Origin of the sequence: Micromonospora wenchangensis (genome assembly GCF_002210435.1) — a bacterium.
In the GTDB taxonomy this organism is placed as follows: Bacteria; Actinomycetota; Actinomycetes; order Mycobacteriales; family Micromonosporaceae; genus Micromonospora; species Micromonospora wenchangensis.
The window spans coordinates 1-57,671 of record NZ_MZMV01000017.1 but is presented as its reverse complement, the minus strand read 5'-3'; the positions used below and the strand labels follow the sequence as shown (position 1 = coordinate 57,671).

50 protein-coding genes and 1 pseudogene (1 of these 51 running past the window's edge) are annotated in these 57,671 nt (G+C 73.2%); 38 read left to right on the top strand and 13 right to left on the bottom strand.

What is annotated here, in order from left to right; all coding sequences use genetic code 11:
* Both B5D80_RS12630 and B5D80_RS12625 read right to left on the bottom strand, forming a co-directional pair.
* Positions 1-1,304, bottom strand: the 5' portion of a protein-coding gene (locus tag B5D80_RS12630; RefSeq protein ID WP_088644037.1) for a HAMP domain-containing sensor histidine kinase. It extends 100 nt beyond the left edge of the window; 1,304 of the gene's 1,404 nt are visible here — the first part of the coding sequence; its start codon is at positions 1,302-1,304; the stop codon falls past the left edge of the window.
* A 29-nt stretch (positions 1,305-1,333) separates the two neighbouring features.
* Positions 1,334-2,023, bottom strand: a complete 690-nt coding sequence (locus B5D80_RS12625; RefSeq protein WP_088644036.1) for a response regulator transcription factor — start codon at positions 2,021-2,023, stop codon at positions 1,334-1,336.
* A 73-nt stretch (positions 2,024-2,096) separates the two neighbouring features.
* Here B5D80_RS12625 and B5D80_RS12620 point away from each other — a divergent pair, with 73 nt between their 5' ends.
* Positions 2,097-3,020, top strand: coding sequence for an ADP-ribosylglycohydrolase family protein (locus B5D80_RS12620; protein ID WP_088644035.1), 924 nt, complete (start codon positions 2,097-2,099; stop codon positions 3,018-3,020).
* Positions 3,021-3,037: 17 nt separating this feature from the next.
* On the opposite strand, the gene B5D80_RS12615 is transcribed toward B5D80_RS12620, so the two are convergent.
* The gene (locus tag B5D80_RS12615) at positions 3,038-3,892 is read right to left on the bottom strand and encodes a DUF1775 domain-containing protein (protein ID WP_088644034.1); all 855 of its coding nucleotides are present in this window, start codon (positions 3,890-3,892) and stop codon (positions 3,038-3,040) included.
* Between the two features lie 211 nt (positions 3,893-4,103).
* On the opposite strand from B5D80_RS12615, the gene thrS reads away from it, so the two are divergent.
* The 4 genes from thrS to B5D80_RS12595 all read left to right on the top strand — a co-directional run bounded on the left by thrS (position 4,104) and on the right by B5D80_RS12595 (position 8,625).
* Positions 4,104-6,107 carry a threonine--tRNA ligase gene (gene thrS, locus B5D80_RS12610; RefSeq protein ID WP_088644033.1) on the top strand — a complete coding sequence of 668 codons (2,004 nt, stop codon included), beginning with the start codon at positions 4,104-4,106 and terminating at the stop codon, positions 6,105-6,107.
* A 70-nt stretch (positions 6,108-6,177) separates the two neighbouring features.
* Entirely contained in the window at positions 6,178-6,750 is a 573-nt protein-coding gene (locus B5D80_RS12605; RefSeq protein ID WP_425437203.1) for an HIT family protein, read from the top strand.
* Between the two features lie 29 nt (positions 6,751-6,779).
* Positions 6,780-7,475, top strand: a complete 696-nt coding sequence (locus B5D80_RS12600; RefSeq protein ID WP_088644032.1) for a CG0192-related protein — start codon at positions 6,780-6,782, stop codon at positions 7,473-7,475.
* Between the two features lie 91 nt (positions 7,476-7,566).
* A complete protein-coding gene (locus B5D80_RS12595) occupies positions 7,567-8,625 on the top strand; it encodes an aldo/keto reductase (protein WP_088644031.1) in 1,059 nt (352 codons plus the stop codon).
* Between the two features lie 136 nt (positions 8,626-8,761).
* Here the strand turns inward: B5D80_RS12595 and B5D80_RS12590 are convergent, their stop codons facing one another.
* Complete coding sequence (locus B5D80_RS12590; RefSeq protein ID WP_088644030.1) at positions 8,762-10,912, bottom strand: elongation factor G-like protein EF-G2; 2,151 nt, start codon at positions 10,910-10,912, stop codon at positions 8,762-8,764.
* Positions 10,913-11,162: 250 nt separating this feature from the next.
* On the opposite strand from B5D80_RS12590, the gene pgsA reads away from it, so the two are divergent.
* The 7 genes from pgsA to B5D80_RS12555 all read left to right on the top strand — a co-directional run bounded on the left by pgsA (position 11,163) and on the right by B5D80_RS12555 (position 17,206).
* On the top strand, positions 11,163-11,783 hold the full coding sequence (gene pgsA / locus B5D80_RS12585) for a phosphatidylinositol phosphate synthase (RefSeq protein ID WP_088644029.1): 621 nt from the start codon (positions 11,163-11,165) through the stop codon (positions 11,781-11,783).
* A complete protein-coding gene (locus B5D80_RS12580; RefSeq protein WP_088644028.1) occupies positions 11,780-12,721 on the top strand; it encodes a phosphatidylinositol mannoside acyltransferase in 942 nt (313 codons plus the stop codon). Before pgsA ends, B5D80_RS12580 begins: the two co-directional genes overlap by 4 nt.
* A gap of 15 nt (positions 12,722-12,736) precedes the next feature.
* Positions 12,737-13,909 carry a glycosyltransferase family 4 protein gene (locus B5D80_RS12575; RefSeq protein WP_088644027.1) on the top strand — a complete coding sequence of 391 codons (1,173 nt, stop codon included), beginning with the start codon at positions 12,737-12,739 and terminating at the stop codon, positions 13,907-13,909.
* A gap of 5 nt (positions 13,910-13,914) precedes the next feature.
* Positions 13,915-14,421: a hypothetical protein gene (locus tag B5D80_RS12570; protein ID WP_211291473.1), complete on the top strand. Its 507-nt coding sequence runs from the start codon at positions 13,915-13,917 to the stop codon at positions 14,419-14,421.
* Between the two features lie 218 nt (positions 14,422-14,639).
* Positions 14,640-15,557 carry a pyridoxal 5'-phosphate synthase lyase subunit PdxS gene (gene pdxS, locus B5D80_RS12565; RefSeq protein ID WP_088644026.1) on the top strand — a complete coding sequence of 306 codons (918 nt, stop codon included), beginning with the start codon at positions 14,640-14,642 and terminating at the stop codon, positions 15,555-15,557.
* A gap of 31 nt (positions 15,558-15,588) precedes the next feature.
* Positions 15,589-16,194 (top strand): pyridoxal 5'-phosphate synthase glutaminase subunit PdxT, encoded by a 606-nt coding sequence (gene pdxT / locus B5D80_RS12560; protein ID WP_088644025.1) that lies wholly within the window; start codon positions 15,589-15,591, stop codon positions 16,192-16,194.
* Positions 16,195-16,453: 259 nt separating this feature from the next.
* Positions 16,454-17,206, top strand: a complete 753-nt coding sequence (locus B5D80_RS12555) for a YebC/PmpR family DNA-binding transcriptional regulator (RefSeq protein ID WP_088644024.1) — start codon at positions 16,454-16,456, stop codon at positions 17,204-17,206.
* Between the two features lie 121 nt (positions 17,207-17,327).
* Here the strand turns inward: B5D80_RS12555 and B5D80_RS12550 are convergent, their stop codons facing one another.
* The 3 genes from B5D80_RS12550 to B5D80_RS12540 form a co-directional block, all read right to left on the bottom strand.
* The gene (locus B5D80_RS12550) at positions 17,328-18,287 is read right to left on the bottom strand and encodes a permease prefix domain 1-containing protein (RefSeq protein ID WP_088644023.1); all 960 of its coding nucleotides are present in this window, start codon (positions 18,285-18,287) and stop codon (positions 17,328-17,330) included.
* Complete coding sequence (locus tag B5D80_RS12545) at positions 18,284-18,625, bottom strand: PadR family transcriptional regulator (protein ID WP_088644022.1); 342 nt, start codon at positions 18,623-18,625, stop codon at positions 18,284-18,286. The genes B5D80_RS12550 and B5D80_RS12545 overlap by 4 nt, the downstream gene beginning before the upstream one ends.
* A 117-nt stretch (positions 18,626-18,742) precedes the next feature.
* On the bottom strand, positions 18,743-19,357 hold the full coding sequence (locus tag B5D80_RS12540; RefSeq protein WP_088644021.1) for a hypothetical protein: 615 nt from the start codon (positions 19,355-19,357) through the stop codon (positions 18,743-18,745).
* Between the two features lie 136 nt (positions 19,358-19,493).
* On the opposite strand from B5D80_RS12540, the gene B5D80_RS12535 reads away from it, so the two are divergent.
* A complete protein-coding gene (locus B5D80_RS12535; RefSeq protein ID WP_088644020.1) occupies positions 19,494-20,978 on the top strand; it encodes a serine/threonine-protein kinase in 1,485 nt (494 codons plus the stop codon).
* Here the strand turns inward: B5D80_RS12535 and B5D80_RS12530 are convergent.
* Together B5D80_RS12530 and B5D80_RS12525 are read right to left on the bottom strand one after the other, a co-directional pair.
* A complete protein-coding gene (locus B5D80_RS12530) occupies positions 20,975-21,505 on the bottom strand; it encodes a hypothetical protein (RefSeq protein ID WP_088644019.1) in 531 nt (176 codons plus the stop codon). The two genes, B5D80_RS12535 and B5D80_RS12530, sit on opposite strands and share 4 nt — an antisense overlap.
* On the bottom strand, positions 21,498-22,037 hold the full coding sequence (locus B5D80_RS12525; RefSeq protein WP_088644018.1) for an RNA polymerase sigma factor: 540 nt from the start codon (positions 22,035-22,037) through the stop codon (positions 21,498-21,500). The genes B5D80_RS12530 and B5D80_RS12525 overlap by 8 nt, the downstream gene beginning before the upstream one ends.
* 151 nt (positions 22,038-22,188) lie before the next feature.
* Between B5D80_RS12525 and B5D80_RS12520 the strand changes: the two genes are divergently transcribed.
* From B5D80_RS12520 to dnaE, 3 genes are all read left to right on the top strand, one after another.
* The gene (locus B5D80_RS12520) at positions 22,189-22,842 is read left to right on the top strand and encodes an acyl-CoA-like ligand-binding transcription factor (RefSeq protein WP_088644017.1); all 654 of its coding nucleotides are present in this window, start codon (positions 22,189-22,191) and stop codon (positions 22,840-22,842) included.
* 10 nt (positions 22,843-22,852) lie between these two features.
* Positions 22,853-24,433, top strand: coding sequence for an MDR family MFS transporter (locus B5D80_RS12515; protein WP_088644016.1), 1,581 nt, complete (start codon positions 22,853-22,855; stop codon positions 24,431-24,433).
* A gap of 167 nt (positions 24,434-24,600) precedes the next feature.
* On the top strand, positions 24,601-28,131 hold the full coding sequence (dnaE, locus tag B5D80_RS12510; protein WP_088644015.1) for a DNA polymerase III subunit alpha: 3,531 nt from the start codon (positions 24,601-24,603) through the stop codon (positions 28,129-28,131).
* 37 nt (positions 28,132-28,168) lie between these two features.
* Here the strand turns inward: dnaE and B5D80_RS12505 are convergent, their stop codons facing one another.
* The gene (locus tag B5D80_RS12505) at positions 28,169-29,029 is read right to left on the bottom strand and encodes an SPFH domain-containing protein (protein WP_088644014.1); all 861 of its coding nucleotides are present in this window, start codon (positions 29,027-29,029) and stop codon (positions 28,169-28,171) included.
* A gap of 152 nt (positions 29,030-29,181) precedes the next feature.
* On the opposite strand from B5D80_RS12505, the gene B5D80_RS12500 reads away from it, so the two are divergent.
* The 12 genes from B5D80_RS12500 to B5D80_RS12445 all read left to right on the top strand — a co-directional run bounded on the left by B5D80_RS12500 (position 29,182) and on the right by B5D80_RS12445 (position 42,779).
* The gene (locus tag B5D80_RS12500) at positions 29,182-30,219 is read left to right on the top strand and encodes an aminotransferase class V-fold PLP-dependent enzyme (RefSeq protein WP_088644013.1); all 1,038 of its coding nucleotides are present in this window, start codon (positions 29,182-29,184) and stop codon (positions 30,217-30,219) included.
* Between the two features lie 89 nt (positions 30,220-30,308).
* A complete protein-coding gene (locus B5D80_RS12495) occupies positions 30,309-30,932 on the top strand; it encodes a transcriptional regulator (protein WP_245854496.1) in 624 nt (207 codons plus the stop codon).
* Between the two features lie 135 nt (positions 30,933-31,067).
* Positions 31,068-32,633, top strand: a complete 1,566-nt coding sequence (locus B5D80_RS12490) for an MFS transporter (RefSeq protein WP_088644012.1) — start codon at positions 31,068-31,070, stop codon at positions 32,631-32,633.
* A 12-nt stretch (positions 32,634-32,645) separates the two neighbouring features.
* Positions 32,646-33,254, top strand: coding sequence for a TetR/AcrR family transcriptional regulator (locus B5D80_RS12485; RefSeq protein WP_088644011.1), 609 nt, complete (start codon positions 32,646-32,648; stop codon positions 33,252-33,254).
* Between the two features lie 97 nt (positions 33,255-33,351).
* Positions 33,352-33,879 carry a crossover junction endodeoxyribonuclease RuvC gene (gene ruvC / locus B5D80_RS12480; RefSeq protein ID WP_088644010.1) on the top strand — a complete coding sequence of 176 codons (528 nt, stop codon included), beginning with the start codon at positions 33,352-33,354 and terminating at the stop codon, positions 33,877-33,879.
* The gene (gene ruvA, locus B5D80_RS12475; protein ID WP_088644009.1) at positions 33,876-34,478 is read left to right on the top strand and encodes a Holliday junction branch migration protein RuvA; all 603 of its coding nucleotides are present in this window, start codon (positions 33,876-33,878) and stop codon (positions 34,476-34,478) included. Before ruvC ends, ruvA begins: the two co-directional genes overlap by 4 nt.
* A gap of 34 nt (positions 34,479-34,512) precedes the next feature.
* Positions 34,513-35,577 carry a Holliday junction branch migration DNA helicase RuvB gene (ruvB, locus tag B5D80_RS12470; RefSeq protein WP_088644008.1) on the top strand — a complete coding sequence of 355 codons (1,065 nt, stop codon included), beginning with the start codon at positions 34,513-34,515 and terminating at the stop codon, positions 35,575-35,577.
* 120 nt (positions 35,578-35,697) lie between these two features.
* Positions 35,698-36,063, top strand: a complete 366-nt coding sequence (yajC, locus tag B5D80_RS12465) for a preprotein translocase subunit YajC (protein ID WP_088644007.1) — start codon at positions 35,698-35,700, stop codon at positions 36,061-36,063.
* 229 nt (positions 36,064-36,292) lie between these two features.
* Entirely contained in the window at positions 36,293-38,200 is a 1,908-nt protein-coding gene (secD, locus tag B5D80_RS12460) for a protein translocase subunit SecD (RefSeq protein WP_211291468.1), read from the top strand.
* Between the two features lies 1 nt (position 38,201).
* Complete coding sequence (secF, locus tag B5D80_RS12455) at positions 38,202-39,401, top strand: protein translocase subunit SecF (protein ID WP_088644005.1); 1,200 nt, start codon at positions 38,202-38,204, stop codon at positions 39,399-39,401.
* Between the two features lie 99 nt (positions 39,402-39,500).
* Entirely contained in the window at positions 39,501-40,067 is a 567-nt protein-coding gene (locus tag B5D80_RS12450; RefSeq protein ID WP_088644004.1) for an adenine phosphoribosyltransferase, read from the top strand.
* A gap of 279 nt (positions 40,068-40,346) precedes the next feature.
* Positions 40,347-42,779: a RelA/SpoT family protein gene (locus tag B5D80_RS12445; RefSeq protein ID WP_211291471.1), complete on the top strand. Its 2,433-nt coding sequence runs from the start codon at positions 40,347-40,349 to the stop codon at positions 42,777-42,779.
* Between the two features lie 80 nt (positions 42,780-42,859).
* Here B5D80_RS12445 and B5D80_RS12440 read toward each other — a convergent pair whose 3' ends face one another.
* Together B5D80_RS12440 and B5D80_RS12435 are read right to left on the bottom strand one after the other, a co-directional pair.
* Complete coding sequence (locus B5D80_RS12440) at positions 42,860-43,702, bottom strand: peptidylprolyl isomerase (protein WP_088644092.1); 843 nt, start codon at positions 43,700-43,702, stop codon at positions 42,860-42,862.
* Positions 43,703-43,763: 61 nt separating this feature from the next.
* The gene (locus B5D80_RS12435) at positions 43,764-44,648 is read right to left on the bottom strand and encodes a peptidylprolyl isomerase (protein ID WP_088644002.1); all 885 of its coding nucleotides are present in this window, start codon (positions 44,646-44,648) and stop codon (positions 43,764-43,766) included.
* Between the two features lie 261 nt (positions 44,649-44,909).
* Here B5D80_RS12435 and B5D80_RS12430 point away from each other — a divergent pair, with 261 nt between their 5' ends.
* From B5D80_RS12430 to B5D80_RS12395, 8 genes are all read left to right on the top strand, one after another.
* Positions 44,910-45,629, top strand: a complete 720-nt coding sequence (locus B5D80_RS12430) for an MBL fold metallo-hydrolase (RefSeq protein ID WP_088644001.1) — start codon at positions 44,910-44,912, stop codon at positions 45,627-45,629.
* A 70-nt stretch (positions 45,630-45,699) separates the two neighbouring features.
* The gene (hisS, locus tag B5D80_RS12425) at positions 45,700-47,022 is read left to right on the top strand and encodes a histidine--tRNA ligase (protein WP_088644000.1); all 1,323 of its coding nucleotides are present in this window, start codon (positions 45,700-45,702) and stop codon (positions 47,020-47,022) included.
* Positions 47,023-47,095: 73 nt separating this feature from the next.
* Complete coding sequence (locus B5D80_RS12420; RefSeq protein ID WP_088643999.1) at positions 47,096-48,031, top strand: acyl-ACP desaturase; 936 nt, start codon at positions 47,096-47,098, stop codon at positions 48,029-48,031.
* A 979-nt stretch (positions 48,032-49,010) separates the two neighbouring features.
* Positions 49,011-50,063, top strand: coding sequence for a S1 family peptidase (locus B5D80_RS12415; protein ID WP_088643998.1), 1,053 nt, complete (start codon positions 49,011-49,013; stop codon positions 50,061-50,063).
* A 170-nt stretch (positions 50,064-50,233) separates the two neighbouring features.
* Positions 50,234-52,039, top strand: coding sequence for an aspartate--tRNA ligase (aspS, locus tag B5D80_RS12410; protein ID WP_088643997.1), 1,806 nt, complete (start codon positions 50,234-50,236; stop codon positions 52,037-52,039).
* Positions 52,040-52,170: 131 nt separating this feature from the next.
* Positions 52,171-52,983: an SDR family oxidoreductase gene (locus B5D80_RS12405; protein ID WP_088643996.1), complete on the top strand. Its 813-nt coding sequence runs from the start codon at positions 52,171-52,173 to the stop codon at positions 52,981-52,983.
* Positions 52,984-53,120: 137 nt separating this feature from the next.
* On the top strand, positions 53,121-53,726 hold the full coding sequence (locus B5D80_RS12400) for an ArsR/SmtB family transcription factor (RefSeq protein ID WP_088643995.1): 606 nt from the start codon (positions 53,121-53,123) through the stop codon (positions 53,724-53,726).
* Positions 53,723-55,135 (top strand): MFS transporter, encoded by a 1,413-nt coding sequence (locus B5D80_RS12395; protein WP_088643994.1) that lies wholly within the window; start codon positions 53,723-53,725, stop codon positions 55,133-55,135. The genes B5D80_RS12400 and B5D80_RS12395 overlap by 4 nt, the downstream gene beginning before the upstream one ends.
* Positions 55,136-55,173: 38 nt before the next feature.
* Here B5D80_RS12395 and B5D80_RS12390 read toward each other — a convergent pair.
* Positions 55,174-55,821, bottom strand: a pseudogene (locus B5D80_RS12390) (GNAT family N-acetyltransferase); the annotation flags it as partial.
* Between the two features lie 129 nt (positions 55,822-55,950).
* Here B5D80_RS12390 and B5D80_RS12385 point away from each other — a divergent pair.
* Together B5D80_RS12385 and B5D80_RS12380 are read left to right on the top strand one after the other, a co-directional pair.
* Entirely contained in the window at positions 55,951-56,163 is a 213-nt protein-coding gene (locus B5D80_RS12385; protein ID WP_067307861.1) for a hypothetical protein, read from the top strand.
* A 75-nt stretch (positions 56,164-56,238) separates the two neighbouring features.
* A partial coding sequence (locus tag B5D80_RS12380) for a replication-associated recombination protein A (protein ID WP_144081647.1) occupies positions 56,239-57,671 on the top strand: 1,433 nt, incomplete at its 3' end.

Sequence of the window (57,671 nt, the reverse complement as noted above, 5' to 3'; positions counted from 1 at the left end):
TGCCGGGGGGTCGCCTGCGGATCGGCCAGCAGCATCACCACGCTCGCCCCGCCCAGGCGGGCCCGGTCGAGGCTGACCGAGCCGTTGGCCTGCAACGCCACCCGCCGCGCGATGTCCAGCCCCAACCCGGTCGAGCCCTGGTCGCTGGCCCCGCGCCGCAACGCCCGGTCCGGGTTCGCGATGCCCGGCCCGGCGTCGTCGATCCGGATCGCCACGTACCCGTCCCGGCGGGAGACGGCCACCTCGAACGCCGTGCCCTGCGGGGTGTAACGGAAGACGTTGCCGATCACCGCGTCCAGGGCGGCGGCCAACTCGGCCCGGGGCACCGGCACCGGAATCCGCAACTGCGCGCCGCTGACCCGGTGCGGACGGTTCTGGTCGCCGGCCAGCGCCGCCCAGAACACCATCCGGTCCCGCACCACCTCGCTGACGTCGCACTCGGCCGGCCCGGCCTCGTGCGCCACCGCCTTGCGGGTCGTCTTGATCAGCACGTCGATCTCGCCCTCCAGGGTGACGATCGCCTGCCGGATGCGCCGGATCGTCCGCCGCCGGTCCAGCTCCGCCGCGCTGAACGAGCCGACGCTGGTGTCGTCGGAGTCCAGCCCCTCGGCATCCAGCCGCAGCACCGTCAACGGGGTACGCAGCCGGTGCGACAGGTCCGCCACCAACTCCCGCTCGTCGGTACGGGCGGCGGCCATCCGGTCGGCCATCCGGTTGAACGCGTACCCCGCCTCGGCCAGCTCACGCGGACCGCTCGGCTCGACCCGTACCCCCAGGTCACCGTCGCCCACGGCGAGCGCGGCGCGGACCAGGGCCCGGGTGGAGTCGACCGCCCGCCCGGCGACCCGGTCCACCACGATCACCGCCGCGCCGACCAGCGCCACGGCCACCCCGGTGAGCAGCAGCCAGGTGCCGCCCGCCCCCTCGTCGAGGACGGCGTCGGGCACGAAGACCTCGACCACCGCGACCCGGCCGTCGAGCACCACCGGGTCGAGCCGCAGCAGCCCGCCCTCGACGTCGACCACCCGGGACTGCTCCCCGGCCCGCGCCCGCTCCAGGTCGTCGGCCGACGCCCGCCCGGCCGGCTGCTCCCCGGCCAGGCCGTGCACCACCGGACGGGTCGCCGGGTCGTCCCCGGTGGCCTCGACCGCGCGGCGGACCGCCGCCGGCTCGGTGCTGACGGCGAGCGCGCCGGTGACCAGCGCCCCGCGCCGCGCCGCGTCGGCAAGCGCCTCCTCGCGCACCTCCCCGCGCAGGGTCAACCCGAGCGGGACGAGGAACGCCGACGCGACGAGCGCGCACATGCCGGCCGTCAACGCGGCCAGCGCCGGCCTCAGTCGGGGGCCACCAGCCGGAACCCCACCCCCCGCACGGTGCGCAGGTAACGCGGCTTCGCCGCGGACTCGCCCATCTTTCGGCGCAGCCAGTACAGGTGCACGTCGATGGTCTGGTCCTCGCCGACCGACGGTTGGCGCCATACCTCCTCCAAGAGTTCCCGCCGGGACACCACCCGGCCGGGCCGCGCCGCCAGATACGCCAACAGGTCGAATTCCTTACGGGTGAGCGCCAGCGACTCCCCGTCGAGCACCGCGCTGCGCTCGCCCACGTCCACCCGCAGCCCACCGACGCAGTGCACGGCCGGGGCGACGGTACGGCTGGCCCGGCCGACCCGGCGCAGCACGGTGGTGATCCGGGCGTCCAGGTGGGCGCCGGTGAACGGTTTGACCATGTAGTCGTCCGCGCCGGCCCGCAGCAGGCGGACCACCGACTGCTCGTCGTCGCGGGCGGTGGCGATGATGATCGGCACGTCGGTGATGCCGCGCAGCATCCGCAGCGCGTCCGAGCCGTCGAGGTCGGGCAGGCCCAGGTCGAGCACGACCAGATCGGGGGTCTCGGCGGCGACCCGACGCAGCGCGTCCAGCGCCGTGCCGACCGCGTGCACCGCGTGCCCCCGTTCACTGAGCGACCGCAGCATCGCGCCACGGACGACGTGGTCGTCTTCGACCAGGAGCACGGTGGCCACGTCAGCACCGTACTGCCCGTGGCAAGTCGGGCGCGTTGCGGCGGATCCGCGAACCGGGCAAAATGGTACGACGATGCCGTTCACCCTGTTTCCCGACGCCCGGCTGGCGTTGGCCCGGGACAGCCTCGCCGGGCTGTCCGTCGGCGACGCCCTCGGCTCGCAGTTCTTCGTACCGGGCCGGCGACCCGACGACCTCGCGGCCGGCCGGCTGCCCCCGCCGCCCTGGCAGTGGACCGACGACACCGAGATGGCCTGCTCGGTGCTCGCCGAACTCGCCACCCACGGCGACGTCGACGCCGACCGGCTGGCGCTGGCCTTCGCCACCCGGGCCGAGCCCTACCGGGGCTACGGGCCGGGCGCGGTGACCATCCTGCGGCTGATCCGCACCGGCACCCCGTGGCCGGTGGCCGCCGCGTCGGCCTTCGACGGCCAGGGCTCCTGCGGCAACGGCGCGGCGATGCGGGTCGCCCCGCTCGGCGCCTGGTACGCCGACTCGACCACCCGCGCGGCTTCCCGCGCCCGGGTCAGCGCCGAGGTCACCCACGCCCACCCGGAGGGGATCGCCGGCGCGGTCGCGGTGGCCGTCGCCGCCTCGCTCGCCGCGCGGGCCCGGCTGGACGGGGAACCCCGCCCCGACGTGACCCGGCTGCTCACCACCGTCGCCGGGTCGATCGACCCGGCCAGCGCCGTGCACCGGGGGGTACGCCGGGCGATCGGCCTGCTCGGTCACGGCCTCGACGAGGCCGTCGCGGCGTTGGGCAACGGTGCCCGGGTGACCGCCCAGGACACGGTCGCGTTCACCCTCTGGGTGGTCGCCACCCACCTGGCCGACTACCCGGCCGCCATCCGCGCCTGCGTCGAGGCGGGCGGGGACGTCGACACCACCGCCGCGATCGTCGGCGGGATCATCGGCGGACACACCGGGGTCGGCACGCCCGGCGGGGTGCCCGCCGACTGGGTGGCCGCCCGGGAGCCGCTGCCGGCCTGGCTGGACTGAGCCGGCCCGGCCGGCGCTCAGTGCGTCGACACCCGCCCGGTGCCGGTGTGGGCGTGCCCGTCGAGCCGCCAGCCCCGCTCGCCGGGGGTGGAGCCGGCGTCCGCCGTCGGGTCGTCGTCCCGCGTGTCGTCGGCGGTGGCCCGACGGCGTGACCGGCTCGCCACCCAGCCGATCGCCGCGCCGCCGCCCAACCCGACCAGCAGGCCGCCGCCGAGCAGCAGGTCCGCACTGGGACCGCCGTCGTCGTCGGCCGGTGCGGCGTCGGCGGCGGAGGTCGCCTGGGCATCCGTCCCGTCGGCCGCGCCGCCGTGGTGCCCGGTCGCCGCGCCGGGAGCCGGCGGCACCAGCGCCAGCGTCGGGGCGGGATGGCCGCCCCCGGCCGGGTCGGCCCAGCGCACCACCGTTCCGTCGGAGTAGGTCTGCACCACCTCGAAGGTCATCCGGTCGGTCTGCGGCAGCGGGCCCATGGCCACCGAGAGCCGGGCCGGACCCGGAACCGCCGGCCCGGCACCCCGGGTCCAGACCACCGCCGAGGTCACCGTGCTCACCGACGGGGCGTGGATGCCGGCCACCGGCGCGGCCAGCTCACGGGAGGTGATCAGCGGTGCCCAACCGTCCACCGACAGCGGGTACACCTCGCCGATCGGGGCGTCCGCCGGCATCCTGAACTCGATCTTCTCGGTGCGCGCGCCGGGCCGCTGCTCGGGCACCACGAACGTCAGCTCCACCGCGTCGCCCTGCACCGCCTGGCTCGGGCTGGCCGACAGCCCGTCCGCCAGGGCCGCGCCCGGAGCGCCGAACACCCCGGCCGCCACCGCCGCCAGCACCAGCACGCCCCGCCGTCGCCGGACGTCACCACGGGTCGTCGTCATCTTCCGCCCCCATCCGTCTCGCCGTGGCCGACACCGGCTCCGGCCACACCTGGTAGTTCGGACGGCGGGCCGAAAAGGTTCAACGCCGGTGCGGGTCGACGCCGCCACCGGGCTTCCTTTCCCGGCGACCGGGGGCGACGGCGGGACCGATAGCATCGAAGCAGCCGGCGCGTCCGGCCCATCCGTGCCGCCTGCCGTTGAGGAGTTCACCGTGTCCGCACCCCGTACCCCCGTCGTGGCCGACCCCGTCGTCGTGGCCGCCGGGACGACGGCGGCCGACGCGGTGGCCGCGGCCGGGCTGCCCGCCGCCGGCCCGAAGGCGGTCGTGGTGGTCCGCGACCCGCAGGGCCAGCTCCGCGACCTGGACTGGGCCCCCGCCGAGGACACCACCGTCGAACCGGTCAGCCTCGACTCGCCGGACGGGCTCAACGTGCTGCGGCACTCCACCGCGCACGTGCTCGCGCAGGCCGTGCAGGACGTCTTCCCCGAGGCCAAGCTGGGCATCGGCCCGCCGATCGAGAACGGCTTCTACTACGACTTCGCCGTCGACAAGCCGTTCCAGCCCGACGACCTGGCCAAGCTGGAAAAGCGGATGCAGGAGATCGTCAAGTCCGGGCAGCGGTTCCGCCGCCGCCGCTTCGGCAGCCTCGACGAGGCGCGGGCCGAGCTGGCCGCCGAGCCGTTCAAGCTGGAGCTGATCGAGGTCAAGGGCGAGGGGCTGGACACCAGCGAGGTGATGGAGGTGGGCGGCGGCGAGCTGACCATCTACGACAACCTCGCCGCCGGCGACGACAAGGTCTGCTGGTCGGACCTGTGCCGGGGCCCGCACCTGCCGAACACCCGGCTGATCGGCGCGTTCAAGCTGATGCGTTCGGCCGCCGCGTACTGGCGGGGGTCGGAGAAGAACCCGCAGCTCCAGCGGGTGTACGGCACCGCCTGGCCGACCCGCGACGAGCTGAAGGCGTACCTGAAGCTGCTGGAGGAGGCCGCCCGGCGCGACCACCGCAAGCTCGGGGTGGACCTCGACCTGTTCAGCTTCCCCGACGAGCTGGGCTCCGGCCTGGCGGTCTTCCACCCCAAGGGCGGCATCATCCGCCGGGAGATGGAGAACTACTCGCGGGTCAAGCACGAGGAGGCCGGCTACTCGTTCGTCAACACCCCGCACATCACCAAGGGCCACCTGTACGAGGTCTCCGGGCACCTCGACTGGTACGCCGACGGGATGTTCCCCCCCATGGAGGTGGAGGGGGCGAACTACTACCTCAAGCCGATGAACTGCCCGATGCACGACCTGATCTTCCGGTCCCGGGGCCGCTCCTACCGGGAGCTACCGCTGCGGATGTTCGAGTTCGGCACGGTCTACCGGTACGAGAAGTCGGGCGTGGTGCACGGCCTGACCCGGGTCCGGGGCATGACCCAGGACGACGCGCACATCTTCTGCACCGAGGAGCAGATGGCCGGCGAGCTGAAGTCGCTGCTCGCCTTCGTCCTGGAGCTGCTGCGCGACTACGGCCTGGACGACTTCTACCTGGAACTGTCCACCCGTAACCCGGACAAGTCGGTCGGCACCGACGAGAACTGGGAGCGGGCCACCGAGGCGCTGCGGTCGGCCGCCGAGGAATCCGGCCTGCACCTGGTGCCCGACCCGGGGGGCGCGGCGTTCTACGGGCCGAAGATCTCCGTCCAGGCCAAGGACGCCATCGGCCGGACCTGGCAGATGTCCACCATCCAGGTCGACTTCAACCTGCCCGAGCGGTTCGGACTGGAGTACCAGGCGGCCGACGGCAGCCGGCAGCGGCCGGTGATGATCCACCGGGCGCTGTTCGGGTCGATCGAGCGGTTCTTCGGGGTGCTCACCGAGCACTACGCGGGGGCGTTCCCGGCCTGGCTGGCCCCGGTGCAGGTGGTCGGCATCCCGATCCGTGAGGACCACACCGAGTACCTGCACGGCTTCGTCGCGGCGCTGCGCGCCAAGGGCATCCGGGCCCAGGTCGACGCCGGTGACGACCGGATGCAGAAGAAGATCCGCACCGCCCAGCAGCAGAAGATCCCGTTCATGGTGATCGCCGGGGACGACGACGTGGCCGCCGGCACCGTCTCGTTCCGCTACCGCGACGGTTCCCAGCGCAACGGGGTGCCGGTCGCCGAGGCGGTCGACCACGTGCTCGACGTGGTCTCCTCGCGGGCCAACGCGGGGCCGTCCGCCGCCGACTGATCCCGGCCCGCCACCGGCCGTGGGTACGCGGCCGGTGGCGGTCGTGGTGGGAGATCGTAGGATCGGCGGTGTGACTGGGGCGGAGCGGCACCTCGACGGCGACACGGACCACGGCTCGGCGGACGACGGCCTGGCGGACGGGCTCGACCGGCTCTGGACCCCGCACCGGATGACCTACATCTCCGGGGAGGACCGCCCCGAGGGAGGCTACGAGAAGCCCGCCGGCTGCCCGTTCTGCCTGGCCCCCGGCCTGCCGCCGGAACGGAGCCTGGTGGTGGCCCGCGGCACGCACGTCTTCGCGGTGCTCAACCTCTACCCGTACAACCCGGGGCACCTGCTGGTCTGCCCCTATCGGCACGTGGCCGACTACACCGAACTCGACCAGGCCGAGACGGTGGAGCTGGCGGCGTTCACCCAGACCGCGATGCGGGTGGTCCGGCAGGTCAGCAGCGCGCACGGGTTCAACCTGGGGATGAACCAGGGCGGGGTGGCCGGCGCCGGCATCGCCGCCCACCTGCACCAGCACGTGGTGCCCCGGTGGGGTGGGGACATCAACTTCATGCCGGTGATCGGCCGGACGAAGGTGCTGCCGCAACTGCTCTCCGACACCCGCGAACTGCTCGCCCACGCCTGGCCGTCCTGACCGGCCCGGCCCGACTCCGGAAGGCGACCATGGCGCTGCTGCACCGGGCGGAGATCAGCCCGAGCAAACTCGAACTCCTGGCCGGCTGGCTGCCCGCACAGCCGTGGTATGCGGGCCCGGGCGGCGGGGAGCCGGTCCGGGTGGCCGGCTACCGGTTCGACGACCCGGCGGGCGAGGTGGGCATCGAGACGCTGCTCGTCCGGGTCGGCGACGCACCCGTGTACCAGGTTCCGCTGACCTACCGGGGCGCGCCGCTGGCCGGTGCCGAACGGTGGCTGGTCGGCACCACCGACCACTCGGTGCTCGGCCCCCGCTGGGTCTACGACGCCTGCGGCGACCCGGTCTACGCCGTCGCGCTGGCCACCGCGATCCGCACCGGCGGCGGCCAGGCCGAGGAGTACTTCGAGACCGACGCGGGACGCGAGTCCCGCCCGCCGTCCATGACGATCGCCGTCACCGGCAGTGTCCCGGTCCCCGTCGTCGGCGCGGTACGCCGGGTGCGCGACGGCGACCCGACCGTGATCGGCACCGACACCGTCGACCTGGCCGTCGCCCGCCGGCTGTCCGGCGGCGACCTGTCGGGTGACGACCCGTCCGGCGGCCTGTCCGGCGGCAGCCTGTCCGGCGGCGGCCTGTCCGGCGGCGGGTCGGACGCCGGCATGCTGACCGGCTCCTGGCCGGGTCAGCCGACGCCGCTGCCGCTGGCCCGCGTCCTGCCCCGCTGACCGCCACCCGCCGAGGTGTCGCATGTGGTCGATCGGACACCCTGGGTCAGGTTCGCCCGCCGCGCCCCCCGGAAGGTGACACGATGCGTCAATGGCAGTGACGACACGGGTGTTGGGTCGCAGCGGCATCGAGGTCAGCGCCCTCGGCATGGGCTGCTGGGCGATCGGTGGCCCCTGGGCCGAAGGCTCCCAGCCGCTGGGCTGGGGCGCGGTCGACGACGAGGAGTCGGTGCGGGCCGTCCGCCGCGCCCTCGACCTCGGCGTGACCCTCTTCGACACCGCCGACACGTACGGCGCCGGGCACGGTGAACGGGTCCTCGGGCGGGCGCTGGCCGGCCGCCGGGACGCGGCGGTGATCGCCACCAAGTGGGGGTACACCTTCGACGAACGGACCCGGCAAGCTACCGGCGAGGACGCCTCCCCGGCGTACCTGCGGCGGGCGGTCGTCGACTCGCTGCGCCGGCTGGACACCGACCGGATCGACCTCTACCAACTGCACCTGGGCGACCTGCCGCTGCCCCGGGTGGAGGCGCTGGTCGGCACCTGCGAGGACCTGGTCGCCGAGGGCCTCGTCCGGGCGTACGGCTGGAGCACCGACCGGGCCGACCGGGCCGCCGGTTTCGCCCAGGTGGCCCCGCACGCCACCGCGATCCAGCACAACCTGTCGGTGCTGCGCGACGCGCCGGCGATGCTGGCCACCTGCGACAAGCACGACCTGGCCAGCGTCAACCGGGGGCCGCTCGGGATGGGGCTGCTCACCGGCAAGTACACGACCGCCTCCACGCTGCCCCGCGACGACGTGCGGGGAATGACCCCCGGCTGGCTGGAGTGGTTCCGGGGCGGCCGGCCCGCGCCGGAGTGGCTGCGCCGGGTCACCGCCGTACGCGGCGCGCTCACCGCCGACGGCCGGACCCTGGTCCAGGGCGCGCTGGGCTGGATCTGGGCGCGCAGCGACCGGGCGGTGCCGATCCCCGGCTGCCGTACCGTCGCCCAGGTGGAGGAGAACGCCGCCGCGCTGCGCCTCGGCCCGCTCACCCCGGACCACTTCGCCGCCGTGGAACGTCAACTCGCCGCCCTGCGTACGGCCGCGCTACGCGACGCCGACCGACCGCACTGGCCCCCACCCCCCCTCCCCACCGCCCGCCCCTGACCCCGCCCCCCACCCCCCCCACCCGCTCCCGTCGATCATGGAGTTGTGGGGCGCCGCATAAGTCGCATACGGGGGCGCAACCCCATTACAACTCCATGATCGACGTGGTGGGGGCGGGGTGGGGGAGGGGAGGGGGTTAGTTCCGGGTGGGGGTGAAGGTGTCTGTCAGGTGGGCGGGCATCGGGTCGTAGTGGGCGAACTCCCGGCGGAAGGTGCCGGTGCCGGCGGTCAGGGCGCGCAGCTCCACCGCGTAGCGCAGCAGCTCCAGGGCGGGCACCTCGGCCCGGATCAGGGTGCGGCCCTCGGCGTCCGGGTCGGCCTCGGTGCCGAGCACCCGGCCCCGCCGGCCGGACAGGTCGCCCAGCACCGCCCCGACGGCGGAGTCGGCCACCCGGACCACCACCTCGTCCACCGGCTCCAGCAGCGTCGGTTCGCCCCGCCCGGCGGCGTCGCGCAGGGCGAGCGCGGCGGCGGTCTGGAACGCGGCGTCGGACGAGTCGACGCTGTGCGCCTTGCCGTCGACCAGGGTCACCCGCACGTCCACCACCGGATGGCCGGCGACCAGCCCCCGCGCCAACTGCGCCCGCACGCCCTTCTCCACCGACGGTACGAAGTGGTGCGGCACCGCCCCGCCGACCACCCGGTCGACGAACTCGATCCCGGCACCCCGGGGCAACGGCTCCACCGTGAGGTCGCAGACCGCGTACTGGCCGTGCCCGCCGGACTGCTTGACGTGCCGCCCGTGCCCCGAGGCGGCCACCGTGAACGTCTCCCGCAGCGGCACCCGCACCGGCTCGGTGTCCAGCTCCACTCCGCCGGCCCGGAGCCGGTCGAGCACCACGTCGGCGTGCGCCTCGCCCATGCACCACAGCACCAGCTGGTGGGTCTGCGGGTTACGTTCCAGCCGCAGCGTCGGGTCGCCCACGACGAGCCGGCCCAGGTTGCGGGCGAGGGCGTCCTCGTCGGCGCGGCTGCGGGCCACCACCGCCACCGGCAGCAGCGGCTCCGGCATCTCCCACGGTGCGATCAGCAGCGGCTCGTCGCGCGCCGAGACGGTGTCGCCGGTCTCCGCGCTGCCCGACTTGGTGATCGCGCAGATGTCGCCGGCGACGCAGGCGTCCACCTCCCGCAGGGTTGCCCCGAGCGGGCGGTAGACGTGCCCGATCCGCTCGTCGGCGTCGTGGTCGGGGTGGCCCCGGCCGGCCATCCCGTGCCCGGACACGTGCACCGTCTGGTCGGGGCGCAGGGTGCCGGAGAAGACCCGGACCAGGCAGACCCGGCCGACGTGCCGGTCGACGGTGGTCCGGACCACCTCGGCGACCAGCGGGCCGTCCGGGTCGCAGTCCAGCGGCGGGCGGGGGGAGCCGTCCAGCCCGGTGACCGCCGGCACCGGGCGTCCGAGCGGCGACGGGAACGCCGACACCAGGCCGTCGAGCAGCACGTCCAGCCCGACGCCGGTGGCCGAGCAGACCGGCACCACCGGGTAGAAGTGTCCCCGGGCGACCGCCTTCTCCAGGTCGGCGACCAGCACCTGAGTGTCGATCTCCTCGCCGTCGAGGTAGCGGTCCATCAGGGTCTCGTCCTCGCTCTCGGCGATGATCCCCTCGATCAGCTCGCCCCGGGACTCGGTGATCGCCGGCAGGTGCTGCGGGTCCGGGTCGCGCACGGTGGCGGGCAGCCCGGCCGAGTAGTCGTGCACCCGTCGGGTGACCAGCGCCAGCAGGCCGGCGACCGACTCGCCGTCGTCACCGAGCATCGGCAGGTGCAGCGGCAGCACGTTGTCGCCGAAGACCCGCTGGCACAGCGCCACCGCCTCGTCGAAGTCGGCGCGCGGATGGTCCAGCCGGGCGACCGCCACCGCACGCGGCAGGTCGACCGCGGCGCACTCCTCCCACAGGGCGGCCGTGGCGGCGTCCATCCCGTCGACGGCGGACACCACGAACAGCGCCGCATCGGCGGCCCGCAGACCGGCCCGCAGCTCGCCGACGAAGTCGCCGTACCCGGGGGTGTCCAGCAGGTTCACCGTCACCCCGGCGTGCACCAGCGGCGCGCAGGACAGGGCGACCGAGCGCTGCTGGCGTACCGCGGCGGGGTCGTGGTCGCCGACGGTGGTGCCGGCGGCGACGCTGCCGGCCCGGTCGATCGTGCCGCTGGCCGCGAGCAGCGCCTCGACCAGGGTCGTCTTACCGGCCCCGGAGCGCCCGACCAGCACCACGTTGCGTACGGTGCCGGGGTCGGTCACCGCCGGCACGCCGGTGGCTCCCCTGTCGTGGTTCCTCTGCGCCATCGCGGCGCACCTCCCTCAGCCGGTGGTGGATGGCGACCGCCGCGCGCGACGGGAAACGGGCCCGGTACGGGTGCCGCGGCGCTATCCTCCGGTGACCCGCCGGCCGGACGACGGTCAACGGCCGTGACGGTGAGCTGGCTCACCTTCCACCCCGATCTCACACCCGGCGGGGGGTCGGCACAAGCTTCCCGGGCGGGTCGGGTGACCGGCCGTACCGCCCGCCGCTGCCGGCCGTTATCGTGGGACCGCCATGGCGAAGATCTTCCAAGTGACGGCCCGCGCGGGGATGACCCGCGTCGTGGAGCCGGTCGCGCGCGGTCTGCTCCGCGCCGGTGTGTCCCCCAACGCGGTCACCGTGGCCGGCACCGTCGGCGTGCTCGTCGGCGCGCTCGGCTTCGGCGCCCGCGGTCACCTCGTCGCCGGAGCGCTGATCGTGACGTGCTTCGCGCTGACCGACATGCTCGACGGGACGATGGCCCGGATGAGCGGCGGCTCGACCCGGTTCGGCGCGTTCCTCGACTCGTCGATGGACCGGGTCTCCGACAGCGCGGTGTTCGGTGCGGTCGCCTACTGGCTGGCCACCGAGGTCAACCACTCCGGGCTGGCCGCCGCGCTGATCTGCCTGGCCGTCGGCGGCCTGGTCTCCTACGTCAAGGCGCGTGCCGAGGGGCTGGGGATGACCTGCGACGTGGGCGTCGCGGAACGCACCGAACGGCTGCTGATCGTCGGGATCGGTGGGCTGCTCACCGGCCTCGGGGTCGGCCCGGCCCTGGAGATCTCGCTCTGGCTGCTCGCCGCCGTGTCGATCTTCACGGTCGGTCAGCGGGTGGCCCACGTGTACCGGCAGGCGCAACTGGTCGGCCGGGAGTGAACCTCACCGAGTTCGGCTACGTCGCCGGCTGGCGGCTGGCCCGCGCGCTGCCCCGGCCCGTGGTCGCCGCCGCCTTCCGGGCCGGTGCCGACCGCGCCCACCGCGCCCGAGGCAGGGCCGCAACCCGGCTACGTGCCAACCTGCGCCGGGTGGTCGGCCCCGATCTGCCCGAGCCGGAGCTGGACGCGCTGGTCAAGCAGGGTCTGCGGTCGTACGCCAGGTACTGGATGGAGGCGTTCCGGCTGCCCTCGCTGAGCCGCCAGCAGATCCTCGACGGCTTCCACCTGGGCGGATCGGAAATGCTCGCCGCCGACGTGGCGGCCGGTCGGGGCGCGGTGGTGGCGTTGCCGCACGCCGGCAACTGGGACGCCGCCGGCGCCTGGGTCGCGGCCAGCGGCTGGCCGATCACCACGGTCGCCGAACGGCTCAAGCCGGAGGGCGTCTACGAGCGTTTCCTCGCCTTCCGCCAGGGTCTCGGCATGGAGATCCTACCCACCCACGGCGGTGGCCGCCCCGCCTTCGACGTGCTGGTGGACCGGCTGGGCAGCGGTGCGGTGGTGCCGCTGCTGGCCGACCGGGACCTGTCGGCCCGGGGTGTTGAGGTGGACTTCTTCGGCGGACGCACCAAGATGCCGCCCGGGCCCGCGCTGCTGACCATCCGCACCGGCGCCCCGCTCTATGTTGCCTCGCTGTGGTACGAACCGGAGATGCCGCGCGCGCAGTTGGAGGGCCCGCTGCCGGTTCCCGAACCGGACAGCGCGCCCCTGGACGAGCGGGTCCGGGTGCTGACCCAGCGGATTGCCGACCGTCTGGCGGCGGGCATCGCCCGTCATCCGCAAGACTGGCACATGTTGCAGCGGATGTGGCTGGACCAGCGGCGCTCTACCGACGGCGGTTCCACCGCGCCGCCGCCCCCGGCCAGCGCCGGATCGGTCTGAGGGGAGGGGGCGCCAGTGCGGATCGGCATCGTGTGCCCGTACTCCTTCGACGTCCCGGGCGGGGTGCAGAACCACGTCATGGACCTGGCCGAGGCGCTGCTCGGGCTGGGGCACGAGGTGAGCGTCCTGGCCCCCGCCGACGAGGATGCGACGCTGCCGCCGTACGTGGTCCCCGCCGGCCGGGCGGTGCCGCTGCCGTACAACGGTTCGGTGGCCCGGATCGCGTTGTTCGGGCCGGTCTCCACCACCCGGGTGCGGCGCTGGATCACCCGGGGCGACTTCGACGTGCTGCACGTGCACGAGCCGTTGATCCCGAGCCTGTCGATGATGGCGGTGCTCTCCGCCCGGGGCCCGGTGGTGGCCACCTTCCACACCGCGATCACCCGTTCCCGGGTGCTCGCCGCCGCCCAGGGGATGCTCCAGATCCTGCTGGAGCGGATCACCGCCCGGATCGCGGTCAGCGCGTTGGCCCGCAAGGTGCAGGTGGAGCACCTGGACGGCGGGGCGGTGGAGATCCCCAACGGGGTGGCGGTGGCGAAGTTCGCCGGCGTCGAGCCGCTGCCCGGCTGGCCGGGCGAGTGCGCCACCGGCACCGGCGGGACGCTGGGTTTCCTCGGCCGGTTCACCGAGGCCCGCAAGGGCTTCCCGATCCTGCGGGACGCCTTCGTCGCGCTGGCCCCGCACCGGCCCGGGTTGCGCCTCCTGGTGGCCGGCCCCGGCGATCCGGACGACCTGTTCGGGCAGTTCCCGGTCGAGGTCCGGGACCGGGTGACGTTCCTCGGCCTGGTCTCCGAGGTCGACAAGGCCCGGATGCTGCGCAGCGTCGACCTCTACGTCGCGCCGAACACCGGCGGCGAGTCGTTCGGCATGATCCTCACCGAGGCGCTCGCGGCCGGTGCCACCGTGGTCGCCAGCGACCTGGACGCGTTCCGGCGGGTGCTCGACGGCGGGCGGGCGGGCCGGCTCTTCCCGACCGGCGACGCCGCCGGCCTGCGTACCGCCCTGGCCGAACTCCTCGACGACCCGGCGCAGCGGGCCGCGTTGACCGCCTGCGGCGACCAGGTGGTCGCCCACTACGACTGGCCGGTGGTGGCCCGCCGGGTGCTAGAGGTCTACGCGGCGGCCATCGAGGCCACCGACGGCCGGGTCATCGACCAGGAGTGGGTGGGGCTGGGTGGTCCCGGGTGAGCAGCATGCTGCCGCAGCTGTGGGCGGTGCTGGCCACCGCGGTCGTGGTCGCCCTGCTCGCGGTGTACCTGGTCTGGACCGCGGGCCGGGTCGAGCGGTTGCAGACCCGGGCGGAGTCGGCGGCGCGGGCCCTCGACGCGCACCTGCTGCGCCGGGCCGCCGCCGCCGCGGTGCTGGCCGAGAAACGCTACGGCGTCGAGCTGTACGCGGCGGCCCGGATCGCCCTGGACGCCGTCCCCGAGGAGCGGGAGGCGGCCGAGAACGACCTCACCCGGCAACTGCGGGCGGTCCGGCTCGACCCGGCCGATCCGGCGTGCGAGGCGGTGATCGCGGCGAGCCGGCGGCTGGCCCTGTCCCGGCAGGTGCACACCGACCTGGTCCGCGACGCCCGCTCCGCGCGTAGCCGACCGCTGGTGCGGTTGTGCCGGATGGGCCGCCGCCACCCGTGGCCGCGCTACTTCGACATCGACGACCCGACCCTGGCCCTGCCCGCCGACGTCCCGACGGGCTGACCCACGGCGTGCCGGCCGGACCGGAAACGGCGTCGGGCGGCGGTCCCCGGGTTGACGGGGACGGTCCGGTCGGAGGGTGCCGGGAGCGGTCCGGGGCGGGGGTGACGGGGGCCACAGGGCAGGCCACCGTGGGGCCGATTGGCTGTCGGAACGGCGTGGCCGCGGTCGTAGCATCGGCCGGAACCCACCGCCCCAGCACGTCCGAGGAGTGATGAGCCGTGCCCGAACCGACCTCCCCGAACGCCGGTGACGCCCAGGTCTGGGGCACCGCCCGCGTCAAGCGGGGCATGGCCGAGATGCTCAAGGGCGGCGTGATCATGGATGTGGTCACCGCCGAGCAGGCCAGGATCGCCGAGGACGCCGGCGCGGTGGCCGTGATGGCGCTGGAGCGGGTGCCGGCCGACATCCGGGCCCAGGGCGGCGTGTCCCGGATGAGTGACCCGGACATGATCGACGGCATCATCCAGGCCGTCTCCATCCCGGTGATGGCCAAGGCCCGGATCGGCCACTTCGTCGAGGCGCAGATCCTCCAGTCGCTCGGCGTCGACTACGTCGACGAGTCCGAGGTGTTGACCCCTGCCGACTACGCCAACCACATCGACAAGTGGGCGTTCACCGTCCCGTTCGTGTGTGGCGCGACCAACCTGGGCGAGGCGCTGCGCCGGATCACCGAGGGCGCGGCCATGATCCGCTCCAAGGGTGAGGCGGGCACCGGGGACGTCTCCAACGCCACCATGCACATGCGGAGGATCCGGCAGGAGATCGCCCGGCTCAGCTCCCTGCCGGCCGACGAGCTGTTCGTCGCCGCCAAGGAGTTGCAGGCCCCGTACGAGCTGGTCCGGGAGGTCGCCGAGACGGGCAAGCTGCCGGTGGTGCTGTTCACCGCGGGGGGCATCGCCACCCCGGCCGACGCCGCGATGATGATGCAGCTCGGCGCGGAGGGCGTCTTCGTCGGCTCCGGCATCTTCAAGTCGGGCAACCCGGCCCAGCGGGCCGCCGCGATCGTCAAGGCCACCACCTTCCACGACGACCCGGACGTGCTGGCCAAGGTGTCCCGGGGGCTGGGCGAGGCGATGGTCGGCATCAACGTCGACGAGATCCCGCAGCCGCACCGCCTCGCCGAGCGCGGCTGGTGACCCGGGGGCAACGGCGTCGGGAGGGGCGGCCGTGCGCGGACCGGTGATCGGGGTGCTGGCGTTGCAGGGGGACGTGCGGGAACACCTCGCCGCCCTGACCGGGGTCGGCGTCGACGCCCGCCCGGTGCGCCGGCCGGCCGAGTTGGACGCGGTCGACGGGCTGGTCATCCCCGGCGGGGAGTCCACCACGATGAGCAAGCTGGTGGACATCTTCGGCCTGCGCGAGCCGGTCGACAAGCGGATCGCCGCCGGGATGCCGGTCTACGGCTCCTGCGCCGGCATGATCATGCTGGCCGCCGAGGTGCTGGACGGCCGCCCCGACCAGCGGGGCTTCGCCGGCATCGGGATGACCGTGCGGCGCAACGCGTTCGGTCGCCAGGTGGACTCGTTCGAGGCCCCGGTGCGCGTCGCCGGGGTCGACGGGCCCGCGTTCCACGCGGTCTTCATCCGGGCCCCCTGGGTCGAGCGGGTCGACCCCGGCGTCGAGGTGCTGGGCCGGGTCACCGGTGGCCCGGCCGTCGACCGGGTGGTCGCCGTCCGCCAGGGCAACCTGCTGGCCACCTCGTTCCACCCGGAGCTGACCGGCGACCTGCGCCTGCACCGCTACTTCGCCGACCTGGTCGCCGCCGCCCGCTGAGCAGGCCGCCCGCTGAGCAGGCCGCCCGCCCCGCGACCGGGCCGCCCCACCCCGCGACCAAACCGGTCATTCGTGCTGATTTGCCGGTGGATCGGCGCTGGTGACGCGCCGGGTGTGACGGCGGGGTCGGTGCTCTCGGTAGGATTGCCGCGGTTCGGCGCGGGCACTGCCCGTCGCAGCCCTCCAGCGCGGCCGGTCCCGGTCTGGAGTCGGCGCGGCCAGTCGACGCGGGGCGTGAGTCAACAGACGGAGGTATGAGATGTCCGGCCACTCCAAGTGGGCGACCACCAAGCACAAGAAGGCCGTCATCGACGCCAAGCGCGGCAAGATGTTCGCCAAGCTGATCAAGAACGTCGAGGTCGCGGCCCGGACCGGCGGCGGTGACCCGGCCGGCAACCCGACCCTCTTCGACGCCATCCAGAAGGCCAAGAAGAGTTCGGTCCCGAACGACAACATCGACCGCGCGGTCAAGCGCGGCTCCGGCCTGGAGGCCGGCGGCGCCGACTGGCAGACCATCATGTACGAGGGGTACGGCCCGAACGGCGTGGCCATGCTGATCGAGTGCCTGACCGACAACCGCAACCGGGCCGCCACCGAGGTGCGTACCGCGCTGACCCGCAACGGCGGCTCGCTCGCCGACGCCGGCTCGGTGTCGTACATGTTCTCCCGCAAGGGCGTGGTGATCGTCCCCAAGGCCGACACCACCGAGGACGACGTGATGATGGCGGTCCTCGACGCCGGTGCCGAGGAGGTCAACGACCTCGGTGAGGCGTACGAGGTGGTCTCCGAGCCGACCGACCTGATCGCGGTCCGCACCGCGCTGCGCGACGCCGGGATCGAGTACGAGTCGGCGGAGTCCTCGCTGATCCCCAGCGTCAACGTGCCGCTGGACGAGGACGGCGCACGCAAGGTCTTCAAGCTGATCGACGTGCTGGAGGACTGCGACGACGTGCAGAACGTCTACGCCAACTTCGACGTTTCGGACGACGTCATGGCGGCGGTGGACGCCTGACGGCGGGGCCGGAACACCGGCGGGCCGGTCGGCGGGGACGTGCTCCCCGCTGACCGGCCCGTTGTGCGTGGTGCCGGTCCCGGTCCGACGCCCCCGTGTGCGTCGGACCGGGACCGGGGCTTCAGGCGTCGGTCCGGGTGGCGGACCGACGCGCCTTCAGCGCGCTGTCGACGAGATCCCAGAGCGTGACCGCCACGATGACCACGACCGTGACCCGGGAGGCGACGTCGAGGCCGCCGTCGCGTAGCCAGTCGAACCGGGCGACCAGGTCCGGGTTGAGCAGCCGGTCGGTGAGCACCAGCCAGATCAGCGGCACGGCGAAGGCCAGGTCGAGCAGGGCGTTGGCCCCGACGAGGGGCCAGGTCCACCGGCCGGTGCGGTACTTGACCAGTTCCAGTGCCACGCTGGCCACCAGCACGGCGGCGAGCACCGGCAGCCAGGACGTCCACAGCGCCGGGTCGAGCAGCGGGATGCGCGTGTCGTCGGAGTCCCGGGCCCAGGACCGGAAGTGCTGCCAGGGCAGGAAGGCCAGGGTGAGCAGGATCATCGCCACCGAGGCGCAGGTGTCGGGGAGCCTGATGTCCCGCTCCACCGGGGCTTCGGGTAGCTGGTCGACGTTCCACTCGGGCAGGTCGAGGGAGGCGTTGGTGCGTTCCAGGATCGCGAAGCTCAGGGTCACCCAGAAGGCGATCTGCACCGCGGTCTGGAAGGCGGCGGTGATGCCCGACCCGATCGCCCCGCCCGGGTTGTCGCCGACGGTCGCCTGCGCCACGCCGGCCACGACGCCGACCACGCCGGGGATGACGGTCAGCAGCCGGCGCAGCAGCCGTTGCCAGATCAGGTAGTAGGCGGGGCCGATGAGTTGGAGCCGGCGGTCGGCGTAGCGGGCGGCCAGCCGCTCGGGGTGGCCCAGTTCGGTGAGCACCTCGCGTTCGGCGGTGGTCGGGTCCTGTCCGCCGCCGACCCGGTCGTCGACCATGTCCGCGATGGCGGCCCGCAGCTCGGTGGCGATCTCCTCCCGCCGGGGTGCCGGCACCGCCCGCAGGGTGGCCGCGAGGTAGCGGTCGGTCAGGGTGGTCATCGGTCGACTCCTTCGATCAGCCCGGTCACGGAGGTCTGTACGGCGGCGAGGTCGTCGAGCAGCCGGGCCAGCACCGTCTCGCCGTCGGTACTGGTCCGGTAGAACTTGCGCGGCCTGCTCTCCTCGGTGTTCCACTCGCTGGTCAGCAGTCCCTGTTCCTCCAGCCGCCGCAGCAGCGGATAGAGGGTGTTGGCGTCGACCGGGAAGCCGTGCCCGGTGAGGCGTTGCAGCAGCGCGTAGCCGTAGTCGGGCGCGCGCAGGGCCAGCAGGCTGGCCACCACCACCGTGCCGCGGCGCAGCTCCTGGAGGTGGGTCCGCAGAACCTCGTCGTTGACCATGCGTCACACGATACTGTGTGGCACACACTAATGTCGAGTGACCCAGCAATGTGGGAGTCGCCACCATGCGAACCGGGGCGTCGGGTAAACCCCGACGCCCCGGCTCCGGCCGGCTGGTCAGCAGGGGCGGCCCTGCCGGAAGGCCCGCTCGACGTGATCCGCCAGCCCCACCTGGAAGTAGCCGACGCCCGGCCGGATCGGGTGCCCTGTGAACAACTCGACCCGGTTGCCGAACCGCACCAGGTACGCCGTGGCGTCCCCGGCGTCGTTGCGGATGAACTCGCCCCGGGAGCCGTAGATCCGCGCCACCTCGGTAAAGGACATGCCCACGCCCGCCCCGGCCGGCGAGCGGGGCGGCGCGGTGGCGGTACCGATCTCGACCAGCCGCCCGTTGCGGAAGGCCACCATGATCTTCCCGGCCCACTCGCCGGTGACGCCGGCCACGACCACGCCCTCGCAGTCGACGGCCGTCCAGTCGATCAGTCCGGCCGCGGTGAGCCGGGTCAGTGACGCGCCGATCCGGAACGGGCCCGCCCCCCGGACGCTGAGCAGGTCGGTGCCGCCGGTGGAGCGCACCGGGAGGCCGCCCGACCGCGGGTCGGCGGCGGCCACCGGTGCGCGGTCCACCGTGGACCCCGACGCGACGCCGGGATGCGCCCCGGCCGGCACTGCCGGCGCGACGACGGCCAGGGCCAGCACGCCGGTGAGCAGGATGGTGCGGAGACGGTACATGACAACTCCTTCGCGGGTACGGGTCTGTCGTTCTGTTGGTCTCCGCCCGGCCGGAATCCGTTCGTCGGTTTTCCGACCGGCTCCGGCGGACGCCGTCACCCGGCGACGCCGGTTACCGTGCGGTGGGGGTGGAACGATGGGCACTCCGGCGTGGATCGGGCCCTACCGGGTGCGACGGCTGCTCGGTGCGGGCTCCTTCGCGACCGTCTGGCTCGGCCACGATCCCGCGCTCGACTCCCGGGTGGCGATCAAGGTGCTGGCCGAGAACTGGAGCCACGACCTGCGGGTCCGCGAACGCTTCCGGGACGAGGCCCGGCTGCTGCGGCGGCTCGACCACCCCCGGCTGGTACGGGTGCACGCCGTCGGCGAGCTACCCGACGGCCGGCCGTACGCGGTGCTGGCCCTGGCCGACGGCGGCAGCCTGCGGGACCGGCTGGCCGCCGGGACGCCACCGGTGCCGCAGGCCCTGGCGCTGCTCGACGAGATCGCCGCCGGGGTCGCCGTGCTGCACCGGGAGCGGGTGGTGCACCGCGACCTGACCCCGGGCAACGTGCTGTTCACCTCGACCGCCGACGGGGAACGGGTGGTCATCGCCGACCTCGGGCTGGCCAAGGCGCTCGCCGCGGCCTCCGGGTTGACCGCCCGCGCCGGCACGCCCGGTTACATGGCGCCCGAACAGGACGATCCACTTGCCGTGGTGGACACCCGCAGCGACGTGTTCGGGCTGGGGCGGCTCGGCCTGCGGTTGCTCGGCGGCCCCGGCCCCCGGCCGCACCTTGCCGGGGTGCCCGCGCCGGTGGTGGCGGTGCTGCGCCGGGCCACCGCGCCCCGCCCCGCCGACCGCTACCCCGACGCGGACGCCTTCCGGGCGGCGTTGCGCCGGGCCGCCGGGCCACCCGACGAGCCGGCCACCGCGCAGGCCCCGCCGTGCCCCCGCCGCCCCACCGACGCCCGGCTCCCCGCCGGCAGCGGGGAGCCGCTCCGGCCCCCGGCCACCCGCCGCGCGAGGGAGGCGTTTCCGGCGGGGGAGGCGCTGGCGACCGGCCCGACGGGATCGACTGCCGTTCGCCGGGCGGCCCACCGGCTGGGCCTGGCCGGGGCCGGTGCCCTGATCCTGGTCGCGCTGGGTGCCACCGGCGGTGACACCGCCCGGTCCACGGCCGACGGCCGGTGGGGCCGCAGCGGGCCGGTGAGCGTGCTCCTGCCGGCCGGCTGGCGGGCCGCCGGGACGGGCTGGGCCGGGCGGTACGACGCGCGGGGGCGGCTGGAACCGGCGCTCGTCGTCTCGCCCGATCCGGGTCGGTGGGCGACCGACCCGACCGTGCCGGGGGCCTTCGTCGGTCTCTCCGCGACCCTGGGCCGGCGGTCCACCCCGGCGGACTTCGTCGCGCAGCGTCCGCACGCCGACTGCGTGGCCGCCCCGGTGCGGCGGGTCCGCCGGGGCGCGACGGTCTGGGTGGTCGCCCGGTTCACCTGCCCGGCGGGTCGGCCGGTGCTGGTCGAGGCGGCCGCCCGCGCCGGCCGGGCCGGGCTGCTCTACGCCCAGATCGTCCCGCCGCCGGGCAGCGGGCCGGACGTCGTCGACGCGCTGCTGGGCGGGGTGCGGGTCCGGCCGACCTAGACGACCACCACCGTTACCAGGTACGTCGTCCCCTCGTACGGGATGGTCACCCCGACCGTGCCGGCGCGCAGGAAGCGGACGTCGACCACGCCGGCCTCGTAGTTCCGGTCGACCAGGTCCTCCCGGTCCACCGTGACCTCGCCGGGGCCGATCCCCTGGAGCCGGAGCACCCCGCCGACGCCCAGGCACAGCGACTTCACCAGTGCCAGCTCGGTGTCGGCGAGCACCAGGTCGTAGCGGACCGGGCCCAGGCAGGCGCTCGGCCGGGGGCTGGCCGACGGTGGCCGGGTGCCCGGGGTCCGGTCGGGGGTGGACGGTGCCGGCGCGGCCCGCGTCGGCAGCGCGCCGACGGTGGGCGGGGCCGGGCCGGACGGGGTCGGGGCCACGGTGGTCGCCGGGGCGCTCGCCGGGATCGCCGGGGTGGGTGTCGGTGGCCGGACCGGGAGCGGGGCGACCGGGGTCGCGCAGCCCGTCACCGGTACGAGCAGCAGCGCGGCGGCCAGCCGTCGGCCGGTCCGTTCAGCCACCGGTCAACCGTTCCCGGACCTGGCGGCGGGCCTGGTGGACGCGGGACTTCACGGTGCCCTCCGGCACGTCGAGCAGGGTGGCGATCTCGGGGTAGGACAGGCCGAACAGGTCGCGCAGGGTCAGCGCCTCGGCCGCCTCGGGGCGGACCGCGTCCAGCGCGTCGAGCAGGTCGAGGCGGGTGCCGGCGACCACGCTGGTGCGCCGGGGGTCCGGTGGGTCGGGCAGCGGCACCCCGCCGGCCTCGACCTGCCAGCGTCGGCGCAGCGTCCGGTAGGTCGACCGGGCCCGGTTGGCGGTGAGCCGGTACAGCCAGGTGTGGAACGACGAGCGGCCCTCGAAGCGTCCGATGCCCCGGGCCACCGCGAGCAGGGCGTCCTGGCAGGCCTCCTCGGCGTCCTCCCGGTGGGGCAGCAGCCGGCCGCACAGCCGCAGCACCTCGGGGCGTACCGCCGTCAGCAGCGCGTCGAGGGCGCCCGGCTCGCCCCGGGCGGCGGCGCGGGCCAGGTCGTCGATGTCGTCCGCGAGGAGCATGGCCGTCCCCCGACCGCCGTGGTGTGGTGCCGTCGAGGCTATGCCGCCGGGACCCAGCCGGGCCACCCCGGACCGGCGCGGCCCCCGGTCGAGTTTCATGTCACACTGCGCAAGTTTGCAGGCACTGCATTTTTGTTCGTAGGCTGCCTCCGTGACCAGGGACGAGGGACTCGGACGGCGGGACCGCAAGAAGCGGCAGACCCGCGCCGCACTGGCCGCCGCCGCGCTGCGCCTGGTCGCCGAGCGGGGGCTGGACCAGGTCACCGTCGAGGAGATCGCCGAGGCGGCGGACGTCTCCGCCCGGACCTTCTTCAACTACTTCGCCACCAAGGACGACGCGCTGGTCGGCGACACCGCGGGCGACCGGGACCGGGTGCTGCGGGCGCTGGCCGCCGTACCGGCGCAGGTGCCGGCGCTGGCGGCGATCCGGTCGGCCCTGGCCGGCGTGATCGACGAGGTGGAGGGCGACGCCGCGTTGTGGCTGCTGCGGATGCAGGTGGTGATGCAGCACCCGATGCTGCTGGCCCGGCTGGTCTCCGGCAACGCGACGACCGAGCAGGCCATGGTCGAGGCGCTCGCGGCGCGCACCGGCCACGACCCGGACGACGGCTACCCGGCCCTCGTGGTGGCGGTCACCGGGGCCGCGCTGCGCACCGCGATGGTCCGCTGGGCCACCGGCGGCGGGTCCCGTTCCCTGGCCGATCTGCTCGACGAGGCGTTCGCCGCCGTCGCCGCCGGGCTGCCCGACCCCCGTACCCCCGACCGGCCCGGCGCGACCGCGCCGGGCGTGCACCGAACCCGGTAAGGAAACGTCCATGACCGCAACTGCCGCGTCGACCCCGCCCGAGGCGGGCACCGGCCGGATGTCCCGCCGGGAGGTCCTCCAGGCCCTCTCCGGCCTGATGGTGGGCATGTTCGTGGCGATCCTCGCCTCGACGGTGGTGGCGAACGCGCTGCCGCGCATCATCGCCGAACTCAACGGCAGCCAGACCGTCTACACCTGGATCGTCACCACCGAGCTGCTGGCGATGACCGCCACCGTGCCGCTGTGGGGCAAGATGGCCGACCTCTACAGCAAGAAGCTGCTCATCCAGCTCTCCCTCGGCCTGTTCGTGGTCGGCTCGTTGATCGCCGGGCTCGCCCGCAACGTGGAGACCCTGCTGGCCAGCCGGATCGTGCAGGGCGTCGGCGCGGGCGGGATGACCGCCCTGGCGCTGATCGTGATGGCGGCCATGATCCCGCCCCGCGAGCTGGGCCGGTACGCCGGCATCTTCGGCGCCGTGTTCGGCGTCGGCACGATCGCCGGCCCGCTGATCGGCGGCGTCCTGGTCGACACCTCGTGGCTGGGCTGGCGCTGGTGCTTCCTGATCGGCGTGCCGTTCAGCCTGCTGTCGATCGTCCTGCTGCAACGCACCCTGCACCTGCCGGTGGTCCGCCGCAGGGCGCGCATCGACTGGTGGGGGGCGCTGCTGATCACCGCGGGCGTGTCCACCCTGCTGGTCTGGTCGTCGCTGGCCGGGCACCGGTTCGCCTGGGCCTCGGGCTGGACGGCGCTGATGGTCGTCGGCGGGCTGGTGCTGCTGGCCCTGGCGGTCTGGGTCGAGTCGAGGGTGCCCGAGCCGATCATCCCGCTGCGGATCTTCCGCAGCCGTACGGTCACGCTGACCACGGTCGCCAGTGTGCTGGTCGGGGTGGCCCTCTTCGGTGGCACGGTCTTCCTGTCGCAGTACTTCCAGACCTCGCTGGGCAAGTCGCCGACCGTCGCCGGCCTGATGAGCCTGCCGATGATCCTCGGCCTGCTGGTCTCCTCCACCGTCGCCGGCCAGCTCATCACCAGGTTCGGCCGGTGGAAGGTCTACCTGGTGGCCGGGGCGGCCGTGATGACCGTCGGGATGCTGCTGCTGAGCACCATCGACGCCGACACCGGCGTGCCGTTGCTGTCGCTCTACATGGCGGTGCTCGGCACCGGCGTGGGCATGCTCATGCAGAACCTGGTCCTCGCCGCGCAGAACGACGTGCCCGCCCACGAACTCGGCGCGGCCACCTCGGTGCTGACCTTCTTCCGCAGCATGGGTGGCGCGATCGGGGTCAGCGCCCTCGGCGCGGTGCTGGCCAACCGGGTCACCGGCCTGATGACCGAGCGGCTCGGCCCGGCGGCCGGCGCCACCGGCGGCGGCACCACCGAGGTGCCCGACCTGTCCGCGTTGCCCGCCCCGGTCCTGGCGGTCGTGCAGGAGGCGTACGCCACCGCCACCTCGGAACTGTTCCTGATCGGCGCGCCGATCGCCCTGCTCGCCCTGGTCGCGGTCCTGTTCATCAGGGAGAAGCCGCTGCACGAGGTCAGCGGCGACGAGCGGGCCGAGCAGGAGGCGGCGGCCCTGACCGCGATGCACTGACCGCCCCGGCGTGGTCCCGGCCGGCGTCCGCGCCGGCCGGGACCGGGGGCGGCCGGATCTCCCGGGACCACCCCGGAGCGGCATCGGATGCGGCGCGGGGCCGGCCGGTAGGGTGGGCCGGTCGAGTCGACAGCAGGTCTGATCCACACCGCCGGGGGGCGTCACGCATGGGTGATTCGTTCGCGCATCTGCACGTGCACACCGAGTACTCGATGCTCGACGGGGCGGCCCGGCTGAAGGACCTCTTCGCCGAGGCCAACCGGCTGGGGATGCCGGCGGTGGCGATCACCGACCACGGCAACATGCACGGCGCGAACGACTTCTACAAGCAGGCGATGGCCGCCGGCGTCACCCCGATCCTCGGCGTCGAGGCGTACGTCGCCCCGGAGTCGCGCTACCACAAGGCCCGGGTCAAGTGGGGCCGGCCGGAACAGAAGAGCGACGACGTCTCCGGTAACGGCGCGATCACCCACAAGACCATGTGGGCGCGCAACGCGCAGGGCCTGAAGAACCTGTTCACCCTCAACTCCCGGGCGTCCATGGAGGGGCACTACGTCAAGTGGCCCCGGATGGACATGGAGCTGATCGCCGAGCACGCCGAGGGCATCATGGCCACCACCGGCTGCCCGTCCGGCGCGGTGCAGACCCGGCTGCGGCTGGGCCAGTTCGACGAGGCGCTCAAGGTGGCCGCCGCCTACCAGGACATCTTCGGCAAGGAGAACTACTTCCTGGAGATCATGGACCACGGGCTCTCCATCGAGCAGCGGGTCCGCGAGGATCTGATCACCATCGCCCGCAAGCTGGACATCCCGCCGGTGGTCACCAACGACTCGCACTACACCCACGAGGCGCAGGCCGAGGCGCACGACGTGCTGCTCTGCGTACAGACCGGCAGCAACGTCGCCGACCCGAACCGGTTCCGGTTCGAGGGCGGCGGCTACTTCGTCAAGTCCGCCGACCAGATGCGCGCCGTCGACTCCTCGGAGTTCTGGCAGCAGGGCTGCCGCAACACCCTGCTGGTGGCCGAGAAGGTCGACCCGAGCGGGATGTTCGAGTTCCACAACCTGATGCCGCGGTTCCCGGTGCCGGAGGGGGAGACCGAGGAGTCCTGGTTCCGCAAGGAGACCTTCAAGGGGCTGGCCCGGCGCTACCCGGGGGGCATCCCCGAGGGGCACGTGGTGCAGGCCGAGTACGAGCTGGGCGTCATCAACCAGATGGGCTTCCCGTCGTACTTCCTCGTGGTGGCCGACTTCATCCAGTGGGCCAAGAGCCAGGGCATCGCGGTGGGCCCCGGGCGTGGCTCGGCGGCCGGTTCGCTCGTCGCGTACGCGCTGGGCATCACCGACCTGGACCCGATCCCGCACGGCCTGATCTTCGAGCGGTTCCTCAACCCCGAGCGGGTCTCGATGCCTGACGTCGACATCGACTTCGACGAGCGTCGGCGCGGCGAGGTGATCAAGTACGTGACCGACAAGTGGGGCGAGGACAAGGTCGCGCAGATCGCCACCTTCGGTACGATCAAGGCGAAGGCCGCGATCAAGGACTCGGCCCGGGTCCTCGGCTTCCCGTACGCGGTGGGTGACCGGATCACCAAGGCGATGCCCCCGGCGGTGATGGGCAAGGACATCCCGCTCACCGGCATCTTCGACCCGAAGCACCCCCGGTACGCCGAGGCCGGCGAGATCCGCGGCCTCTACGAGACCGACCCGGACGTCCGCAAGGTGATCGACACCGCCAAGGGCATCGAGGGGCTGATCCGGCAGACCGGTGTGCACGCCGCCGGCGTGATCATGTCCGCCGAGCCGATCATCGACCACATCCCGCTGATGCGCCGGGACGCCGACGGGGTGATCATCACCCAGTTCGACTACCCGACCTGCGAGTCGCTCGGGCTGTTGAAGATGGACTTCCTCGGCCTGCGCAACCTGACGATCATCGACGACGCGGTCAAGAACATCCAGCTCAACCACGGTCGGGAACTCGACCTGCTGGGCCTGCCGCTGGACGACAAGCCCGCCTACGACCTGCTCGCCCGGGGCGACACCCTCGGGGTGTTCCAGCTCGACGGCGGGCCGATGCGCTCGCTGCTGCGGCTGATGAAGCCGGACAACTTCGAGGACATCTCGGCCGTGCTGGCGCTCTACCGGCCCGGCCCGATGGGCGTCGACTCGCACACCAACTACGCGCTGCGCAAGAACGGCCTCCAGGAGATCACCCCGATCCACCCGGAGCTGGAGGAGCCGCTACGGGAGATCCTCGCGCCCACCCACGGCCTGATCGTCTACCAGGAGCAGGTGCAGCGCGCCGCGCAGATCCTCGCCGGCTACACCCTCGGCCAGGCCGACCTGCTGCGCCGGGCGATGGGCAAGAAGAAGAAGGAGATCCTCGACAAGGAGTTCATCCCGTTCCGCGACGGCTGCCGCGAGCGCGGCTACTCCGACGAGGCCATCCAGGCCGTGTGGGACGTCCTGGTCCCGTTCGCCGGGTACGCCTTCAACAAGGCCCACTCGGCGGCGTACGGCCTGGTGTCGTACTGGACGGCGTACCTCAAGGCGCACTACCCGGCCGAGTACATGGCGGCGCTGCTGACCTCCGTCGGTGACGACAAGGACAAGATGGCGCTCTACCTGTCGGAGTGCCGCCGGATGCGCATCCAGGTGCTGCCGCCGGACGTGAACACCTCCGCCGGCCCGTTCACCCCGGTCGGCAAGGACATCCGCTTCGGCCTGGCCGCGGTGCGCAACGTCGGGGCGAACGTGGTCGCGGCGATCATGCGGTGCCGCGACGAGAAGGGCGAGTACGCCGACTTCTACGACTTCCTGTCCAAGGTCGACGCGGTGGTCTGCAACAAGAAGACCATCGAATCCCTGATCAAGGCGGGTGCGTTCGACTCGCTGGGGCACACCCGCAAGGGCCTGCTCGCCGTGCACGCCGACGCCATCGACGCCTTCGCCGACGTCAAGCGCAAGGAGGCCGTCGGCCAGTACGACCTGTTCGGGGCCGGCTTCGGTGACGCCGACACCGGCAGCACCACCGTGATGCCGACCATCGGCGACGCCGAGTGGGACAAGCGGGACAAGCTCGCCTTCGAACGCGAGATGCTCGGCCTCTACGTCTCCGACCACCCGCTGTTCGGCCTGGAACACGTCCTGGGCGCGGCGGCCGACACCACCATCGCCGCGCTGTCGGAGGAGGGTACCGTGCCCGACGGCGCGGTGGTCACCCTGGCCGGCATCCTCTCCGGCGTGCAGCGCCGGGTCACCAAGCAGGGCCGGGCCTGGGCCTCGGCGGCGTTGGAGGACCTGGCCGGCGGGGTGGAGACGTTGTTCTTCCCGAACACCTACGAGGTGATCGGCCAGTACATCGCCGAGGACGCGATCGTGGTGGTCAAGGGCCGGGTGGACCGGCGCGACGACACCCCCCGGATCATGGCGATGGACATGTCCATGCCGGACGTCACCAGCACCCCCGGCAGCAAGCCGGTGACGCTGACCATCCCGGTGCACCGCTGCACGCCGCCGCTGGTGGAACGGCTCAAGGAGACCCTGGTGCTGCACCCGGGCGACACCGAGGTGCACGTCAAGCTGCTCAACGGCGGCAAGGTGACCACCCTGCGGCTCGGCCCGTTCCGGGTGGCCGCCACCACCGCGCTGATGGGTGACCTCAAGAGCGTCCTCGGCCCGGCCAACGTGAGCTGACCCGCCGGGCGGTGGCCACCACCGCCCGGCGGGCCGGTCACTTGCCGCCGGTGACGATCCCCGGGTTGATGCACAGCCCGGGGGTGCTGCCGTTCTTCTCGGCGATCTCCAGGCAGCGGGACACCTTGTCGACCTTGGCGTTGGTCTCGGTGATCTGCCGCTGGATGTCGGCGTTGCGGCGGTCCTGTTCGAGGTTACGGGTCTGGGCGAGCTTGTCCTGGAAGGCCTTGATGTTGCCCTCGGTCTTGTCGTCGTGGTTGACCCGGGTGATGGTGACGGACAGGATGTCGACGTCGCCGGAGAGCCGGCCCTCGGCGTTGCTCCGGATGCTCTCGGCGAACGGCTTGAGGTCGACGTTCAGGTTCCCCGTCCGGGCGTCGATCTTCTCCAGCGGGTTGTACGTGGCGAAGGCGTCGTTGACCGCGCTGTCGAGCTGCACCCCCACCCGCTGGCCCCGGAAGCTCTCGAAGTCGCCCTTGTAGTCCATGAACTGCTTTGGCGCGTTCTCCGGCTTGACCTGCCACTCGACGAGCACCTCGACGCAGGCGTCGGCGAGCGTGCCGGTCCGCACCCGGACGCACTGGTCGCCGCCGATGTGGTCGTACTTCTGCCGGCCGGCGTCCCACTCGCCCACCTTCTGCCAGGGGGCGACCCACTTGAGCCCGGAGCCGGTGACCTCGCCGGTCGGCTTGTTGAAGCTGGTGACGATGCCCACCGAGCGGATCGGCACGGAGTGCGCACTGGCGCCGATCCCGAACAGCAGCGCGCCGGCCAGGCAGCCGAGCGCGACCAGCGCGCAGGTGCGCCTGACGCCCGGGTGGCGGGCGAGGAGCAGGACCGCGCCGGCGACCAGCGCCCCGACGGCGAGAATGACGGCGAACGTGAAGCCGACGGGCACGGGGCATCACCCTTCCAGGGGAGCGTCGCTGTGTGGATCATCAACCTAGGTCAGCCGGTCAAGCCGGTGCCGGTCGGGTGGCCGGCGGGTGCGGGCCACCACCGGCGGATTGGTGCTGACCGGGCGCGCGGGGGTGTCACTAGCCTCGACGCATGGAGTTGGCGCAGGCACGCGAGCTGTGGCAGCCGGAACCCGGCTGGTTGAACACCGCCAGTTACGGGCTTCCGCCCGAGCCGGTCTGGACGGCGGTGCAGGAGGCCCTGGCCGACTGGCGGGTGGGGCGTACCTCCCACGAGGTGTGGGAGGAGGCGACCGGGCGGTCCCGGGAGGCGTTCGCCGGCCTGGTCGGGGTGCCGGTGACCGACGTCGCGGTCGGGGTCGGCGTGTCGCAGCTGCTCGGACCGATCGCCGCCGCCCTGCCCGCCGGGGCCACCGTGGTCGTCCCCGAGGTCGAGTTCACCGCGAACCTCTTCCCCTGGCTGGTGCAGGAGGAACGCGGGGTGCGGGTGCGCACCGTGCCGCTGGCCGGCCTGTGCGACGCGATCGACGCCGACACCGACCTGGTCGCGTTCAGCCTGGTGCAGTCCGCCGACGGCGCCGTCGCCCCGTACGCCGGGATCGTGGCCGCGGCCCGCGCGCACGGCGCGCTGGTGGTGGTGGACGCCACCCAGGCGTGTGGGTGGCTGCCGTTCGACGCTGCGCTGGCCGACGCGGTCGCGGTCGGGACGTACAAGTGGCTGGTGTCGCCGCGCGGCTCGGCGCTGGCCTACCTGGCCCCGGCGCTGCGCGAGCGGATGCGTCCGGACGCCGCCGGCTGGTTCGCGGGCAAGGAGCCGCTGTCCACCTACTACGGTCCGCCGCTGCGGTTGGCCGACGACGCCCGCCGGTTCGACAGCTCCCCGGCCTGGTTCAGTTGGGTGGGCACCGCCCCGGCGCTGGAACTTCTCGCCGCGCTCGGCCCGGCGGCGGTCGGGGCGTACGACGTGGGGTTGGCGAACCGGTTCCTGGCCGGGCTGGGCCGGCCGCCGGGGGACAGCGCGATCGTCGCGGTGCAGGTGCCCGACGCGCGGCAGCGGCTGGCCCGCGCCGGGATCCGGGCGGCGGTGCGCGCCGGGCAGGTCCGGGTCGCGTTCCACCTCTACACCACCGAGGCGGACGTGGACCTGGCGTTGGAGGCGCTCACCGGCTGAACCACCGCAGTTTTTCCCCGACGGCGCATCCGAACCGCCCCGTCCGGGCGAACCCCTGGTAACGGTGTCCTACCCGGGGGGTGCGTCTGGTGTTGTCGGATCCGATGCCGGCCGAGGTCGTCGAGACGGCGCACAAGCGGCTCTCGGCCGCCGCCGAGGACCTCGACGCGAACCTGGTCGCCGCGCTGGTGCTGGAGTTCGCCGCCGACGCCGGGGTGGCGGCGGTGTGGGAGGCGGTGTGCGTGCCGCTGCTCGCCGGGCTGCGCGGGCGCGACGCCGCCGAGATCGCCGTCGAGCACGCCCTGTCCGAGGGCATCCGGATCGGGCTGGACGTGCACCGGAGGGTTCCCGGCCGGCGGTTGCGCACCGACGGGGTGCTGCTCGCCGGGGCCGAGAACGAGGCGCACTGCCTGGGCCTGCACGCGGTGGCCGCCGCGCTGCGCGAGCAGGGTCGGGGCTGCCTGCACCTGGGGCCGGCGCTGCCCTGGGTGGCGTTGGGCTCCGCCGTGCTGCGGGCCCGCCCGCGGACCGTGGTGGTCTGGTCGCAGACGCCGGTCACCGGCCGCGCGTACCGCCTGGTCCGCTTCGGCCGCGACTTCCCGGGGGTACGGGTGTACGCCGCCGGGCCGGGCTGGATCGAGCCCCTCGCACCCCCCGCGACCCGGTTGACCAGCTTCTCCGCCGCGCTGGCCGCCTGTGCCCCGCCGATCTGACCGGGTGACCCGTACCACATCAGATACGAACCGGTGTCGTATCGAAACATCCGGCTCGTAAGGTGAACGTCGTTACGAGTCTGACCCGTTCCGTATTTCAGCGGCGCGGGTGAACCGGGGGGAGCACCGGAGCGTATGCAACCGCACGAGAACACCGGACATCCGAGACGATGGGCGATCCTCGGCGTGCTGGTGGTCAGCCTGCTCGTCGTCGTCCTCGACAACACCATCCTCAACGTCGCCCTGCGCACCCTGGCCGACCCGGTGCACGGCCTCGGGGCCAGCCAGGGCGAGCTGGAATGGGCGATCAACTCCTACACCCTCGTCTTCGCCGGCCTGCTGTTCACCTTCGGCGTCCTCGGCGACCGGGCCGGCCGACGCCGGTTCCTGCTCGTCGGCCTGGTCCTGTTCGGCCTGTCGTCCCTGCTCTCGGCGTACGCGCAGAACCCCGGCCAGCTGATCGCGGCCCGCGCCCTGATGGGCGTCGGCGGCGCGGCGATCATGCCGGTGACCCTGTCGATCATCTCCAACGTCTTCGACCCCCGGGAGCGGGGCCGGGCGATCGGCGTCTGGGCCGGCGCGGTCGGCCTGGCGGTGGCGATCGGCCCGATCCTCGGCGGCGCGCTGCTGGAGCACTTCTGGTGGGGTTCGGTCTTCCTGATCAACGTGCCGGTGGTGGCGCTCGGGGTACTGCTGGTGGCCCTGCTGGTGCCCGAGTCCCGGGACCCCAGCCCGGGGCGGGTCGACATCCTCGGCGTGCTGCTCTCCGTCGTCGGCCTGGTCGCGCTGACCTACGGCATCATCGACGGCGGCGAGCACGGCTTCGGCCGGCCGATCGTGTGGGCCGCGATCCTCGGCGGGGTGGCGGTGCTGGCCTGGTTCGTCGCGCACGAACGGCGCAGCGACCACCCCTCGCTTGACGTGCGGCTGTTCCGGGTGCCCCGGTTCGCCGCCCCGGTGGCGATCGTCGGGCTGGTCTTCTTCGCCGCCATGGGCGTGATGTTCTTCAGCTCGTTCTACATGCAGCTCGTCCGCGGCTACAGCCCGCTGGAGACCGGCCTGTTCTTCCTGCCGTTCGCCGTGGCCCAGCTGGTCTTCGCGCCGCGCAGCGCCGCCATGGTGCGCCGGTACGGCGGCCGGGCGGTCGCCACCGTCGGCCTCGTGCTGACCGCCGTGGCGCTGGCCGCGTTCGCCTTCATCGACGCCACCACGCCGATCTGGGTGGTGCTGGTGGCCTTCTTCCTCCAGGGTGTCGGGATGGCGAACATCATGCCGCCGGCCACCGAATCGATCATGTCGGCGCTGCCCCGGGAGAAGGCAGGCGTCGGCTCGGCGGTGAGCAACACCGTCCGCCAGGTCGCCGGTGCGCTGGGCGTCGCGGTGCTCGGCTCGGTGCTCTCCGCGGTCTACCGGGAGGACATCGCCACGGTCGCCGACGCCCTGCCCGCACCGGCCCGGGAGGCGGCCACCGAGTCGGTTTCCGGGGCGTACGCGGCGGCGGCGCAGCTCGGCCCGGCGGCCCCGCGGCTCATCGCGGCGGCCAACGACGCCTTCGTCTCGGCGATGCACTGGGCGGCGGCGATCTCCGCGGTGGTGGCCGCCCTCGGCATCGTCATCGTGCTGCGCTGGATGCCGGGCCGGCCCGACGCGGCCGTCCCCGCCACGCCGGTGGCGGAGCGGGAACTGGCCGGAACCACGTAGGTTCGTGGAACGATGTCCGACCTGAAACCCACCGCCGATGCTCCGCGGTCGCCCGGGCGACCGCGGAGCACCCGCGCGGACGAGGCCATCATCGAGGCCGTCCTCGACCTGCTCGCCGAGGGCAGCACCATCGAGGCGCTGTCGATCGAGGCGGTCGCCACCCGCGCCGGGGTGGGCAAGGCCACCATCTACCGCCGCTGGCCCGGCAAGGACGCCCTGCTGATGGACGCGCTGCGCCGGCTCAAGGGGGTGGTCGCCCAGCCGGCCGGGCACTCCGTCCGCGACGACCTGGTGCTGCTGGTCGGGGCCGTCGGGCACAACGTCGACCCCCGGGCCGAGCGGATCATGCCGTGCCTGGTGCCCGAGGTGAACCGCAGCCCCGACCACTTCCAGCTCTACCAGAACATCATCGAACCCCGCCGGAAGATCATGCGGGAGGTGCTCCGCCGGGGCGTGGCCACCGGCGAGCTGCGCGCCGACCTCGACATCGAGGTGGCGATGGCGCTGCTGACCGGGCCGATGCTGATCCAGCGGCTGATGCGCTGGCACCCGGAGCTGGACGACAGGCTGCTCCCCGAGAACGTCGTCGACGGCGTGCTCGACGGCCTGCGGGCCCGCTGAGCCCCACCGCCGGGCGGCGTGTCCGCCGACCGGCGTGTCGGGGTGGACCAGTAGGGTGTCGAACACCCGTACTGTCGAGGGGCCCCAAGGAGGCGGCGTGCGCGTGCTGGGCGTCGACCCGGGACTGACCCGGTGCGGGGTCGGCGTGGTCGAGGGGGTGCCGGGCCGTCCCTGCACGCTCGTCGCCTACTACGTCGTCTACACCGATCCCACCGACGACCTGTCGCTGCGGCTGCTGCATCTGGACCGCTCGCTGACCGACCTGGTGGCCGAGCACCGCCCCGACGCGGTCGCCGTGGAGCGGGTGTTCAGCCAGCACAATGTGCGCACCGTGATGGGCACCGCCCAGGCCAGCGGCATCGCCGTGCTGGCCGGGGCGCGGGCCGGGCTGCCGGTGCAGACCTACACCCCCAGCGAGGTCAAGGCGGCGGTGACCGGCTCCGGTCAGGCCGACAAGAAGCAGATGACCACGATGGTCACCCGGTTGCTGCGGCTGGCCGAGCCGCCCAGGCCGGCCGACGCGGCGGACGCCCTGGCGTTGGCCATCTGCCACGTGTGGCGCGGCGGCACCCGCTCCAAGCTGGCCGAGGCCGCCGACCGGGTACGACGAGGAGGAGCACGATGATCGCCAGCGTGCGCGGCACGGTGACCGCGACCGGCCCGGACCACGCGGTGGTCGAGGTCGCAGGGATCGGCCTGGCCGTGCAGTGCGCCCCCGGCACCCTGGCCGAGCTGCGGGTCGGCCAGCCGGCCCGGCTCGCCACCAGCCTGGTGGTCCGGGAGGACTCGCTCACCCTCTACGGCTTCGCCGACGACGACGCCAAGCAGCTGTTCGAGCTGCTCCAGACGGCCAGCGGGGTCGGCCCGCGACTGGCCCAGGCGGTGCTTGCCGTGCACACTCCGGACGCGGTGCGCAAGGCCATCGCCAACGCCGACACCGCCGCCCTGACCCGGGTGCCGGGGATCGGCAAGAAGGGCGCCGAACGGCTGGTGCTGGAGCTGCGTGACCGGATCGGCCCGGTGCCGGTGGGGCCCGACGGCGCGGCCGGGGTGACCGCCGGGGCCTGGCCGGAGCAGGTCCGCCAGGCGCTGGTCGGGCTCGGCTGGACAGCCGGTCAGGCCGACCAGGCGGTGGCCGCCGTGGCGGAGACCGTGGACGGGCCCACCCCGCCGGTGCCGGTCCTGCTCAAGCAGGCCATCCGACTGCTCGGCCGGACCCGGTGACCGGCGTGGCACGGTCGCGGTCGGGGCGGCCGGCATGAGCGGCGACGGCCTGGTCTCGGCGTACGCCGACGACGCGGAGCGGGACGCGGAGGTCAGCGTCCGGCCGAGGCGGCTCGACGAGTTCATCGCCCAGCACCGGGTCCGCGACCAGCTCGACCTGCTGTTGCAGGGCGCGATGCGGCGCGGCGCCCCACCCGACCACATCCTCCTGTCGGGGCCTCCTGGCCTCGGTAAAACGACGTTGGCCAATATCGTGGCGGCCGAGCTGGGTTCCGGTATCCGGGTGACCAGCGGGCCGGTGATCGAGCGTTCCGGCGACCTCGCCGCCATCCTGACCAGCCTCGCCGAGGGCGACGTGCTGTTCATCGACGAGATCCACCGGATCGCCAAACCGGCGGAGGAACTGCTCTACAGCGCCATGGAGGACTTCCGGGTCGACGTGATCGTCGGCAAGGGGCCGGGCGCGACCGCGATCCCGCTCGACGTGGAGCCGTTCACCCTGGTCGGCGCGACCACCCGGTCCGGCCTGCTGACCGGCCCGATGCGGGACCGCTTCGGCTTCGTCGCGCACCTCGACTTCTACTCCCCGGCCGACCTGGAGGCGCTGCTGCACCGCTCGGCGCGCATCCTGGGCGTGCCGATCACCCCGGAGGGGGCGGTGGAGATCGCCGGCCGGTCCCGGGGCACGCCCAGGATCGCCAACCGGCTGCTGCGCCGGGTGCGCGACTACGCCGAGGTCCGGGCCGACGGCGTGGTCACCCTGGAGACCGCCCGGTCCGCCCTGACCGTGTACGACGTGGACGCCCTCGGCCTGGACCGGCTGGACCGGGCGGTGCTGACCGCGCTGGTCGACTCGTTCCGGGGTGGCCCGGTGGGCCTGTCCACCCTGGCGGTGGCGGTGGGGGAGCAGCCGGACACGGTGGAGGAGGTCTGCGAGCCGTTCCTGGTCCGCGCCGGGCTGCTGGCCCGTACGCCCCGGGGGCGGGTGGCCACCGAGGCCGCCTGGCGACACCTCGGCCGCACCCCGCCAAATGGTACATTCGGTGTGGAAGCCCCCGCCGTGCCCGATCTCTTCTCGAACGCGCCCGATCCACCGTGATCTGAACGTGATCTGCGCCGCATTCGGCGTTCCCAGGTGCAGGGATTAGACTCGCCGCGGTCTGTACAGGATGTGAATATCCGCCTCCGCTCCGGCGCGCACGTGCCGTGGCGGGGGCCAATGGGAAGGTCGCACACCGTGCTTTACGCAGCACAGTCCGGCGGAGGCGCCGGCAGTCTGACGCCGATCCTCATGATCGCCCTGCTCTTCGGGGTCATGTACTTCATGATGATCCGGCCGCAGCAGAAGCGCCGCCGCGAGGCTGAGGCCATGCAGTCCGCGCTCGGCCCCGGTGACGAGGTCGTCACCATCGGCGGGCTCTACGGCACGGTCGTGGGTGTCGAGGACGACACCGTGCTGCTGGAGGTGGCCCCCGGCGTGCAGACCCGTTACGCCCGTCCGGCCATCGCCCGGGTGGTCACCCGGGCCGAGCGCCCCGAGGCCGACGAGCCGGTCACCGAGGGCGCGGAAGCCGTCAAGGAGTGAAGCCGCCACCCGTCCGGCACCACGGGCGGGCAGCGGCGGGACAACTGGATAGGTGGGCCGGTCCCCAGGGTCGGCACCCGCACCGTCCGCCCGACGCCACCACGTCGGCGGTGGTACGCCGTGCCGTCGGTCGGGAGTGGCCCGCGCAGAGCACGTCGGGGCGGGAACCCCGCTCCGACCTCGTCGCCGCTGCGCCGGCGGCGCGACCGTTACAGGGAGACAGACAGCCGTGGCACCACCTCAGGGACAGATGCGCCCCGGGCGGCAGCTCGCCGTGCTCGGGTTCATCTTCGTCGTCCTCTATTCCTTGGTGTTCTTCTCGGGCGGCGCCAGCGGCGGCTGGAAGGACCGGCTGGAGCCGCGGCTCGGCCTGGACCTGATCGGTGGCACCCGGCTGACGCTGGAGGCGACCAACAGCATCGACGGCAAGCCCCCGACGTCGGCCAACCTGGAGGAGGCCCGGCAGATCATCGAGAGCCGGGTCAACGCCTACGGCGTGGCCGAGGCCGAGGTGGTCACCGAGGGCAACCGGAACATCGTCATCTCCCTGCCCGGTGAGAACCGCGACCTGACCGACGTCGGCAGCGCCGCGGAGCTGCGGTTCCGCAAGGTGCTCAAGGCCGCCGACGGCAGCGGCGCGGTCGCCGCCCCGGCGACCCCGGCCCCGTCCGGCAGCGCGTCGCCGGCCCCGTCCGGTAGCGCCTCGCCGGCCCCGTCGGGGAGTGCGTCGCCGAAGGTGTCCGGCTCGCCGAGCGCCGGTGGGCAGGGCGGCGGCGCCCCCGCGCCGAGCGCCAGCGCCACCCCGTCCGGGTCGGCCTCGCCGAGCGCCCCGGCCGCCTCGCCCAGCGCCAGCGAGGCCCCGGTGCCGCAGAGCATCGAGGAGCAGCGCAAGGCCGTCGAGAAGAAGGTCGGCGCGGCCGCCTGGGCCGCCGCGAGCGGGCTCCAGGCCCCGGCCGACCTGGGCACCAACCCGGCCCTGGCGGAGACGTTCAAGCCGTTCGGCACGCTCTCCCCGCAGGAGGTCGCGGTACTGACCCCGCAGATGCAGTTCAACGTGCCGACCATCACCTGCGCCCAGCTCGACAAGCGGCCCCCCGCGTCGATCAAGGACGAGAAGCAGCAGGCGGTCGCCTGTGAGGGTGGCGCGGCGAAGTACCTGCTCGACCAGGCCAAGGTGGTAGGCACCGACGTCAAGGACGCCAACGCGGTCCTCGACCAGGCCAGCACCTGGGTGGTCAGCCTGAACTTCACCGGCGACGGCCAGTCCAAGTGGACCGAGCTGACCCGGGAGGCGTTCAACAACACCGGCGGCGGCTGCGACCAGACCGCCCTGGGCCAGGACGGCAAGTGCCGGGTGGCCGTGGTGCTGGACAACGAGATCGTCTCCTCGCCCGAGATCCAGGGCGTGCTCACCGGCGACTCGCAGATCACCGGCAGCTTCGACAACACGTCGGCCAACGCGCTGGCCAGCCAGCTGCGCTACGGCGCGCTGCCGGTCACCTTCGTGCCGCAGGAGCAGCAGAACGTCACCGCGACGCTGGGCGACAGCCACCTGCGGGCCGGTCTGCTGGCCGCCGGCATCGGCATGCTGCTGGTCATCATCTACTCGTTCTTCTACTACCGGCTGCTCGGCTCGGTCATCTTCCTGAGCCTGGTGCTCTCCGCGTTGCTGGTCTTCGGCGCGCTGGTGGTGCTCGGCCGGTCGATCGGCTTCACCCTCACCCTCGCCGGCATCGCCGGCATGATCGTCTCGCTCGGTGTGGCGGCGGACTCGTTCGTCATCTACTTCGAACGGCTCAAGGACGAGATCCGGGAGGGGCGCAGCCCACGCAGCGCGGTGCCCCGGGCCTGGATCCGGGCCCGCCGGACGATCATCTCGGCCAACGCGATCACCCTGATGTCCGCCGTGGTCCTCTACATCGTCTCGGTCGGCACGGTGAAGGGCTTCGCCTTCGCCCTCGGCCTGGCGACCGTGCTCGACCTGGTGGTCGTCTTCCTGTTCCGGCACCCGATCATGACGATGTTCGCCCGGACCCCGGCGTTCCTGTCGCCACGGGTCAGCGGCCTCGGTCGGGCGCTGCCACCCCGTACGGCCGAGCCGGGCACCGCCCGCAACCCGCGCGTCAAGGAGGCCTGAGATGGCTAAGAGTGGTCTGGCGTCCCGGCTCTACCGGGGCGAGGCCGGTCTCAACATCGTCGGCCGGCGCAAGCTGTGGTTCACCGTCGCCGGTGCGCTGGTGCTGGTCGCCGTGCTCAGCTTCGCGGTGCGTGGCTTCAGCCTGGGCATCGAGTTCGCCGGCGGCAACTCGTTCCAGGTGCCGGCCAGCGTCGGCACCCTGGAGCAGACCGAGGACAAGGTCAACGAAGCGCTGGCGGCCGAGGGCGGCGGCGCCGAGGTGGTGACCGCGCAGAAGGTCGGCAGCACCAGCGGCGAGTACTACGAGCTGCGCACCTCGCAGCTCAGCGCCGACCAGGCCAACGCCGTCAAGGCCAAGATGGCCGACGAGTTCGGCATCAACGCCGACCAGATCAGCGGCAGCCAGGTCAGCGAGGCCTGGGGCAGCCAGGTCACCTCCCGGGCGCTGCTCGGCCTGGTCATCTTCGTCCTGGTGGTGGCGGCCTACCTGGTGCTGCGGTTCGAGTGGCGGATGGCGGTCGCCGCGATCGTCTCGCTGTTCATGAACCTGATCCTCACCGCCGGCATCTACTCGCTCGTCGGCTTCGAGGTCACCCCGTCGACCATCATCGGGTTCCTCACCATCCTGGGCTTCGCGCTCTACGACGTGGTGGTGGTCTTCGACAAGGTCCAGGAGAACACCCGGGGGATCACCGCCAACAACAACCAGACCTACGGCGAGGCGGCCAACCTGGCGCTCAACCAGAGCCTGATGCGGTCGCTGAACACCTCGGTGGTCGCCCTGCTCCCGGTCGGCGGTCTGCTCTTCATCGGTGCCGGCCTGCTCGGCGCGGGCACCCTGAAGGACCTGGGCCTGGTGCTGTTCGTCGGTATGGCGATGGCGTTCCTGACCTCGATCCTGCTCTCCACCCCGCTGCTGGTGCTGCTCAAGAACCAGGACCCGCGGATCGACGCGCACACCAAGCGGGTGCTGGCCCGCCGGGGTGCCATCGCCCGGGGCGAGATCACCCCGCGCGGTGCGGCCCGGCAGGCCGCCGCCGAGGAGGCCGGCGACGAGCCGATCGACCCGGAGGCGGCGGCCCTGGCCGGCAGCGCGCCGAAGGTCGGCGCCCGTCCGGCGGCCAAGCGGTCGGCCGGTGCCCGGGGCGGCCGTCCCGCCGGGGGCGGCGGCAACCGGCCCGGTGGCGCGAAGCGGCGCTGACCGACGGGCGACCCGCCCCCCATCAAATCGACGGCGTCCGTCATGCTGTGCGAGCAGCGTGACGGACGCCGTCGTCGTATCGAAGGAGAGCCGACCACCGTGACGGAGACCCACAGCACCGGTGTACGCGGAGACAGCGGCCCGCAGGTGGCCCGGCTGGTCGCCAGCCGGGTGCTGGACGTGCCGGACTTCCCCAAGCCCGGGGTCATGTTCAAGGACCTGATGCCCCTGTTCGCCGACGGCGACGTGTTCCGCGAGGTGATCGACGGGATCATCGACCACCACGGGCGGGACAACTTCGACATCGTGGTCGGCATCGAGGCCCGGGGTTTCGTGATCGCCGCGGCGATCGCGTACGCGACCGGGTTGGGGGTGGTGCCGGTGCGCAAGGCGGGCAAGCTGCCCCGGCCGGCGTACGCGGCCTCCTACGCCCTGGAGTACGGCGAGGCGACGCTGGAGGTGCACCAGGACGCCTTCACCGCCGGGCACCGGGTGCTGGTGGTCGACGACGTGCTGGCCACCGGCGGTACCGCCGAGGCGACCCTCGGCCTGGTGGAGCGGGCCGGCGGCACGGTGGCCGGGTTCACCGTGCTGCTGGAGTTGGGCTTCCTGGGCGGGCGGGAACGGCTCGCCGGGCGTCCGGTCCATGCCCTGCTGACCGTTTGATTCCTGGGTCGTCCCGCCGACCTGGGACGGACCGTCCGGCGGAGCGGCACGGCACCTACCGTGCGGGTAGCATTGCCCATTGCTGACCGGACGGTCACCCGTCCGGGCGGTGGTCAGGTGCCGGCCGTAGGGCCGGCGGGCAGTGCCCTCGGCCCGACGGCGGCCGGCGGGGAACACGCCGGCGTGACGGCCGGTTCGGCAAGACAGGCGTCGGCCGTACGGTCGGCGTGGTCCCGGCGATCGGTGAGGAGGCCGGTGTCCCACGATGTCGTCCCTCCGGTGGAGGGCACGGTGCACCCGACAGGCGACGCTGACGGCGCGGTGACCGCTCGGAAGAACGATCCGGCGGCCGGCCCGACGGGGGCCGGCGACGACGTCGGCGGCACGCCCGACGGCCTGGCGGTGGGGTCGTCGCTCGACGACGACCCGTCGCCGAGCGCCGGTTTCGCGCTCTCCAACGCCCCGACCGGTCGTCGGGTCCGGGCGAGGTTGGCCCGGTTCAACGCCCCGTGGCAGACCTCGCAGGTCAGCGAGGTCCTCGAACCGCTGATCGCCAGCCACCGGGAGAACCACCCGAAGGCCGACGCCCGGCTGCTCCAGCGGGCCTTCGACACCGCCGCGCGCTGGCACTCCGGCCAGTACCGCAAGTCCGGCGACCCGTACATCACGCACCCGCTGGCGGTGGCGACCATCCTGGGCAACCTGGGGATGGACACCACCACGCTGGTGGCGGCCCTGCTGCACGACACGATCGAGGACACCGAGTACACCCTCGACCAGATGCGGGCCGACTTCGGCCCCGAGGTCACCCTGCTCGTCGACGGTGTGACGAAGCTGGACAAGGTCAAGCTGGGCGACGCGGCCAAGGCGGAGACGATCCGCAAGATGGTCGTGGCGATGGCGAAGGACCCCCGGGTCCTGGTGATCAAGCTGGCCGACCGGCTGCACAACATGCGCACGCTGTCCTTCCTGCCGGCGCCCAAGCGGGAGCAGAAGGCCAAGGAGACGCTGGAGATCCTGGCCCCGCTGGCCCACCGGCTCGGCATGAACACGATCAAGTGGGAGCTGGAGGATCTGGCCTTCGGCACCCTGTTCCCCAAGCGGTACGAGGAGATCCTGCGGCTGATCGGTGAGCACCAGCCGCAGCGGGAGTCGCTGCTCAAGCAGGTCACCCAGAAGGTCGGCACCGACCTGAAGGCCGCCAAGATCAAGGCGGAGACGACGGGTCGGCCGAAGCACCTGTACTCGATCTACCAGAAGATGATCGTGCGGGGGCGGGACTTCAACGACATCTACGACCTGGTCGGGGTGCGGATCCTGGTCGACACGGTGCGGGACTGCTACGCGGCGTTGGGGGTCATCCACGCCAACTGGCAGCCGGTGCCGGGCCGGTTCAAGGACTACATCGCGATGCCGAAGTTCAACATGTACCAGTCGTTGCACACGACGGTCATCGGGCCCACCGGCAAGCCGGTGGAGATGCAGATCCGCACGTACGCGATGCACCGCACGGCGGAGTTCGGTATCGCGGCGCACTGGAAGTACAAGGAGCACAAGGGCACCCAGATCGTGGGCCCGCCGGCGCACATCGACGAGATGACCTGGCTGCGGCAGTTGCTGGACTGGCAGCGGGAGGCCGCCGACCCGTCGGAGTTCCTCGACGCGTTGCGGTTCGACCTGTCCAGCCAGGAGGTGTACGTCTTCACCCCGAAGGGTGACGTGATCCCGTTGCCGACGGGCTCGACGCCTGTGGACTTCGCGTACGCGGTGCACACCGAGGTGGGGCACAAGTGCATCGGGGCGCGGGTCAACGGCAAGCTGGTGCCGTTGGAGTCGACGCTGTCCAACGGTGACGTGATCGAGATCTTCACCTCGAAGTCCGACACGGCGGGTCCGACGCAGGACTGGCTGAGCTTCGTCAAGAGTCCCCGGGCGCGTACCAAGATCCGCCAGTACTTCAACAAGGAGCGCCGTGAGGAGGCGATCGAGGCCGGTAAGGACTCGATCGTCAAGGCGATGCGCAAGCAGGGCATGCCGTTGCAGCGGATGCTCACCTCCGACGCGTTGATGGCGATCGCCCGGGACCTGCACCTGGCCGACGTCGCCTCGCTCTACGCGGCGGTCGGCGACAGCCAGGTGTCGGCGCAGTCGGTGGTGCAGAAGCTGATGGCCGCGTACGGCGGCGAGGAGGGCGCGGCAGAGGACATCGCCGAGACCGCCGTCGCCACCCGTCCGCCGCACAGCCGGCAGAACAGCAGCGACCCCGGGGTGGTGGTGCGGGGCGTCAGCGACGTCTGGATCAAGCTGGCCCGCTGCTGCACGCCGGTGCCCCCGGATTCGGTCTTCGGGTTCGTCACCCGCTCCGGCGGGGTCAGCGTGCACCGGGACGACTGCGCCAACGCCGAGGACCTGCGGGCCCAGGTCGAGCGGGTGGTGGAGGTCAGTTGGAAGCTCACCTCCGCCTCGACGTTCCTGGTGGCCATCCAGGTGGAGGCCCTCGACCGGCACAAGCTGCTGGCCGACGTCACCCGGGTGCTCTCCGAGGAACGGGTCAACATCCTGTCGGCGACGGTCACCACCACCCGCGACCGGGTGGCGGTGAGCCGGTTCAGCTTCGAGATGGCCGACCCGAAGCACCTGGGGCACCTGCTGGCCGCCGTGCGCAAGGTCGACGGGGTCTTCGACGCCTACCGGGTCACCTCCGGCGCCTGACCGGCAGCCACGCCCCGCAGGCACCCGACACGACAAGCGCCCGCCGGCTCAGCCGGCGGGCGCTTGTCGTACGGTGCGGGTCAGCTCTCGATGTCGCTCATCGTCAGCTTGGTGATGGTGACCTCCTTCTTGGGGTGGCCACCCCCCGCCTGCTGCGCGAACGCCTTGTCGTCGCCGGCCGCCCCGACCTGCTTGACCAGGTCCATGCCGCCGGTGATGGTGCCCAGCACGGTGTAGTTCGGGTCGAGCTGCGAGTCGCCGTAGACGATGAAGAACTGGCTGCCGGTGCTGCCCGGCTGCCCGGAGTTGGCCATCGCGATGACGCCCTCCGGGTAGGGGGGCCGCTTGTCGGTCGGCAGGTTCTCCTCGGCCATGCCGTAGCTCGGCCCGCCGGTGCCGTCGGTCTGCCGCCAGCCCTTGCCGGTCGCGCTCGGGTCGCCGCACTGGAGCACCTTGATGCCCTCGGTCACCAGCCGGTGGCACTTGGTGTTGTCGAAGAAGCCCTTGCTGGCCAGGTGGGTGAAGCTGCCGGCGGTGCAGGGCACCTTGGTCCGGTCGATCTTGGCGACGATCGGGCCCAGGTTGGTGTCGATCGTCATGGTCTGGGTGCCCTTGTTGGCCTGCTGGTTCGGCGGCAGCCCGACGTCCTTGACCTGCGCCGGCCGGCCCTCCTTGGGCGTCTCGGTGTAGGTGCACTGCGAGAAGCCCTCGGTGCCGGCGGCCTGCTGCTTGCTGTCGTCGTCGTCGCCACCGAGGCTGGTCGCCAACCAGACGGTGCCGGCGACCACGAGCACCAGGATCGCGGCGGCCCCGACGATCGCCTGCGTCTGCCGGCGCTTACGGGCCTTGGCCGAACGCTCGGCCATCTCCCGCTCAAGTCGGGCCCGCGCCGCCGCGCGCTGCCGCTCTCTCGTGGACGTCACGGTCACTCCTCCTGGGCTTTCTCTGGCGCGGCGGGGCCGCAGGTACGGGTTGTGGGCCGGCTCAGCCGGCGCTCGGGCTGGCCGCCGGGGACGCGGCCGGAGAGCCGGTCGCCGGTGCCGGGGCGGCCTGCGCCTCGCCGACGGTGAGCTTGCGGATCACCACGTCGGTCTTCGGCTTGACCTTGGCGCCCGCCCCGTTGTCCACGGTCGGCAGGGCGCCGATCTTCTCGACCACGTCGAGGCCGCCGGTGATCCGGCCGATGATCGGGTACGCGGGCTGGGCCGGGCTGGAGTCCTTGAAGAAGAGCAGGAACTGGCTGCCGTTGGCGCCCGGCGGGTTGCCGATCATCGCGACCGTGCCCTTGGGGTAGGTCGGTGGCTGTCCGGGCTGCGGGCTGGCCGAGGGGCTCGCCTCGGGCGCGGTCGGCACGTTCTCGTTGTAGAACGAGTAGGTGGGGCCGCCCAGGCCGGTGCCGCTCGGGTCGCCGCAGCGCAGCGCGCCCTCGGTGGTGATCTCGTGGCACTTGGTGTTGTCGTAGAACGACGCCCCGGCCAGGTGGGCGATGCTCGCCCCGGCGCAGGGGGCCCCGGCGAGATCCAGCTCGGCGGTGATCGGGCCGCCCTGGTCGGTGTCGATGGTCATCGTGCGGACGCCGGTGGTGGGCAGATCCTTGGTGGCCGGGGTGCCGACGTCCTTGAGGTTGGTGTTGGCGGCGGCGTCCTGCGGCGTCCAGAGGCAGACGTCCTCGGCGGCCTTCTGCTCCGGCTCCCGGTCGAAGGCGCCCAGCCCCCACGCCGCGCCGGCCACGATCAGCACCAGCACCACTGCCGCACCGACCCCGGCCTGGATGCGCCGACGCCGTCGGGCGGCGGCGGCCCGCCGGGCCAACTGCCGGTCGAGCTTCTCCCGCGCGAGCTTGCGCTGCCGGTCCCTGCTGGAAGCCACCCGTGCTCCCCTTCCTCTACCCTGGTCGTCACCGGCGGTCGGGCCGTGCGCGCCCGTCGTGCCCGCAGGTGCGCCACGCCACACGCCCGCCAGAGTGTACGGGTACCTGCTGTGAAAGTGGTGTACGAGGGCCGGCCTGGGTTTATCAAAGTGCGTCACTGTGCCGTACGAGGCCCCTGGTACGGGTGGGCACGGATAACGGATCGCGCCGACGACTAGGCTGCCCAGGAGACGGACGACTGAGACGGAAGGGGAGCGGACGTGCTCGTGGCCGGCTTTCCCGCGGACGCCTTCGGCACCAACTGCTACGTGGTGGCGACCGCGCCGGGGGAGCAGTGCGTGGTGGTCGACCCCGGCATCGGGGTGCTCGACCGGCTCGACGCCGTGCTCGCCGAGCACCGCCTGCACCCGGCCGCCGTGCTGCTCACCCACGGCCACCTCGACCACACCTTCTCCGTCGCGCCGGTCTGCGGCGCACGCGGCATCCCCGCGTACGTGCACCCGGAGGACCGGGAGCTGCTGGCCGACCCGACCAAGGCGCTGTCGATGGACCTCACCGCGGTGTTCGGCGGCCGGCTGCCGTACACCGAGCCCGACGACGTCGCGGAGCTGACCGACGGGGCGACGCTGGCGCTGGCCGGCCTGGAGATCACCGTCGACCACGCGCCCGGCCATACCGGCGGGTCGGTGCTGTTCCGGCTGCCCGGCGCCGGCTCGCCCTGGGAGGCCGAGCAGGTCTGCCTCTCCGGTGACGTGCTCTTCGCCGGCTCGATCGGCCGCACCGACCTGCCGGGCGGCAGCATGCCCCGGATGCTGACCAGCCTGCGGGAGAAGGTCCTCCCGCTGGCCGACGACACCGTCGTGCTGCCCGGCCACGGCCCGGCGACCACCATCGGCCGGGAGCGGGCGCGCAACCCGTACCTCGCCGACCTGGCCGACCCGGGTGGTGCGCGCCCGGCCGCGCCCACCCGCGGCCTCTAGTCGTTCCTCCGCGCCGCGCGCGGACCTGTCGATCCCCCCGCGCCCGGCGCGGACCCGCAAGGAGTACGTCATGAGCAAGCCCACGCCCATCTCCGGCTTCCCGGAATGGACCACCTCGCAGCGGATGATCGAGCAGTTCGTCCTCGACCGGATCCGGCACACCTTCGAGCTGTACGGGTTCGCCCCGCTGGAGACCCGGTCGGTGGAGCCGTTGGACCAGTTGCTGCGCAAGGGGGAGACCTCGAAGGAGGTCTACCTGCTGCGCCGGTTGCAGGCCGACGCGGACGGCCCGGCCGGCGACGACGCGCTCGGGCTGCACTTCGACCTGACCGTGCCGTTCGCCAGGTACGTCCTGGAGAACGCCGGCAAGCTCCAGTTCCCGTTCCGGCGCTACCAGATCCAGAAGGTGTGGCGGGGCGAGCGCCCGCAGGAGGGGCGCTACCGGGAGTTCCTCCAGGCCGACATCGACATCGTCGACCGGGACACCCTGCCGGCGCACTACGAGGCCGAGATGCCGCTGGTGATCGGGGACGCGCTGCGGTCGCTGCCCATCCCGCCGGTGCTGATCCAGGTGAACAACCGCAAGATCTGTGAGGGCTTCTACCGGGGCATCGGGCTGACCGACCCGGAGGCGGCGCTGCGCGCGGTCGACAAGCTGGACAAGATCGGCCCGGCGAAGGTGGCCGACCTGCTGGCCGAGACGGCGGGGGCGAGCGCGGCGCAGGCCGACGCCTGCCTGGCGCTGGCCGGCATCTCCGCCCCGGACGCGTCGTTCGCCGACGCGGTGCACGCCCTGGGGGTGCGCGATCCGCTGCTCGACGAGGGCGTCGCCGAGCTGGTCGCGGTGGTGGAGACTGCCGCCGCGCACGCGCCGGGGCTGTGCGTGGCCGACCTGCGGATCGCCCGGGGCCTGGACTACTACACCGGCACCGTCTACGAGACCCAGCTCGTCGGCTACGAGCGGTTCGGCTCGATCTGCTCCGGCGGCCGGTACGACAACCTGGCCAGCGCCGGGAGCGTGTCGTACCCGGGGGTGGGGATCTCGATCGGGGTGACCCGGCTGCTCGGCCTGCTGTTCGGTGCCGAGGCGTTGTCGATCTCGCGTAGCGTGCCGACCTGCGTGTTGGTGGCCGTCGCGGCCGAGGAGGAGCGGGCGGCCAGCAACGCCGTGGCGGAGGCGCTGCGGTCGCGGGGCGTGCCGACGGAGGTGTCGCCGAGCGCGGCGAAGTTCGGCAAGCAGATCCGGTACGCCGAGCGGCGTGGCATCCCGTACGTGTGGTTCCCGGGAGGCGATGGTCACCAGGTGAAGGACATCCGTTCGGGCGAGCAGGTGGACGCGTCGGCGGACCGGTGGTCGCCGCCGCCTGCCGACCTGACGCCGGTGATCGGCTGAGCCCGGGTTACTGGCGCGTACGCCGACGGGGACCTACGGTGGCGTAAGTTACGCCACCGTAGGGAGGGCCCCTGTGACCGAGCTGAGCCAGACCGCGCTGCTGCACGAACTCGAACCCGTGGTCGCCAAGAACCTCGACCGTCACCTGTCGATGGCCAAGGAGTGGTTCCCGCACGAGTACGTGCCGTGGAGCGAGGGGCGCACCTTCGACGGCCCGCTCGGCGGCGAGGCGTGGTCGGAGGGGGACTCGACCCTGCCCGAGGTGGCCCGTACGGCCCTGATCGTCAACCTGCTCACCGAGGACAACCTGCCCTCGTACCATCACCAGATCGCCAGCCTGTTCGGGCCGGACGGGGCGTGGGGGACCTGGGTGGGCCGGTGGACGGCCGAGGAGGGCCGGCACGGCACCGCGATCCGGGACTACCTGACGGTGACCCGGGCGGTCGACCCGGTGGCCCTGGAGCGGGCCCGGATGGTGCACATGACCGCCGGTTACAGCAACTCGCACGACTCGTCGATGCTGCGTTCGCTGGCGTACGTGTCGTTCCAGGAACTGGCCACCCGGATCTCGCACCGCAACACCGGCCGGATCACCGGTGACCCGGTCTGCGAGGCGCTGCTGAGCCGGGTCGCGGCCGACGAGAACCTGCACATGGTCTTCTACCGCAACCTGCTCGGGGCGGCCCTGGAGGTGGCCCCCGACCAGACGATGCGGGCGATCGCCGAGGTGCTGGAGGACTTCCAGATGCCCGGCGTCGGCATCGAGGGCTTCACCCGCAAGTCGGTGACGATCGCCCTGGCCGGGATCTACGACCTGCGTCAGCACCGCGACGACGTGGTCGCCCCGGTGCTGCGTCAGTGGGACGTGTTCAACGTCGCCGGCCTGGGTGCCGAGGGCGAGGCCGCCCGCGAGCGGATCGCCGCCCACCTGGACGGACTGGAGCAGGCCGCGTCCCGGTTCGAGGAGAAGCGCGACGCCCGCGCCGCCAAGCTGGCCGCCCGCGCCTGACCTGACCGCCCTCTCCGACGGTTCACCACACCCGTGCCTGCCCGCTCCGGCTCGCAGGCACGGGTGGGTGCTGCGTCCACGTCGCCGCCCCCTGCGCCGGGCTCGTCGGGTGTGCCGTGCGGCGGGCGGTCGGCGTGCCGCGCCGTTGGGGGCGGATCTCCCCGCCGCCGCCGCGTCGCCCGGGTCTGCGCGGCCCCGGATGCCCCGTCCGTCCCCCGACATCGGTCACAGCCGGTGATGGATCGCCTGTCGTGACTTCCCGTGACTGGTACGCCTTCCTCGTGTTCCCGCCCTTCCGCGCTTTGCTCTGCTGCCATGGAAGCGACACCGTTCTGAGCTGCTGATCCTTGCGGCGTGCGGTTCGCCGGTTCCCTGATGGGTGGCTACCCGGGGTGACTGTTGCGGTGGGGGCAGCAGAGCAAAGGGGGCGACCTTCAGGCGGTGGGGTCGACTGGCGGTGACTTTCGGTGACGGGTGTCGAGGGCGTTCGTTCCCTGCCGCCGCCGGGCCTGCGGGCGCGAGACGTCCTGGTCTGCGACCGGCGCGTGGCCTGCCGTCGTGGCCGTGGTCGGGCCGGTGCCACCGGGGCTCGTCGGGCGGTGCGGGGGTGGGCCGGTCCCCGGTCGGTGCGTCGGCGGGATCGGCGGCGGCGCCTGCGGGAGCGGGAGCGGTGGTGCCTGCCGGACCGGGCGCGGGGACGGGGGCGGGGCCGCGTGCGCCGGGCCCGCGGCGGTGGCCGCGTCCGCCCGGCCGTCCGTGGGGCGGAGGTGTGTCGGCGGAGGGTCTGACATGGATGTGTCCACGGTGTTGCCTGAGCGTCATAACCGCTGGTGGGGTGAATCCGGGCAAACGCATGTCTTGCTTACGATCTTAAATATGTGAATACTTCAGTCACTCGGCCGGTTTCCCCAGGTCGGCCGGGTTGTCCCCGGGTGCGTCTCCATGACGCTGCCCGTCACCCCCTTCCGGAGGTTGTTGCATGCGACCCACGAGGTCCTCACTCCGCCACGCCGCCGCCGTCGCCATGGCCGGAACCCTGGTCACCGGCGCGCTCATGGGTGCCCCCGCCCAGGCGGCCCCCGCCTCGCCCGCATCCCCCGACGCCGCCGCCAGCCTGGCCGAGCGTCTCGGTGACCGCGCCGCCGGCACCTACGCCGACGCCAGCGGCAAGATGGTCGTCACCGTCACCGACACCGCCGCCGCCAAGCAGGTCCGCGCCGCCGGTGCCACCCCGAAGCTGGTCACCCGGGGCGCCGCGCAGCTCCGGTCCGCCACCGCCGAGCTGGAGCGGTCGGCCAAGATCCCCGGCACCGCCTGGTGGACCGACGCGGCCACCAACCAGGTCGTCGTCTCGGTCGACAGCACCGTCACCGGCGCCAAGCTGGCGCGGGTCAAGGCCGCCGCCGCGCGCACCGGTGGTGCCGTCCGGGTCGAGGCCGAGGCCGGTGTGCTCAGCACCCGGATCTCCGGCGGTCAGGCGATCTACACCGGCGGCGGCCGCTGCTCGCTCGGCTTCAACGTCCGCAACAGCGCCGGTCAGACCTTCTTCCTGACCGCCGGGCACTGCACCAACATCGGCTCGACCTGGTACTCGAACTCCGGCCAGACCAGCGTGCTCGGCACCCGTACCGGCACCAGCTTCCCGGGCAACGACTACGGCATCGTGCGGCACAGCAACTCCGCCAACGCGACCGGCAACGTCTACCTCTACAACGGCAGCTACCAGGACGTCACCGGTGCCGCCAACGCCTACGTCGGCCAGAGCGTGCGGCGCTCCGGCAGCACCACCGGCGTCAAGAGCGGTTCGGTGACCGCCACCAACGCCACGGTGAACTACGCCGAGGGTTCGGTCTCCGGCCTGATCCGCACCACCGTGTGCGCCGAGCCGGGCGACAGCGGCGGCTCGCTCTTCGCCGGCACCAGCGCGCTCGGCCTCACCTCCGGCGGCAGCGGCAACTGCACCTCCGGCGGCACCACCTACTTCCAGCCGGTCACCGAGCCGTTGAGCGTCTACGGCGTCAGCATCATCTGATCCACCTCAGCAGCATCTGATCCACCCGGGAGCGGGCCGTCGGGACACCGGCGGCCCGCTCGCGTGTCCCCGGCAGGTGGGCGGGGCCTTGCTCACCCCGCAACCGGGCGGGCCGGGCGGCTGACACAATGCGGGGGAACAGCCGTACCGCAGATGAGGAGACGCAAGTCGTGATCCGTACCCATGACGCCGGCAGCCTGCGCGCGACGGACGCCGGCACCACGGTGACGCTCGCCGGGTGGGTCGCCCGCCGGCGCGACCACGGCGGTGTCATCTTCGTCGACCTGCGCGACGGCTCCGGCGTGGTCCAGGTGGTGTTCCGCGAGGAGGACGCGCACGCGCTGCGCAACGAGTTCTGCGTCAAGGTCACCGGCGAGGTGACCCGCCGCCCCGAGGGTAACGAGAACCCGGAGCTGCCCACCGGCGAGATCGAGGTGACCGCCAGCGCGCTGGAGGTGCTCTCCGAGGCCGCGCCGCTGCCGCTGCCGGTGGACGACCAGGTCGAGGCCGGCGACGACATCCGGCTGCGCTACCGCTACCTGGACCTGCGCCGCAGCGGCCCGGCGAAGGCGATGCGGCTGCGCTCGCGGGCCAACCAGCTCGCCCGCACCGTGCTGCACGAGCGGGACTTCCTGGAGATCGAGACCCCGACGCTGACCCGGTCCACCCCCGAGGGCGCCCGCGACTTCCTGGTCCCGGTCCGGCTCCAGCCCGGTAGCTGGTACGCGCTGCCGCAGTCGCCGCAGCTGTTCAAGCAACTGCTGATGGTCGGCGGCATGGAGCGGTACTACCAGATCGCCCGCTGCTACCGCGACGAGGACTTCCGGGCCGACCGGCAGCCGGAGTTCACCCAGCTCGACATCGAGATGTCCTTCGTCACCGAGGACGACGTGATCGACCTCGGCGAGGCGATCGTCGCGGCGCTCTGGAAGGACCTGGCCGGCCACGAGATCTCCCGGCCCATCCCGCGGATCACCTGGCACGACGCGATGTCCCGGTACGGCTCCGACAAGCCCGACCTGCGCTACGGCGTCGAGCTGACCGAGCTGACCGACTACCTGCGCGGCACCGAGTTCCGGGTGTTCGCCGGTGCGATCGACGCGGGCGGGTACGTCGGCGCGGTGGTCATGCCGGGCGGCGCGGCGCAGACCCGCAAGGAACTGGACGGCTGGCAGGACTGGGCCAGGGCGCGCGGCGCGCGGGGCCTGGCGTACGTGGTCCTCGACGCCGAGACCGGCGAGGCGCGCGGGCCGGTGGCCAAGAACCTCTCCGCCGAGCACCTGGGCGGGCTCGCCGACGCGGTCGGGGCCAAGCCGGGCGACGCGGTGTTCTTCGCCGCCAGCACGGACACCCGGGAGGCGCAGGAGCTGCTCGGCGCGGCCCGGATCGAGATCGCCAAGCGGGCCAAGCTGGTCGACGAGAGCGCCTGGGCGTTCTGCTGGGTGGTCGACGCGCCGATGTTCGAGCGCACGGACGAGGGTGGCTGGACCGCCGTGCACCACCCGTTCACCTCGCCGAACGCCGACTGGGTCGACCGGTTCGAGGAGGCCCCGGACCGGGCGCTGGCGTACGCGTACGACATCGTCTGCAACGGCAACGAGATCGGTGGCGGCTCGATCCGTATCCACCGGGGCGACGTGCAGCAGCGGGTCTTCGACCTGCTCGGCATCACCCCCGCCGAGGCGCAGGACAAGTTCGGCTTCCTGCTGGAGGCGTTCAAGTACGGCGCCCCGCCGCACGGCGGCATCGCGTTCGGCTGGGACCGGGTCTGCATGCTGCTGGCCGGGGCCGACTCGATCCGCGAGGTGATCGCCTTCCCGAAGACCCGGGGCGGCTTCGACCCGCTGACCGGCGCCCCGACCCCGATCACCGCCCAGCAGCGCACCGAGGCCGGCATCGACGCCAAGCCCAAGCCCGCCGCCGCCGCGTCCACCGGCACCGCCGGCCCGGCCGCCCCGGTCGCCGACCCGGTCTGACCCACCTACCCGGAGCCCGGCCCCACCCGGAGCCCGACCCGGCCCACCTAGCATCGTTGATCAAGAGGTTTGCGTCATCATCGCTCGCCGAGGTGACGCAAACCTCTTGATCGTTACGGGAGAGTGGTGGGATGCGGATGCTCGTGGTGGGCGGGAGCGGGTTTCTCGGGGGTGAGGTGTGCCGGCGGGGGGTCGCTGCCGGGTGGTCGGTGGTGGGGACCAGTCACCGCGGTGAGATCGCCGTGCCGGGTGTCGGGGCACGCCGGCTGGACGTGACCGACCGGGACGCGGTGCGCCGACTCGTCGCCGAGGTGGGCCCGGACGTCGTCGTCGGGACCGCGTACCGTGCCGACGACTGGACGGTCACCGCCGACGGGGCGGCGCACGTCGCGTACGCGGCGGCCGAGGTGGGGGTGCGGCTGGTGCACCTGTCCAGCGACGCGCTGCACGGTGGACGTCCCGAACCCTACGGTGACGAGGAGCCGCCCAGCCCCGTCCACGTCTACGGTGCGGCGAAGGCGGCGGCGGAGACTGCGGTCCGGGCGGTCGACCCGTCCGCCGTGCTGGTGCGTACCTCGCTGATCGTGGGGGAGGGCAGCAAGCAGATCCGGCTCTGCCGGGAGGCGCTCACCGGGCGGGCCGTCCTGTTCACCGACGAGCTGCGCTGCCCGATCGACGTGACCGACCTGGCCCGCGCCGTGCTGGAGCTGGCCACGTCGTCGTACGCCGGGCTGCTCAACGTCGCCGGCCCCGACGCGGTCAGCCGGGCGGAACTGGGGTTGCTGGTGGCCCGGCGGGACGGGCTCGACCCGGGTGGGATGACGACCGCCACCGGTCGGTCGTCGGGGTTGGTCCGCCCGACGCAGGTACGCCTGGACTCCTCCCGCGCGGCCGGTCTGCTCCGGACCCGACTGCGCGGCGTCGCCGAGCTCCTCGCCGGCTGACCCGCCCGTCCTGCCCAGCCCTCCGACCCGCCCGGCCCGACGCCAGGCTTCCCCCATGCCCTGCCGCAAACCTTCTGCCGCACAGTTTCTATGCACAAGAGTTGTGCATAGAAACTGTGCACAGGTACTGTGCGGTCATGGCGAACGACGGACCCACCCCCCGACCCGCGCCGCGCGAGGTGCGGATCGACAAGCGGCAGGTACGGGTGCTGGCGCACCCCCTGCGGATGCGGCTGCTCGGCGCGCTGCGGGTGCAGGGGCCCGCCACCGCCACCACCCTGGCGGAACTGCTCGGCACCAACACCGGCGCCACCAGCTACCACCTGCGCCAGCTCGCCGAGGTCGGGCTGGTCACCGAGGACCCCGACCGGGGCACCGGCCGACAGCGCTGGTGGCAGGCGGCCCACGAGATCACCAACTGGGAACCGACCGACTTCGACGACGACCCCGACGCGCGGGCCGCGATCGAGTGGATCCAGGGTGACCAGGTACGCCTGCTCGTCGAGCACGCCGAACGCTGGTTCGCCACCCAACACCAGGCGACCCCCGCGTGGCGGGACGCGATCGGCATGAGCGACATCTTCCTGACCGTCGCACCGGACCGGCTGGAGGCGCTCACGGCAGAGGTGTGGCAGGTGCTGGAGCGGTACCGCCGCGAGGCGGAACAGACGCCCGCCGACCCGCAGGCCCGCCCGGTGCAGGTGTTCCTGGCCGCCTACCCGCTGCTGGAGGGGCCCCGATGAGCGCGCTCACCGTACGCCAGGTCCGGTTCCGGTATCTCACCCTCTACGGCCTGCGGTGGCTGCCCACCGGCCTGACCATCCCGGTGATGATCCTGCTGATGCAGGAACGCGGCCTGACGCTGTCCCAGATCGGCCTGCTCTCCACCGCCCAGGGCCTGGTGGTGCTGGCGCTGGAACTGCCCACCGGCGGCCTGGCCGACGCGCTCGGCAGCCGGGTGGTCCTGGTCACCGCCTGGGCGGTGAGCCTGCTGTCGCTCGGGCTGTTCGCGGTGGCCGACTCGTTCGCGCTGTTCTTCCTGGTCTGGGCCCTACAGGGGGTCTACCGGGCGCTCGACAGCGGCCCGCTCGACTCCTGGTACGTCGAGTCCACCCTGGCGGCCGACCGCGACGCCGACTACGAGCCCGGCCTCGGCTTCGCCGGCACTGTCGCGGGCGTGACCATCGCCGGTGGCGCGCTGCTCAGCGGCGGCCTCATCGCGCTCGGACCGGTCGGGCCGGTGAGCGCCCTGACCGTACCGGTGCTGGTCGCCGCCGCCCTCCAGGCCGTCGCCCTGGTCGTCCTGCTGATCCTGCTGGTCGAGACCGGCCCCGCCCGGAGCGCCGGCGCGCTGCGCGCCTCGGTCGTGGCGGCGCCCCGGATGGTCGGGCAGGCCGTCGGCCTGCTGCGCCGCTCCCGGGTGCTGCTGGCCCTGGTGTCGGTGGAGCTGTTCTGGGGCTTCGGCATGGTCACCTTCGAGTCGCTGCTGCCGGTCCGGCTCGCCGACGTGGTCGGCGACCCCGAGCGGGCGGCGGCGCTGCTCGGCCCGGCGAACTCGGCGGCCTGGCTGGTCTCGGCGGCCGGCGCGGCGGCCACCCCGCTGCTGCTGCGCTGGCTCGGCGCCGCCCCCGCCGCCGGGCTGCTGCGGATCCTGCAGGGCCTCACCGTGCTCGGCATGGGGCTGCTCGCCGGGCCGGCCGGGGTGCTGGTCGCCTACCTGGCCTGCTACGCCGTGCACGGCGCGTCCAACCCGCTGCACCTGGGGCTGCTGCACCGGCAGGTCGACGGGCCCTACCGGACCAGTGTCATCTCGCTGAACTCGATGATGGGGCAACCGGGGTTCGCCCTCGGCGCGGTGCTGCTCACCGCCCTGGCCGACCGCTCCGGGGTCGGCACGGCGATGGTGGTCGGCGCGGTCGCGCTGGCGGTGGCCGCCCCGCTCTACCTGCCCGCCTGGTGGGCCGGTCGCCGGGCCACCTCGACCACGCCCCCCGGAGCCGGTCCGGCCGCACCCGGGACCGGTCCGGCCGGAGTCGACACCGGATCCCCGACCGGCCCGGCCGGGGCCTCGGCCGGGGATGTCCAGCCGGCCGGCGCGGCGTCCTCAGCCGAGCCACACCGTAACGTGCCGGTGAAGCCGAGCCGACGGTAGAGGCGCAGCGCGGCCAGGTTGTCGGCGTAGACGCCGAGCGCGACGTGGTCGTACCGGGCGAACAGGGCCCGGGTCATCCCGGCGGCCAGCGCCGCGCCCAGCCCCCGCCCCCGCCGGTCGCGGGCCACGGTGAGCCCGGCGAGGAAGCCGATGTCGCCGCGGCTGCGGTCCGCACCGCAGGCGACCAGGCGGTCGGCGTCCCAGATGCCGTACCAGCCGGTGACCGTCGGGTCCTGCGGGCGCGACGAGGAGGTGGGGAAGGCGTCGTCGATCAGCGCCGCCAGCGCCGGGTGGTCCGCCGGACCGAGGCGGACCACCCGCTCCTGTCCGGGTTGCCGCGGTGGCGCGGTGGTGCTCCAGCGGAACTCCCAGTCGTCGACCCGGGTCGCCGCGAACCGGTCGACCAGCAGCTCCCGGTCGGCCCGGGGCAGTTGCAGGTACTGCCCCGGGCGGACGGCCCCGTCGGCGACCAGCGCCGCGACCAGCTCCACCGCCGCGTCGACCGGGCCGAGCACGCCACCGGCCCGGTTGTTCTCCGCCGCCGGGAGCAGCCAGGCCACCGCGCCGTCGCGGGCCCAGGCGCGCGGCGTGTCGTCGAGCCGCACCGCGTGCCGGACGAACGGGTGGTGGTCGGTGGCCGCGAGGACGGCCGCCCGGCCGGCGAGTTCCCGGTCGGTGTCGATCATGCAAGCAGCCTAGAACCTGGTCGGGCGGGTGGCTCCGGCGACACCGATCTCCACGATGGAGATTGACGGGTCGACCGTTTGGGTACATCCGGGCCGACCTACTGGGACCCCCTACCGGAGGACATACACATGCTCGCCATCCTCGCGGCCGTCGTCTTCGGCTTCGCGCTCCTGCTGGACCTGCTCAACACCAACTTCGGTGCCCCCGACCTGTTCAACTGGAACACGCTGGTCCTGATCGGCCTGCTGCTGCTCTCGCTCTACCTGGCCGGCGTCGGCAGCGGCCCGCGCGGCGGTGGCGGCGGCCGGTGGTACCGGGGCCGTCGGCCGGGCCGCGGCTGACCGCAACGGATCACAGCGGGCGCGGCCCACGGCGCGATTCCGGCGTCGTGGGCCGCGCCCGGTACTGTCTTCCTGATGGATTCCGACGCCCTCTTCTCCCTCGGTGCACCCGCCGCGGCGCCCAGCGCCCCCGCGGGCTCCGTCGGCGTCGACGACTTCGCCTCCGTCGGGCAGGACGCCCCGCTGCCGGTGCGGATGCGACCCGCGAGCATCGACGAGTTGGTCGGCCAGGAGCACCTCCTCGCCCCCGGGGCTCCGCTGCGGCAGCTCGTCGGCGGTGGCGCGGCGCTGTCGGTCATCCTCTGGGGGCCGCCGGGCAGCGGCAAGACCACCATCGCCCACCTGGTGGCCCGGGCCACCGACCGCCGTTTCGTGGCCATGTCGGCGCTGACCGCCGGGGTCAAGGACGTCCGGGCCGTCATCGAGACCGCCCGCCGCCAGCGCCGCTCCGGCGGCGCGCAGACCGTGCTCTTCATCGACGAGGTGCACCGGTTCAGCAAGACCCAGCAGGATTCGCTGCTCGCCGCCGTCGAGGACCGCACGGTCACCCTGCTCGCGGCGACCACCGAGAACCCGTACTTCTCCGTCATCTCGCCGCTGCTGTCCCGGTGCGTGCTGCTCACCCTCCAACCGCTCGACGACGACGCCGTGCGCGCGCTGCTGCGCCGCGCGGTGACCGACCCGCGCGGCCTCGCCGGCACGCTCACCCTGGCCACCGACGCCGAGGACCACCTGGTACGCCTGGCCGGCGGCGACGTCCGCAAGGCGCTGACCGCGCTGGAGGCGGCGGCGGCCTCGGCCACCGCGCTCGGCGTCGACCGGATCGACCTGGCGACCACCGAACAGGCGGTGGACGTGGCGGCCGTGCGCTACGACCGCGACGGCGACGCCCACTACGACGTGACCAGCGCGTTCATCAAGAGCATGCGCGGCTCGGACGTCGATGCCGCGCTGCACTGGCTGGCCCGGATGCTGGTCGCCGGGGAGGACGCCCGGTTCGTCGCCCGGCGCATGGTCATCTTCGCCAGCGAGGACGTCGGCATGGCCGACCCGTCGGCGCTGAGCGTGGCGACCGCCGCCGCACACGCGGTGGAGTACGTCGGCCTGCCCGAGGCCCAACTCAACCTGGCCCAGGCGGTGATCCACCTGGCGACCGCGCCGAAGTCCAACTCGGCGACCACCGCCCTCGGGGCGGCGATGGCCGACGTGCGGGCGGGCCGGGGCGGCGCGGTGCCCCGCGGGCTGCGCGACGCGCACTACGCCGGCGCCCGGGGGCTCGGGCACGGCACGGGTTACCGCTACCCGCACGACGACCAGCGCGGGGTGGTCACCCAGCAGTACGCTCCCGACGACCTCGTCGGGACCGACTACTACCGGCCCAGCGGGCACGGGGCCGAGCGGTCGGTGGCCGCCCGGCTTCCCCTGCTGCGCCGGATCGTCCGGGGGCTGTCCGCCCCGGCGACGCGTCCCGACGGTCCGGTGCCGGTGGTCAACGGCCGGCACCCGGC

Bases quoted from the DNA above. Each gene is read 5' to 3' on its own strand.
- B5D80_RS12540 (WP_088644021.1), bottom strand. From the start codon at position 19,357: ATGTACCGTCTCCGCACCATCCTGCTCACCGGCGTGCTGGCCCTGGCC.
- B5D80_RS12595 (WP_088644031.1), top strand. From the start codon at position 7,567: ATGGCAGTGACGACACGGGTGTTGGGTCGCAGCGGCATCGAGGTCAGC.
- B5D80_RS12600 (WP_088644032.1), top strand. From the start codon at position 6,780: ATGGCGCTGCTGCACCGGGCGGAGATCAGCCCGAGCAAACTCGAACTC.
- hisS (WP_088644000.1), top strand. From the start codon at position 45,700: ATGAGCAAGCCCACGCCCATCTCCGGCTTCCCGGAATGGACCACCTCG.
- pgsA (WP_088644029.1), top strand. From the start codon at position 11,163: ATGGCGAAGATCTTCCAAGTGACGGCCCGCGCGGGGATGACCCGCGTC.
- secF (WP_088644005.1), top strand. From the start codon at position 38,202: ATGGCTAAGAGTGGTCTGGCGTCCCGGCTCTACCGGGGCGAGGCCGGT.
- B5D80_RS12550 (WP_088644023.1), bottom strand. From the start codon at position 18,287: ATGACCACCCTGACCGACCGCTACCTCGCGGCCACCCTGCGGGCGGTG.
- B5D80_RS12525 (WP_088644018.1), bottom strand. From the start codon at position 22,037: ATGCTCCTCGCGGACGACATCGACGACCTGGCCCGCGCCGCCGCCCGG.
- B5D80_RS12485 (WP_088644011.1), top strand. From the start codon at position 32,646: ATGTCCGACCTGAAACCCACCGCCGATGCTCCGCGGTCGCCCGGGCGA.
- B5D80_RS12570 (WP_211291473.1), top strand. From the start codon at position 13,915: ATGCTGCCGCAGCTGTGGGCGGTGCTGGCCACCGCGGTCGTGGTCGCC.
- dnaE (WP_088644015.1), top strand. From the start codon at position 24,601: ATGGGTGATTCGTTCGCGCATCTGCACGTGCACACCGAGTACTCGATG.
- B5D80_RS12415 (WP_088643998.1), top strand. From the start codon at position 49,011: ATGCGACCCACGAGGTCCTCACTCCGCCACGCCGCCGCCGTCGCCATG.
- B5D80_RS12405 (WP_088643996.1), top strand. From the start codon at position 52,171: ATGCGGATGCTCGTGGTGGGCGGGAGCGGGTTTCTCGGGGGTGAGGTG.
- B5D80_RS12535 (WP_088644020.1), top strand. From the start codon at position 19,494: ATGGGCACTCCGGCGTGGATCGGGCCCTACCGGGTGCGACGGCTGCTC.
- B5D80_RS12500 (WP_088644013.1), top strand. From the start codon at position 29,182: ATGGAGTTGGCGCAGGCACGCGAGCTGTGGCAGCCGGAACCCGGCTGG.
- B5D80_RS12615 (WP_088644034.1), bottom strand. From the start codon at position 3,892: ATGACGACGACCCGTGGTGACGTCCGGCGACGGCGGGGCGTGCTGGTG.
- B5D80_RS12490 (WP_088644012.1), top strand. From the start codon at position 31,068: ATGCAACCGCACGAGAACACCGGACATCCGAGACGATGGGCGATCCTC.
- B5D80_RS12400 (WP_088643995.1), top strand. From the start codon at position 53,121: ATGGCGAACGACGGACCCACCCCCCGACCCGCGCCGCGCGAGGTGCGG.
- B5D80_RS12385 (WP_067307861.1), top strand. From the start codon at position 55,951: ATGCTCGCCATCCTCGCGGCCGTCGTCTTCGGCTTCGCGCTCCTGCTG.
- ruvA (WP_088644009.1), top strand. From the start codon at position 33,876: ATGATCGCCAGCGTGCGCGGCACGGTGACCGCGACCGGCCCGGACCAC.
- yajC (WP_088644007.1), top strand. From the start codon at position 35,698: ATGGGAAGGTCGCACACCGTGCTTTACGCAGCACAGTCCGGCGGAGGC.
- B5D80_RS12515 (WP_088644016.1), top strand. From the start codon at position 22,853: ATGACCGCAACTGCCGCGTCGACCCCGCCCGAGGCGGGCACCGGCCGG.
- B5D80_RS12395 (WP_088643994.1), top strand. From the start codon at position 53,723: ATGAGCGCGCTCACCGTACGCCAGGTCCGGTTCCGGTATCTCACCCTC.
- B5D80_RS12620 (WP_088644035.1), top strand. From the start codon at position 2,097: ATGCCGTTCACCCTGTTTCCCGACGCCCGGCTGGCGTTGGCCCGGGAC.
- B5D80_RS12545 (WP_088644022.1), bottom strand. From the start codon at position 18,625: ATGGTCAACGACGAGGTTCTGCGGACCCACCTCCAGGAGCTGCGCCGC.
- B5D80_RS12555 (WP_088644024.1), top strand. From the start codon at position 16,454: ATGTCCGGCCACTCCAAGTGGGCGACCACCAAGCACAAGAAGGCCGTC.
- ruvB (WP_088644008.1), top strand. From the start codon at position 34,513: ATGAGCGGCGACGGCCTGGTCTCGGCGTACGCCGACGACGCGGAGCGG.
- B5D80_RS12590 (WP_088644030.1), bottom strand. From the start codon at position 10,912: ATGGCGCAGAGGAACCACGACAGGGGAGCCACCGGCGTGCCGGCGGTG.